The 55,988-nt window shown below is 54.8% G+C and carries 57 protein-coding genes and 3 pseudogenes; 12 read left to right on the top strand and 48 right to left on the bottom strand.

Going from position 1 to position 55,988, the window contains the following annotated elements; translation table 11 throughout:
- Window positions 1-523: 523 nt before the first annotated feature.
- From JFT44_RS23970 to JFT44_RS23910, 13 genes are all read right to left on the bottom strand, one after another.
- Window positions 524-1,807, bottom strand: coding sequence for a replication initiation protein (locus tag JFT44_RS23970; RefSeq protein WP_198831298.1), 1,284 nt, complete (start codon window positions 1,805-1,807; stop codon window positions 524-526).
- Window positions 1,808-1,994: 187 nt separating this feature from the next.
- A complete protein-coding gene (locus JFT44_RS23965; protein WP_233098416.1) occupies window positions 1,995-2,228 on the bottom strand; it encodes a plasmid replication protein RepB in 234 nt (77 codons plus the stop codon).
- A gap of 203 nt (window positions 2,229-2,431) precedes the next feature.
- Window positions 2,432-2,935, bottom strand: a complete 504-nt coding sequence (gene ssb, locus JFT44_RS23960) for a single-stranded DNA-binding protein (protein ID WP_198831297.1) — start codon at window positions 2,933-2,935, stop codon at window positions 2,432-2,434.
- 96 nt (window positions 2,936-3,031) lie between these two features.
- Complete coding sequence (gene trbC, locus JFT44_RS23955; protein ID WP_198831296.1) at window positions 3,032-5,290, bottom strand: F-type conjugative transfer protein TrbC; 2,259 nt, start codon at window positions 5,288-5,290, stop codon at window positions 3,032-3,034.
- The gene (locus tag JFT44_RS23950; RefSeq protein ID WP_198831295.1) at window positions 5,277-6,371 is read right to left on the bottom strand and encodes a DsbC family protein; all 1,095 of its coding nucleotides are present in this window, start codon (window positions 6,369-6,371) and stop codon (window positions 5,277-5,279) included. The genes trbC and JFT44_RS23950 overlap by 14 nt, the downstream gene beginning before the upstream one ends.
- A 78-nt stretch (window positions 6,372-6,449) precedes the next feature.
- Entirely contained in the window at window positions 6,450-7,649 is a 1,200-nt protein-coding gene (locus JFT44_RS23945) for a conjugal transfer protein (RefSeq protein ID WP_198831294.1), read from the bottom strand.
- A 134-nt stretch (window positions 7,650-7,783) separates the two neighbouring features.
- Window positions 7,784-8,425 (bottom strand): plasmid IncI1-type surface exclusion protein ExcA, encoded by a 642-nt coding sequence (gene excA / locus JFT44_RS23940; RefSeq protein WP_198831293.1) that lies wholly within the window; start codon window positions 8,423-8,425, stop codon window positions 7,784-7,786.
- Between the two features lie 28 nt (window positions 8,426-8,453).
- On the bottom strand, window positions 8,454-8,669 hold the full coding sequence (locus JFT44_RS23935) for a helix-turn-helix transcriptional regulator (protein ID WP_198831292.1): 216 nt from the start codon (window positions 8,667-8,669) through the stop codon (window positions 8,454-8,456).
- A 110-nt stretch (window positions 8,670-8,779) separates the two neighbouring features.
- Complete coding sequence (locus JFT44_RS23930) at window positions 8,780-10,927, bottom strand: DotA/TraY family protein (RefSeq protein WP_198831291.1); 2,148 nt, start codon at window positions 10,925-10,927, stop codon at window positions 8,780-8,782.
- 131 nt (window positions 10,928-11,058) lie between these two features.
- Window positions 11,059-11,637 (bottom strand): conjugal transfer protein TraX, encoded by a 579-nt coding sequence (gene traX / locus JFT44_RS23925; RefSeq protein ID WP_198831290.1) that lies wholly within the window; start codon window positions 11,635-11,637, stop codon window positions 11,059-11,061.
- Window positions 11,627-12,844, bottom strand: a complete 1,218-nt coding sequence (gene traW, locus JFT44_RS23920) for a conjugal transfer protein TraW (protein WP_233098415.1) — start codon at window positions 12,842-12,844, stop codon at window positions 11,627-11,629. The genes traX and traW overlap by 11 nt, the downstream gene beginning before the upstream one ends.
- 11 nt (window positions 12,845-12,855) lie before the next feature.
- On the bottom strand, window positions 12,856-15,909 hold the full coding sequence (locus JFT44_RS23915; protein ID WP_198831289.1) for an ATP-binding protein: 3,054 nt from the start codon (window positions 15,907-15,909) through the stop codon (window positions 12,856-12,858).
- A complete protein-coding gene (locus tag JFT44_RS23910; RefSeq protein WP_198831288.1) occupies window positions 15,884-16,510 on the bottom strand; it encodes a conjugal transfer protein TraT in 627 nt (208 codons plus the stop codon). The genes JFT44_RS23915 and JFT44_RS23910 overlap by 26 nt, the downstream gene beginning before the upstream one ends.
- 182 nt (window positions 16,511-16,692) lie before the next feature.
- On the opposite strand from JFT44_RS23910, the gene JFT44_RS23905 reads away from it, so the two are divergent.
- Window positions 16,693-16,884, top strand: a complete 192-nt coding sequence (locus JFT44_RS23905) for a stability determinant (protein WP_198831287.1) — start codon at window positions 16,693-16,695, stop codon at window positions 16,882-16,884.
- Complete coding sequence (locus tag JFT44_RS23900; RefSeq protein ID WP_198831286.1) at window positions 16,871-17,146, top strand: type II toxin-antitoxin system RelE/ParE family toxin; 276 nt, start codon at window positions 16,871-16,873, stop codon at window positions 17,144-17,146. Before JFT44_RS23905 ends, JFT44_RS23900 begins: the two co-directional genes overlap by 14 nt.
- 42 nt (window positions 17,147-17,188) lie before the next feature.
- Here the strand turns inward: JFT44_RS23900 and JFT44_RS23895 are convergent, their stop codons facing one another.
- The 17 genes from JFT44_RS23895 to JFT44_RS23810 form a co-directional block, all read right to left on the bottom strand.
- Entirely contained in the window at window positions 17,189-17,575 is a 387-nt protein-coding gene (locus tag JFT44_RS23895; protein WP_198831285.1) for a DUF6750 family protein, read from the bottom strand.
- A 76-nt stretch (window positions 17,576-17,651) separates the two neighbouring features.
- Window positions 17,652-18,194: a conjugal transfer protein TraQ gene (traQ, locus tag JFT44_RS23890; protein WP_198831284.1), complete on the bottom strand. Its 543-nt coding sequence runs from the start codon at window positions 18,192-18,194 to the stop codon at window positions 17,652-17,654.
- A gap of 8 nt (window positions 18,195-18,202) precedes the next feature.
- Window positions 18,203-18,919 carry a conjugal transfer protein TraP gene (traP, locus tag JFT44_RS23885; protein WP_198831283.1) on the bottom strand — a complete coding sequence of 239 codons (717 nt, stop codon included), beginning with the start codon at window positions 18,917-18,919 and terminating at the stop codon, window positions 18,203-18,205.
- Window positions 18,916-20,295: a conjugal transfer protein TraO gene (traO, locus tag JFT44_RS23880; RefSeq protein ID WP_198831282.1), complete on the bottom strand. Its 1,380-nt coding sequence runs from the start codon at window positions 20,293-20,295 to the stop codon at window positions 18,916-18,918. The genes traP and traO overlap by 4 nt, the downstream gene beginning before the upstream one ends.
- Window positions 20,296-20,304: 9 nt before the next feature.
- On the bottom strand, window positions 20,305-21,387 hold the full coding sequence (locus JFT44_RS23875) for a DotH/IcmK family type IV secretion protein (protein ID WP_198831281.1): 1,083 nt from the start codon (window positions 21,385-21,387) through the stop codon (window positions 20,305-20,307).
- Between the two features lie 95 nt (window positions 21,388-21,482).
- Window positions 21,483-22,190 carry a DotI/IcmL/TraM family protein gene (locus JFT44_RS23870; protein ID WP_198831280.1) on the bottom strand — a complete coding sequence of 236 codons (708 nt, stop codon included), beginning with the start codon at window positions 22,188-22,190 and terminating at the stop codon, window positions 21,483-21,485.
- The gene (locus JFT44_RS23865; RefSeq protein ID WP_198831279.1) at window positions 22,187-22,543 is read right to left on the bottom strand and encodes a conjugal transfer protein; all 357 of its coding nucleotides are present in this window, start codon (window positions 22,541-22,543) and stop codon (window positions 22,187-22,189) included. Before JFT44_RS23865 ends, JFT44_RS23870 begins: the two co-directional genes overlap by 4 nt.
- Before the next feature lie 34 nt (window positions 22,544-22,577).
- A complete protein-coding gene (locus JFT44_RS28785; RefSeq protein ID WP_374068275.1) occupies window positions 22,578-27,473 on the bottom strand; it encodes an LPD7 domain-containing protein in 4,896 nt (1,631 codons plus the stop codon).
- Window positions 27,474-27,521: 48 nt separating this feature from the next.
- Complete coding sequence (gene icmT, locus JFT44_RS23850) at window positions 27,522-27,809, bottom strand: IcmT/TraK family protein (protein WP_198831278.1); 288 nt, start codon at window positions 27,807-27,809, stop codon at window positions 27,522-27,524.
- A 38-nt stretch (window positions 27,810-27,847) separates the two neighbouring features.
- A complete protein-coding gene (locus JFT44_RS23845; RefSeq protein WP_198831277.1) occupies window positions 27,848-28,093 on the bottom strand; it encodes a hypothetical protein in 246 nt (81 codons plus the stop codon).
- A gap of 36 nt (window positions 28,094-28,129) precedes the next feature.
- A complete protein-coding gene (locus JFT44_RS23840) occupies window positions 28,130-28,681 on the bottom strand; it encodes a phospholipase D family protein (protein WP_198831276.1) in 552 nt (183 codons plus the stop codon).
- On the bottom strand, window positions 28,678-29,850 hold the full coding sequence (gene traJ, locus JFT44_RS23835) for a plasmid transfer ATPase TraJ (RefSeq protein ID WP_198831275.1): 1,173 nt from the start codon (window positions 29,848-29,850) through the stop codon (window positions 28,678-28,680). Before traJ ends, JFT44_RS23840 begins: the two co-directional genes overlap by 4 nt.
- Window positions 29,847-30,647 carry a type IV secretion system DotC family protein gene (locus JFT44_RS23830; protein ID WP_307830488.1) on the bottom strand — a complete coding sequence of 267 codons (801 nt, stop codon included), beginning with the start codon at window positions 30,645-30,647 and terminating at the stop codon, window positions 29,847-29,849. Before JFT44_RS23830 ends, traJ begins: the two co-directional genes overlap by 4 nt.
- Window positions 30,644-31,111 carry a DotD/TraH family lipoprotein gene (locus tag JFT44_RS23825; protein WP_198831273.1) on the bottom strand — a complete coding sequence of 156 codons (468 nt, stop codon included), beginning with the start codon at window positions 31,109-31,111 and terminating at the stop codon, window positions 30,644-30,646. The genes JFT44_RS23830 and JFT44_RS23825 overlap by 4 nt, the downstream gene beginning before the upstream one ends.
- A 36-nt stretch (window positions 31,112-31,147) precedes the next feature.
- Entirely contained in the window at window positions 31,148-31,639 is a 492-nt protein-coding gene (locus JFT44_RS23820) for a lytic transglycosylase domain-containing protein (protein ID WP_198831272.1), read from the bottom strand.
- A gap of 293 nt (window positions 31,640-31,932) precedes the next feature.
- Window positions 31,933-32,151 carry a hypothetical protein gene (locus JFT44_RS23815; RefSeq protein WP_198831271.1) on the bottom strand — a complete coding sequence of 73 codons (219 nt, stop codon included), beginning with the start codon at window positions 32,149-32,151 and terminating at the stop codon, window positions 31,933-31,935.
- A 364-nt stretch (window positions 32,152-32,515) separates the two neighbouring features.
- Window positions 32,516-33,028 (bottom strand): transcription termination/antitermination NusG family protein, encoded by a 513-nt coding sequence (locus tag JFT44_RS23810; RefSeq protein ID WP_198831270.1) that lies wholly within the window; start codon window positions 33,026-33,028, stop codon window positions 32,516-32,518.
- Window positions 33,029-33,243: 215 nt separating this feature from the next.
- On the opposite strand from JFT44_RS23810, the gene JFT44_RS23805 reads away from it, so the two are divergent.
- The gene (locus JFT44_RS23805) at window positions 33,244-33,627 is read left to right on the top strand and encodes a helix-turn-helix domain-containing protein (protein WP_198831269.1); all 384 of its coding nucleotides are present in this window, start codon (window positions 33,244-33,246) and stop codon (window positions 33,625-33,627) included.
- A gap of 19 nt (window positions 33,628-33,646) precedes the next feature.
- Here the strand turns inward: JFT44_RS23805 and JFT44_RS23800 are convergent, their stop codons facing one another.
- Window positions 33,647-33,829 carry a hypothetical protein gene (locus tag JFT44_RS23800; RefSeq protein WP_198831268.1) on the bottom strand — a complete coding sequence of 61 codons (183 nt, stop codon included), beginning with the start codon at window positions 33,827-33,829 and terminating at the stop codon, window positions 33,647-33,649.
- A gap of 163 nt (window positions 33,830-33,992) precedes the next feature.
- Between JFT44_RS23800 and JFT44_RS23795 the strand changes: the two genes are divergently transcribed.
- Window positions 33,993-35,417: a PLP-dependent aminotransferase family protein gene (locus tag JFT44_RS23795; protein WP_198831307.1), complete on the top strand. Its 1,425-nt coding sequence runs from the start codon at window positions 33,993-33,995 to the stop codon at window positions 35,415-35,417.
- A 70-nt stretch (window positions 35,418-35,487) separates the two neighbouring features.
- Here the strand turns inward: JFT44_RS23795 and traI are convergent, their stop codons facing one another.
- Complete coding sequence (traI, locus tag JFT44_RS23790; RefSeq protein WP_198831267.1) at window positions 35,488-37,446, bottom strand: TraI/MobA(P) family conjugative relaxase; 1,959 nt, start codon at window positions 37,444-37,446, stop codon at window positions 35,488-35,490.
- A 6-nt stretch (window positions 37,447-37,452) separates the two neighbouring features.
- The gene (mobA, locus tag JFT44_RS23785; RefSeq protein ID WP_198831266.1) at window positions 37,453-37,785 is read right to left on the bottom strand and encodes a plasmid mobilization protein MobA; all 333 of its coding nucleotides are present in this window, start codon (window positions 37,783-37,785) and stop codon (window positions 37,453-37,455) included.
- A gap of 252 nt (window positions 37,786-38,037) precedes the next feature.
- Between mobA and JFT44_RS23780 the strand changes: the two genes are divergently transcribed.
- The gene (locus tag JFT44_RS23780) at window positions 38,038-38,322 is read left to right on the top strand and encodes a mobilization protein (protein ID WP_198831265.1); all 285 of its coding nucleotides are present in this window, start codon (window positions 38,038-38,040) and stop codon (window positions 38,320-38,322) included.
- Between the two features lie 55 nt (window positions 38,323-38,377).
- On the opposite strand, the gene JFT44_RS23775 is transcribed toward JFT44_RS23780, so the two are convergent.
- The 4 genes from JFT44_RS23775 to JFT44_RS23760 form a co-directional block, all read right to left on the bottom strand.
- Window positions 38,378-38,596 (bottom strand): hypothetical protein, encoded by a 219-nt coding sequence (locus JFT44_RS23775; RefSeq protein WP_169907239.1) that lies wholly within the window; start codon window positions 38,594-38,596, stop codon window positions 38,378-38,380.
- Window positions 38,597-38,665: 69 nt separating this feature from the next.
- The gene (locus JFT44_RS23770; protein WP_198831264.1) at window positions 38,666-39,502 is read right to left on the bottom strand and encodes a DUF932 domain-containing protein; all 837 of its coding nucleotides are present in this window, start codon (window positions 39,500-39,502) and stop codon (window positions 38,666-38,668) included.
- 337 nt (window positions 39,503-39,839) lie between these two features.
- Window positions 39,840-41,813, bottom strand: a complete 1,974-nt coding sequence (locus tag JFT44_RS23765; RefSeq protein ID WP_198831263.1) for a ParB/Srx family N-terminal domain-containing protein — start codon at window positions 41,811-41,813, stop codon at window positions 39,840-39,842.
- A gap of 627 nt (window positions 41,814-42,440) precedes the next feature.
- A complete protein-coding gene (locus JFT44_RS23760; protein WP_198831262.1) occupies window positions 42,441-42,908 on the bottom strand; it encodes a TrfB-related DNA-binding protein in 468 nt (155 codons plus the stop codon).
- A 984-nt stretch (window positions 42,909-43,892) separates the two neighbouring features.
- Between JFT44_RS23760 and JFT44_RS23755 the strand changes: the two genes are divergently transcribed.
- Window positions 43,893-44,087, top strand: coding sequence for a hypothetical protein (locus JFT44_RS23755; protein WP_198831261.1), 195 nt, complete (start codon window positions 43,893-43,895; stop codon window positions 44,085-44,087).
- On the opposite strand, the gene JFT44_RS23750 is transcribed toward JFT44_RS23755, so the two are convergent.
- The 6 genes from JFT44_RS23750 to JFT44_RS23725 all read right to left on the bottom strand — a co-directional run bounded on the left by JFT44_RS23750 (window position 44,088) and on the right by JFT44_RS23725 (window position 45,798).
- Window positions 44,088-44,339: a hypothetical protein gene (locus tag JFT44_RS23750; RefSeq protein WP_198831260.1), complete on the bottom strand. Its 252-nt coding sequence runs from the start codon at window positions 44,337-44,339 to the stop codon at window positions 44,088-44,090. It abuts the gene before it with no gap.
- Complete coding sequence (locus JFT44_RS23745) at window positions 44,336-44,566, bottom strand: hypothetical protein (protein ID WP_198831259.1); 231 nt, start codon at window positions 44,564-44,566, stop codon at window positions 44,336-44,338. The genes JFT44_RS23750 and JFT44_RS23745 overlap by 4 nt, the downstream gene beginning before the upstream one ends.
- Window positions 44,563-44,808, bottom strand: a complete 246-nt coding sequence (locus tag JFT44_RS23740) for a hypothetical protein (protein WP_198831258.1) — start codon at window positions 44,806-44,808, stop codon at window positions 44,563-44,565. Before JFT44_RS23740 ends, JFT44_RS23745 begins: the two co-directional genes overlap by 4 nt.
- Window positions 44,805-45,107, bottom strand: a complete 303-nt coding sequence (locus JFT44_RS23735; protein WP_198831257.1) for a hypothetical protein — start codon at window positions 45,105-45,107, stop codon at window positions 44,805-44,807. The genes JFT44_RS23740 and JFT44_RS23735 overlap by 4 nt, the downstream gene beginning before the upstream one ends.
- A 173-nt stretch (window positions 45,108-45,280) precedes the next feature.
- Entirely contained in the window at window positions 45,281-45,523 is a 243-nt protein-coding gene (locus JFT44_RS23730; protein WP_198831256.1) for a hypothetical protein, read from the bottom strand.
- A 41-nt stretch (window positions 45,524-45,564) separates the two neighbouring features.
- Window positions 45,565-45,798, bottom strand: coding sequence for a hypothetical protein (locus JFT44_RS23725; protein WP_198831255.1), 234 nt, complete (start codon window positions 45,796-45,798; stop codon window positions 45,565-45,567).
- A 583-nt stretch (window positions 45,799-46,381) separates the two neighbouring features.
- Here JFT44_RS23725 and JFT44_RS23720 point away from each other — a divergent pair.
- The 5 genes from JFT44_RS23720 (at window position 46,382) to JFT44_RS23700 (ending at window position 50,058) form a co-directional block, all read left to right on the top strand.
- The gene (locus tag JFT44_RS23720; protein ID WP_198831254.1) at window positions 46,382-47,089 is read left to right on the top strand and encodes a ParA family protein; all 708 of its coding nucleotides are present in this window, start codon (window positions 46,382-46,384) and stop codon (window positions 47,087-47,089) included.
- Entirely contained in the window at window positions 47,086-47,415 is a 330-nt protein-coding gene (locus JFT44_RS23715) for a stability/partitioning determinant (RefSeq protein ID WP_198831253.1), read from the top strand. The genes JFT44_RS23720 and JFT44_RS23715 overlap by 4 nt, the downstream gene beginning before the upstream one ends.
- Window positions 47,416-47,448: 33 nt before the next feature.
- Window positions 47,449-48,273 carry a hypothetical protein gene (locus tag JFT44_RS23710; RefSeq protein WP_198831252.1) on the top strand — a complete coding sequence of 275 codons (825 nt, stop codon included), beginning with the start codon at window positions 47,449-47,451 and terminating at the stop codon, window positions 48,271-48,273.
- A gap of 259 nt (window positions 48,274-48,532) precedes the next feature.
- A complete protein-coding gene (locus tag JFT44_RS23705) occupies window positions 48,533-49,084 on the top strand; it encodes a GNAT family N-acetyltransferase (RefSeq protein ID WP_198831251.1) in 552 nt (183 codons plus the stop codon).
- Window positions 49,081-50,058, top strand: coding sequence for a tyrosine-type recombinase/integrase (locus JFT44_RS23700; RefSeq protein WP_198831250.1), 978 nt, complete (start codon window positions 49,081-49,083; stop codon window positions 50,056-50,058). Before JFT44_RS23705 ends, JFT44_RS23700 begins: the two co-directional genes overlap by 4 nt.
- A 69-nt stretch (window positions 50,059-50,127) precedes the next feature.
- Here the strand turns inward: JFT44_RS23700 and JFT44_RS23695 are convergent.
- The 4 genes and pseudogenes from JFT44_RS23695 to JFT44_RS29230 all read right to left on the bottom strand — a co-directional run.
- Window positions 50,128-50,442, bottom strand: a pseudogene (locus JFT44_RS23695) (Tn3 family transposase); the annotation flags it as partial.
- 33 nt (window positions 50,443-50,475) lie between these two features.
- Window positions 50,476-50,738, bottom strand: a pseudogene (locus JFT44_RS23690) (Tn3 family transposase); the annotation flags it as partial.
- A gap of 20 nt (window positions 50,739-50,758) precedes the next feature.
- A complete protein-coding gene (locus JFT44_RS29235) occupies window positions 50,759-51,217 on the bottom strand; it encodes a methyl-accepting chemotaxis protein (protein WP_275941885.1) in 459 nt (152 codons plus the stop codon).
- Window positions 51,218-51,304: 87 nt separating this feature from the next.
- Window positions 51,305-52,063, bottom strand: a pseudogene (locus tag JFT44_RS29230) (PAS domain-containing protein); the annotation flags it as partial.
- 143 nt (window positions 52,064-52,206) lie between these two features.
- Between JFT44_RS29230 and JFT44_RS23680 the strand changes: the two are divergent.
- Window positions 52,207-53,235, top strand: coding sequence for an IS30-like element ISPsp7 family transposase (locus JFT44_RS23680; RefSeq protein ID WP_003283602.1), 1,029 nt, complete (start codon window positions 52,207-52,209; stop codon window positions 53,233-53,235).
- A 40-nt stretch (window positions 53,236-53,275) separates the two neighbouring features.
- Here JFT44_RS23680 and JFT44_RS23675 read toward each other — a convergent pair whose 3' ends face one another.
- Window positions 53,276-55,819 carry an EAL domain-containing protein gene (locus JFT44_RS23675; protein WP_198831249.1) on the bottom strand — a complete coding sequence of 848 codons (2,544 nt, stop codon included), beginning with the start codon at window positions 55,817-55,819 and terminating at the stop codon, window positions 53,276-53,278.
- Between the last annotated feature and the right edge of the window lie 169 nt (window positions 55,820-55,988).

Raw genomic sequence — 55,988 nt, 5'->3', positions numbered from 1 at the left:
AGGGTGTACTCCACCTGGACGCTTGCGGCGGCTACGTTGGTTTTTGGTTCCGTTGCTCCCTAATCCCGGCTTTGGGGAACAAAGGAACAGGAAGTGCACTTAGCGCCGAAGGCTTAGCGTACGATTTTTTCCCAATTCTCCGGGCTCCCCAATACTCATAGCGAAACCCATTCTATGGAGGCTGGACGATCAAGTGCAAACGCCGCGAAAACTTGGATATCGCACCCATCGGCTTGCTGCCTCGCTCCCGGACTGGACGACAAGTCACCCAGTCCGCCATCAGCTCCTAGGACGACGAATCACACAATCCAAATAAAAGTACGCGCCTCAGATCGAAATCTGAAAAGACCGCAGCACCTACCGGGCGCACTTTTCACAAGGAAACGCGCCAATTCAACTGATAACCCCTCTCCAAATACCGGAAAGTATCAATCAATGAGCGAAAGCAACGACAACAACAACCATCCAACAATACCCGCGCACATAAAGGAGGACCTACTTACACCACTCCCCATCACACAGACTATGAGGAATCCTCAAGTTCACACCCCGAAACAACAGGTTCAAGGGCGGCCCGTGGCCGGGCTGTTACCTGATGTACACCATTCTTAACACTCAGGGATGTGTTGCTCGGGACCTGCGGCTGATTGCATTCGGCGCCTCGAGCGCCGGCGCCGACGACCGTGTTTGATTTGATCTTGGGATGGCTCGCGACTCCAAGGACAGCGATAGTCTGCGGCCGGGAGACTTCTTCCAGGACGTGGCCATAGTTGGCCACCGTCTGCCGTGAAACCCCTGCAAGGGAGGCTATCGTGGCTTGGGTCAGCTTTTCACCGCGCTCCTGGAGCCCGCGGCACGCAGCGCGGATCTTTGATTCGGTAGCTTTGTGACGCAGCTCATGGGTTCGCTTGGCCGCCAAACTCTGACGTTCCTGCAGCGGTAGGGACTTGTCGAGCCCCATGGCCCCACGGCAACACCTGGTGCTGCCAACGTAACGTGTCCAAGTCCAGCGGGCGACGGATCTAACTGTGGCCCTTATCGAAGACAGCATTAAATCCTGGCTAAAGCCGTTTCGAGCAAACTTGTTGTGGTTGTGCGCGAAGGCTTCTAGTAGCTGTGTGAAAGACGCCAACGTCCCGCGTTCGCGCTCTCGGTTGACGATGCTGTACGCGTAATAGCGCAGCTGCTCAAACAGGATGCAATGTCTTGAATGCGGAAGGTCTTCAAGCTTGGGGCCTGTCTTCCAGGGAGATACCTGCAGCTCAACATAATCGGCCAACTCACCCAGTTCGTAGACGTGGCTATGAAGTTCTGAGGTAGACCACCAAGGGTGACCAGGCGTCTTGGCAACCGGTCCGCTGTTGTAGTCCGTATCGGCGTTAATACGAAGCGCGAAGGCCGTATAGATGGCCTTCATGTACTGAATAGGCTTGTCGCGGGCGCTCTCGGTCGTACAGACCGGGGGTATGGCATAGAAAAGGTGGGAGTGTCCATTGTTCCTGTTGCGCACGATCAGATTAGGCGGTGGTAGCCCTTCATCGTCCCAGGAGAGCGAATTGGAGTGATCGAGGTCGAAGATCAACCACGACACCATACCGCGGCGGTTGATCTGCATGTACGGGTAACGGATTGCGTAATCACGTGGCCGGACAAGGGTTGCAGTCTTGTTATCGCTACAACGCGCAAGATACGGAGCCTCGCTGACAACGCGGCTTAGTGCCGTACCTTCTTCAAAGAATCGCCCTGATGGCGAGTATGTCCCTGCTGTGTGCTGGACGTGGCCAACACTTGTGGAAGCTAATTCCATGCTCGACGCCTATTGGCGGCGAGCTAATTATTGGGTTTTCTCGGCTTGCAAAAGCCCGAGGTGCCCGCCATAATTGGCTCACCGTTTGTTGTTGTTGAGCAGGTCGCCACTCTCTAAAGTTAGGACCTGTTCTGAATTTTCCTAAAAGCCCGGTTACCAGCCGGGCTTTTTGGTTTCTGCGATTCCGTTATGCCACTTGCATTGCCTCCACATGAGTCGTCACTTCCGCAAACCCTACACGTGCTGCATCTGCATGCACCGACTCAAGGCTCTTATAGATTTTTCGTCGATCTGATCGGGCGATGGTCATGTAATCCAGCTTCCCGTCCATGTGAACAACAATAAGCTCCCACCCGCTTTGCATAGCAGCAGGGGCAACAATGGCGGTTTTCAGGCCACCTTTATTGAACAACTTGCGCATCGCTGAAAGATCCACGGCCATCACGCCCCTCGAATCGTTGTGGTAATAACGAGACAAGACTAAGCGTCGCTGCATGAAAAAGCAAATTCATGCAGTTTCAGAGACACCAAAAGGCATTTTTGAGCGCAGTTTTGTGCAGGTTTCGGCTTTTTTGTGTTCAGAAGTTATGGTCTACGGCAGCCTCTAGAAGAACCCAATCGCCACTAAAACGGAATCGACTCATCGTAATCGTCCGGATCAAAATCCGGCTCCGCTTGGTCTGCGGGATGGGCTTCTGTCTTCGGTACCGACTGCTGCGGCCGGGGGGACTGATTTGGCGTGTTCCCCCCCAGGCCCTCTTGCGAAGCTTGCCGATCGCCCTGCGGACGTCCACCTAAAAGCTGCATCGTCCCGCGCATGTCCACATGTATCTCCGTGGCGTAGCGTTTGATCCCGTCCTTTTCCCACTCCCGGGTCTGCAACTTGCCCTCGATGTAAACCTGCGTGCCCTTGCGAACGTACTGCCCGGCGATTTCCGCCACCTTGTCAAACAACACCACGCGGTGCCATTCGGTCTTTTCAATCTTCTGCCCGGTCTGCTTGTCGGTCCATTGTTCGCTGGTGGCCAGGCTCATATTGATTACCGCCTTCCCGCTGGGGGTGTACCGCAACTCCGGGTCTTGCCCGCATGTGCCAACCAAAATCGCTTTATTTACGCCGCGTGCCATGGTGTTTCTCCTCGTTATTTGGGTTTGCCTTTATCAGCTGCCGGCGACACAACATGTAGTGTCGCCAACTGTTCAAAGCCCACTCGATGACGCCCATTAATTCATTTCGTCTTCATAGATCGGGGGTTGCAGGTCGTTTCTCTGTGGCCTCGGCGCTGCAGCTCTAGGCGCAGCAGCTTGGGCATTCGGGATATTTGGTGGTCGGATGTGCTGCGCTTGGTAGTCCTCCAGACGCTTGCTGCCCACAGTTAACGCCAGTGCGGTGCGCGACTGCGCCTGATAACCACGTCCACGCTTGGGGACATGCTTCAATGCGGTGTTCCATAGCAACGAGCTGCGCACCGCAGCCCCTGGACGCCGGCGCCAAATGGCCTGCCATTCCTCGTCCAGGTCATTCAACGCCACCAGCAACGGATCAGTCAGCACCAGGCTTTCCAGGTCGCTGCGACCAGGCTTCATCGCCACATGGTGCAAAATCCGTTGCACTCGATCCGCACGCGGATAGCTGCGCCGGACCCTGGCAGGCGCACCGGCCAACAAGGTCTCCAGCCCTGGCGGGGCGACCTCGATAAAGCGGTTGATATGGATGGCTTCCTTGGAGAGCTTGTCGACATCATCGACATACATGGAACTGCCGCGAATCACATTCCCTTTGTAGAGGGTGATGTTTTCCCCCTCCTGCAGCTGCTGGACTTCCTCGACACTGACCTTTTTGTCTTTGCTCATGGTCAAGGTGTCGGAGTCTTCCCAGTTGGAACTCAACATGCCCGGTTGACGCACCAAGCCGGACATTTGGGGTACATACTCGTCACCCGCCATCAACTGCAGGATCTCCAGCGTGTCCTTGGGGTCCATGATTTTCCCGGTGATCCGGGTGCCCATGTTGGCAATCAATGTCCAGACTTTATCGCCGGCAGCGGATTTGAGACGCTGCGCTTCCTGGCTCGCCAACAGCAAGCAAATACCAATGGACCGCACTTGCGTCGCTAACTCGCCTATTTTGTCGGTGTAGTAGGCCCCTACCTCATCCAAGATCCACAAGAACGGGAAGCGGTCCTTGTACTTGCGAATCACCAGAATATCTTCGGGCTTACCCTCCAGCTTCTCACCCAAATCCTGACTCAGGATCATGGCCGCCTGCGACACGTACAAACGGCCAAGGGTCGCCGCCTCGGTCGAGGAAATTTCCAGAGCTGGAATCAAAACCTGCAGGATGCGGTCGTTATGCACCACATCCTTGAGGTCGATATCGCCGGCATCAAGAGCAAACACGTGGCCGTAGGTGTCGTTAAACAAGGCCAGCATGCGAGTGAATTGCTGGATCAAATACCCGTGCTGATTCAGGGCCTCCGGCGCCCATTCAGAAGGGGTGTCCACCTTGGCCAAGTCAAATCCGGCCAGAGTGCCCAGGTAGTTTTCCAGCGGCAACCGGGCCTCTTCATGCCATTGTTGTTCCACTGCCTGGATGTAGAGCTTGGCGATCGCGCGCAGCGGTAAATGCGCCTGAATCGTGCGCTGAGACATGACCGTCCCTTCACGCCGGCACTTGTACACCAAACCAAATACCAGGGCCTGGATCATCGCCCGGGCTTTTTCTTGCCAGCCACCATCGTTGCCGGCAGGGGGCAACATTGAGTCCATCAGGTTGATGATGTAGGTTTCCTGGGCGATACCAAACGCATTGATGGTGTTGGTCTGCCCTCGGCTTTTATTGCCTTCAAGCAGATCCTGTGCCCGGGACTTACCACCCGTGATGAAATTCATTGTCCGAACGTCATCCTCCCGGCCGTAGCGCCGTGCCAGGGAGGTAAGGGCGGCGGATACATCGTTTTGGGCCTTGCCGTCAGAATAAATTAGCCCTTTCGCGTAGCTGAGCTGGCCAACGACATACCCCAAAAGTGCCTCAGTTTTACCAGCGCCGGTCGTGCCGAACATCAAAATATGGCGCGTCATGTCATCCATGGAGAGCCACAGCTCACGCCCGGCATCCCGGGCCCGCAAATACCCCATATACAAGATGCCAGCAGCTTTGCTCATGGTGGTGCGCATAACGGTCACCGGCAAAAAACCCAGTAACTTGCCCGGTACCTGGCGTTGCGTCGAAGGATCGAAGCGGTCCATGTCCGAAGGCATGCGCATAGGCATCTGCCAGGGTTCGAGCAACATGGAAGGCGCCCAAAAAATGAGGATGGGCAAACTCAACCACAAGCTGGCCGGATACACGATGCCACCCACTACAGACCCGATCAGTCCCAACGCAAGACTACCGGGCCCCATCATCCACTCGCCCAATGCCGAGTGGTAAATCCGGCGGTTTAGGCGCGTACGCTCAACGGCGTAGTCATTGGCTCGCATCCGATACCTCCTGGTCCTTCTGCGCCGGTTGTTCGTCCAGGAAGGCTTGCAGTTTCAGCGGGTCGCGCAAAAGCGCTTGCGACACGTAACGGCCATCGTCGCTAATCACCCAAGGCGTGCCAGGAATGAGATAGGCCTGATAGGCCACCTGATTTATTCCCAGAGCCTTTGAAGCCACATCGCACTCACCGGGTTGCGCCGCTTTTGAATCCGCTCCTTCCGACGCCTGCTTTTCCAATTGTTTGCCAAGGTTCAGCCCATTAGGTGCCGAATCAAACAACGCGTCCCAGGCCGCTTTGCGCTGTTCAGGAGGCAGACACAGCACCGGCGTAATGGCCGCAATCGACTTTTCCTTACCGATCACAGATACCGGAAACACCACCACGTTGAAGGCGTCAGAAATGGCATTCAATGCTGGTTCAAGACGCTTACAGTTGGGGCAACTGGGGTCAGCGAAAACGTACAACGTCCGTGCATGGTCGCTGGAGTAGTCCACGGTAAACAACTTGCGCTCTGCGGCGTTGTGCAGCTTGTTCGGAAGCGTGGCCCTGATTGCCTGTGGCAGGGCCCAGCCATCATCTGGCACCTCACTTGAGGCAGTCGGGCTTGGCGCTGGCTCTACCGGCCGTACCGCTGCTGCGCTTGGAGCGCTGAGGACCGGGACGGGAGTCATGGGTTTAGGTGCGCTGGGTACCGGACTGGTGACTGCCAGGCCAACCGGCGTTGAGATGGACTGTATGTCCTCTGCCTTAACCCAAAAATAGCCGAAGGTGAGTGCGGCTACAGCTAGCACCACGCCGGTCACTTGGCGTATGTCCTTTAGGGTGGAATGGTGTAACTGCACGGTGACCAGCTGGTTGAGCAGGTCCTGCGCCTCATCGTTATTAAGGGTTTCGAGTGAGAATTCAAACCCCTGAGCAGCACGGCAAACCACATTGCCATTGTTCAAATAAAAGGAGGGCTTTTGGCGTAGGTCCAAGGTACACAGCGTGCGGCTGACGCTATCTACTGTCTGAGTGATAACAAGGTGATTAGCTTTGATAAGCACCGAAAACGGCGCGTGCAGGGATGCCGAGGCCATGGGGTTTCCTCTAGTCGAAATAGGTAGGGATGGAGCGTCAGAACAGTGCGGGGAGGTACACAGATAATTCAGCAGCTATTAGCCTGGCTCGTTGGCCACCGTTTCCTGCACGGCATAAATCGCCGTCATAACGGGAACATCAGAAACCTCTCGACGTTTGGCCGTGATGACTTCGCGCGGGTAAACCAGGCCGATGCTTTCCAGCTCAATCTGCAAGCCTTCGATGGCTTGCGTGACCATCAATCCGGGACGTGGCAAACCCTTCTTTTGGGCATGAACCTCTGCCCGGGCTTGAGCCTGCACACCGGCGCCCTCAACAAACACCTTCGCGGTGTCCGCGCTATGCAGGGCATACCACAACGTGCGGTCGACGCCTTTGAGCCAGCGGAACCGCGCAGGCGGTAAGCGAAGATCGCGCCCGTACAATCCGACTAATGCAGTTCGCACCGAGATATGGCTTTCCAACCACTCACTGACGCCTGGAGCCTGTTTTAGGCGCTCAAAGCCCTTATCAGCCAATCGGTAGAGCGGCGTCACCGAGTAGCGTTTGCGGCGCAACAAACCACTGACCATACAAGAGCGGTTCAGGTCATCAAGCAATCGAGTTGCAGCTTTGCGATCATCGAGAAACACCTGCTGACCAAACACGGCCAACAAGGCCCGCTCATAAGGTGTCCAGTCCGAAAGACCGTTATGAACACCGCCGATCTGAGCTTCAAACGCCGAACGCGTTGCCTCCAGATCCAGCACTTTGCGCTGCACCAGGTTGTACCGATCGGCAAACTCTTCGGGCTTGAGCGCCCAGGCATTTGCGGCCGAGGTGTCATTCATCAAACCATCAGGCCCTGATGCGGCCAAGACTGGTATCACTGCGGGGGCAAACGCACTCACCAGTCCAGGCAGAGTGTGGATGTTCACTATCCGTTTACTGCGAAACGGCAGCGCCGGGTGTTGCGCCAATCCCATCGCACTCATCACCACCAGCGGTACGAGGAACAGCATGAAGATCCCGCTGGTTTGGTTCATCACGTCGATCCATTCGTTCAACGTAACGTCCTTGGCGTTATTGGCCACCTCAGCCAGAAGGTTGATCTTGCCCCCGGCCCAGGTATGAAATGGCCCAAAGTCCACTATTTTCCATAACCAATAAAGCGTCCAGGTAGTCCAGTACACGAACGAATCGAAAAATAGCCAGCACAGCAGTACAGCGGCACAAAACGCTAGAAACACATACGCTTGTTCGCCCTCCCACGCGCTTTGTTGAGGTCGATTTTGCATTGGGATTTCCTACGAAGATTAAAACCAACTAATTGGAATGGCCATTAATGGCCCACAAACAATCACACCGCCCGTATGGGCAGTGTGGGAGGGTAAAGCGCGTCAGGGTAAAACGAGAAAGGGGATCTATTGCTTCACGCCAGGCGTGGGATTTGAATCTTGAAATCGCTTTCCAATTTTTCGATCCGGTCACGCACGTGCTGCGCAAACGGCTTAGCCATGTTTGTGTTTTGGTATTCCATAGCCCCCAAGGTATCGAACCAGCGCTGTGCCCAAGGGGTAGCGATTTCAATACGCGGCAGGTCGGGGAACTTGGTATTTAGACGAAACATGTTCCCTTCAACTTCGCGGTTGGTCCAGTCATCCATGGTCAAGCCCACTACGTCCACCTGTCCTTTACGGATTCTATGAACGTACAAAATCGTACCATTTTTCTTGTCGATCCCCAGGTACTTGCCTTCACCTTGGCGATAAATTTCGTAGCCAATTTCAGGGGCGTAGTACGCAGAATCACGAAGAGACGCCGTGATTTTTTTGAGCAAGCGATTCCGGCTCCATACTCCATATGCAAATGTTCCAATTGATACAATTATTACGGCCCAGATAATAACAGTACCCAATGCGTCATCTGCGACTCGTCCCATGGACTTGCCTGATGTCACCATGAAAAACATTACTACACCTATGAACAGTAAAAACGGGAATGCAAAAAACATATAGAGACTTTTTACGATCCCAATCCATCCCTCTTTGGCGGTTTTCAAACGTTGCACCATGACCTTACCCTCATGATTGAGAAGAATTTCATTCTGTCGAATCGGCTAAACACTCAAGCGCAAACTGAACCCGATAATCGGCCACCCTATACAGCGGCTCTGACTCATCACGCAGGTAATTTCGAAAACCCGTCCATGACATACCAAGCAGCTGGGCCGCCTTGCGTTGACTAACTCCGGCCTTATCGATCAGCTCGCGTAGATAACGCGGATCTGGATTGTGATTGGAAGCATCTGGCTTCATCAAACAAGATTCCTGCTGTCGTAGCTCCTAAACCATGAATACAGCGTAGCGGATAACATTGTTACCCAGACCACCGTTTATCGGACAGCAGAGAAACTTGTAATGGCTGCTCATTGAATACCGTCCCCTCCACCTCCACCGCCAGGATTACGCCTAGGTTGGCTTCGCATACCTGGCATGCGCTGCGCCCCACCGCCTGCAGCACCGAACATGCCTTTCATGTTATCGACCATACCGCCCATCACGTTGGCCCCTTCACGACCGCCCAGGAACGAAATCACATAGTCTGCAAGAGACGCTTGCAGACCAAAGATCCGGGTGACGCCAAAGGTCGCGATGCGGGCGTAAATCATCAGCCAGCCTATCATCTTGAACAGCCCAACAATGGAGTCCGCATTGGCATTAGCCAGTGCAGAAGCGAACAGCAGATTAAGAATTGTGCCCCCAGCCATAACGGCCACGGCCGCAAAGAAGAAACCCAGAACCATCAGTGCAGGTCGCAACATCATGTCGATCAAGAAGATATAGCCGTAGGCACTACGACTACCTTTGTCTTCCTCAGCTCCCAAGTGCGTTGCAGCCCACATCGGCCCTGCGGCACAACCCACCAAAACACTGACAATCCAGTTAAATACCCCCGTCATCCAGAACAAAAAAGGCACTGCTGGCAAAAACACTGCTAAGGAAAAGCCGATGGCCATCAATGCAAACATAACGAAAAAGAAGATCGGGGCCAGAGCGCCCAGCACATCTTTTGCTACTTCACCGCCGTTGATTCCAAAGACTTGCCCGAGTGTCCCCAGTACCGAGTTACTGGCCGCTGAAGCAGCACCCACAGCAAGCGCATAAACCGCCATCGATGTTTCTGTTGCGACCAGAGTGTAATCGCCAATCGCCTGCATTTTGATCAGCGGGTTTACTTGGTTAGAAAAATTAGCGTCCGTGCCAACTTTCAACGTTGCTATTCCGCTTGTAATCATTTGCATAGGATTTTTGAAAAAGCTCACAAACACCGAGTTGGGATCTTCCGCTGTAACTGCCGCTCCATCATCCTTGGCGGTCTGCGTCCCCAATGGCGCGGTGTACGTGCTGTTTTGCACCTGCGCCCGATAGGCCGCAAACACCTGGTTGTAAAGGTCGCTGGTACCATGCTCACCCACATGACTCATTCCAGTGACAACCGGCGTCGAGCTGGCCACGTCATTGGTCTTGCTGTTGGCCGTGGCGAAGGTGTGATACCAACTACCCAGGGCGACCCAACCACTGCTTTTGATCTGACTTGATAGCTGGCTTTGCAGCGTATCCTTGAAGTCGATTTTAGTCAGCGCCTGGTTGACCGTATTTTCATAATCAGCGGCCGCGTTCTGGATCTGCGTCTCGGCATCCTGAAAACTCCCCACGTCCTGGTCACGCTTGCTCAGGTAGGTGTCCACAAATGACCGCGCCGCCTGATCCATAGAGCTTTGCATCGTGTCCAACGCTTGACGCTGCGCCGTGATAACGCCATTCGTATCCACATCACTGTCAAACAGCAGATTCCAGGTACCGGTTCGGCCTGTGTCAGGCGTTTTGGCAGAGCCACACACGGCACTGCCATTGCCGGTGTCGTATTGACCATTACCGCCCTTGGTGGTCATCAGCGGTGTATTGGCTTCTCCATCCGCATACAACGACTGCAACTCACGGTTAATCGCGTACTTGCACAGGTTCATCTCAAAGATACCCCGGGCAGCTGATCGAGTGACTGGTGCCGTGGGCTGCGTCACCATCGAATATCCGCTACTCATCATATCGACGGCTTTATCGGTCAACAGATTCGCCCCACCGACCCCCATCACAGAGGTGGCCCAAAGCATGACCAGTTGAGCCAGCGACCAGCCCGAGGCAGTGGGTAGCAAGGTGATGAACCCGGCGAACGTCATAATCGGATACACCGCTGAGCGCCCTCCGTTAAAGACTTGCCCCTGGTGCCCTGACTTCACAATGGTTCTCATCGTGATTGCCAGAAACCAGAACAAGGCCAACACGCTCAAAAACCCGTTGATGAGGGCGAATAACGATCCGATCAACGTGGGGGTTGAAGGGGCAAACGGATTAAGCACCACGTCGCCAAAAATCATCACCAGTGCCTGCCGTGACAGGTCGTTGGTCTTTTGGGCCGCAGCCGCGATAGTCTGATAATCCACAGTGTCGGCCAGGGCCGGCAGGGAAAAGACCAGCAACAGTCCGACCCACCAAAATTTATTGGTAAGTTTCATAGAGTTTTCCGTGTGATATGCCGGACCACGAATGGGACCGTAGAGGTGAAACAGAAGAAAAGCCGTAAGCCAAAAAGCACGCAGACCCGGAGCAGGAAAGCAGCGTTCCCCCCCTTATCTATCGCGGGGACTCACCTCGCAGCTCTCAACGTCAGTACTTGCCAACCCCAGTGGTTTTCGGCCAGGAAGTCCTTGAAAGTGCCCCCTTCGCTCTCACTGACGCGCCTTTCCTGCAGTTGCCACAAGCGGTAAGTAGTAATCAGGGTTTTCACAAAACCCAGTCCGCCCGCCCCCGTCAGCACCAGAATCGTTATCACCGCACGTAGTAGCGTGCCGGAGGGCAGGTCGTGCGCGAGCAGTGCCAGACACGACAACACCAATGCCAATCCCCCGCCAATCACCATCAAGCACCACCAGGCGAGCCGAATACGAGTGAAGGCGGTGTTTAGCTGCTCGATGCTCTTGCCGGTACGTGCCACCGCCTGCGCCCAATCCAGCGATTCAGAAGGCGTTGATTGGTGGTTAAGCAGCGCCCAGGCCTGATGCAGCCTGCCCATTGTCGGCTGCACACCCTGGCGATAAATCACTCCCAGATCTGAGAACGGGTTGAGGATCGATAGCCCCGCGTGCCCGACGCGTTGTAACGGCGTGTTGGGCTTTTTGTCGGATTCCTGCCGTTCTTCATCGGTGTCCCGAGGTTCAGTTTTCATGTGCAGTCACTCCCGAACTCATTTTTGAACCCAACTCTTGAAGCTGCGGTACGTACTTAGCGTCGGCCGCAAGGGCTAATTGCTGGCCAGCAATGATATTGGCCTGACGCTGATCATTTTTAATGCCCAATTGCAGCCAATTACCCAAGCTCTGCACTCGTACCAACTCCCGCGTAAGGTTTTCACCGCTCATGGCCTGCAAATCAGTCTCATAAGCGGTGTTGGCATAACGTCTACCCACCTCAAAGGCCTCAAACTCGCGCTCACTCATCACGCCAGTCCGTTGTGCTTCCTGACTCCCAGTTGAGGAGAAAAATTCCGCCGCGGATGGGCTTTGCAAGGCCTCTTGCAGCGCATCCTTCGTGGCCGGATTGGCCTGACTGGCGGCGATCATGTCCAGTTGCGGTTGAGTGGCGGCGCTTTGAATCGCCTTGTACTGGGTCATCAACCCCTGATATTCACGCCCTGTGGCTGACTGGATTTCGCCCTTACCCGGTACCCGACCACCGTCATGACGCGCAGAGTTTTTCATGTAGGCCATTCCCGCATCTATCTGGTCCTGGTTGAAGGTCAGGTCAGGGGCCTTACCCACCGCTCCCGCGCCGTCGAGCAACGAACGCATTTCAATGTCGCCCCCTGGTAGGCTGGACACACCCGGGCACAAGTCCGTGCCGCCATACTGCGCGGCCTCGCTCTCGGTGCAATATGCAGCGTGCATGGCTGCACTGCGATAGCCGCCCTGGCGTGGTGCGACGGGCAATGAAGCGATGGTTTTGCGCACCACCGCACTACTAACACCCGACCCCGTAGCAAGGGTTGAGGAATTGGAGCGACTCACCTTACCTACCGTTGCAGCCATACCAGAAGCGGACTCGCTGCAAATACTGTCCGCAACTGTGTACTGCTCTCGGGCACGTTCCAGGCGCTCAGTCTGACGTCCGAAAATGTCCGCTTCGCGTTGAGCGCGGGCTGATTCAGTGATGACGGCGACCTGCTTGTCACTGGCCTGCACAATGGCCGTGCCGATCTGCATATCCGTGGTTAGAATTTCCGCCAACGTGGCTTGAAGGCCCACCATAGCAGGCATAACTTGCGTGGTGATCGGCACGCTGGACACTTCCGCCGTCGGCTGCACATAGGCATAAGCCTGCGGCCCCCCCAGCACACTCATGGCCAACGCGGTTAACGCATAACGTCTTTTCATCATGATTTACTCCCTCAAAGGTTGTAACCGCGCCGGGTAATCAGTTCATTGGCAAGGGTGCGGATCACATTGTTTTCGTCCGCCTCACCAGCCTGTTTCTGACGCAGCGCTATGAGCTTTTCCGCGGTACCTTGGGGGAAGGCTTCGGCCAACATGGCGCGGGCCGTGGCGCCTCCCACTTCCTCGTACAGCAGACGGCGCAAGGCGCTATCGGTGGGTGATGAGTTCAAAGCCCAGAGTTCCAGAGGCCCCAAAGCATTTTTCAGAATCCGCGCCAGGGTGCCGCCACCCTTGATACGAAATACACCCAAAAACGGTACACCACTCCCATCCGAGGCAGGACCTGAACCGGTGCGTTGAAACGTGCGAATCGTCACCTTCGGCACTTTGAAGCGGTCGATCAGTAGGTGTTCGTCATCGGGGTCCACCTCCATCATGAACAACGAGTTGGCCGAACGCAGAATGGCGTCGGGAAAGTCACGCACGTATTGCGAAGACAACACGGTACGAACCCCGAACTTGCGTTGCTCGCGGTCCTGGGTTTCCAGCATCGGGAAGATGAAGGGCACCTTGGCGGCGTTGTGTAGCTCGTCGTAGACCTTCGTTTTGACTTCCTGGTCAAGCTGCTCCAGTCGGTCCTTATGCAAGGGGTGATAAAGCTTGGGCACCGCCTCCAACAAGGCCTCTTTGTATTGAGGCAACACAAAATCACCGCCAGCCACCTGGCCCGCGAACAAGAACATGATCCCGGTTTTCAAGTGCCCGGACTTGCTGTCATCGCCCATCACGTTGTTCAGGTCGATAGCAATCACTCGCGTTCGCGGACTGATTACAAACTGCGTGCGCCCGGCCAGCATCTTGAATTCGTTGGTGGCGTCGGTCATGCAACGGTGCAGGTACTCCAAAAGGACTTCCTGGCTATCATCGCGTTGCACCCGACCAAATGCCCCCTGTACGTCTTCATGGTTCAAGAAGCTGGTCATATCTGCCAGTTCCGGCACCGCCTGAAACTGGGCGCGCTGCGCTTCCTGTACAAACCCTGCTTCAAACAACAAGTCGCGGACCTCATACCAGGTGGTGCTTTCCCACCACTGGGCTGGGTAACGCTCGATCAGGCCACTTTTGTCCAGGGCCGCGTCGACCACAGGTACAACCCCTCGCGTCCAGGCCCTGGGACTGGTTTCAGCATTGGCGGTGTAGGCCATGCTAATGATGCGCTCCAAGATCTGTCGGGTATCACGCTCGTTCGGCGGGTTGCCCGTCGATGGATCAATGCACATGGCCGTGAGCATGCTAATGATCCAGTTACGCTCATGGGGAATTGGGAAGCGAGCACCCAACTGGATATCAAACAGGTTGCGGCAGTGTTTGGTGCTGTTTTGCAGCACGATCCCGACGACTTCATCCTTGCGCTCTGGCGGCAGGCTGTCACGCAGTAAGTCCACCTGACCCTGCATCGAAAAGCCCTTGTCCACACCACCAATGAATGGCAACTGCCGCTGAGCGCTGGACACCATCACGTTACCCAATTTGTTGAGCAACACCGACTTACCCAACCCTGAAGAACCTGTAATCACATTGGTGTGTTTGTTCTGCTTGTTGGTGGCCAGCCCTACTGGGTACAGCTTGCCGTCCAGTGTGGGGAACAAAGCATTACCGTCATCTTCCCAAGCCGAGGCTGGGCGGGTGATCGGCAACAAGTTCAGCGCCTCGGACAGCGGCGGATACAACAGGTGTGGGCCACTGCCTTTGTTGGAAGCAACTAAGGTCGACGCCCACGCCCGTACGGGGTTACCGAAGGTTTGCGTCACCTCACAGACACCCCAGGACTGAAAGGCTTGGGTAAGCAGCGTCAGATTACGTGTCACCGTGGCCTTACTGTCACCCCAGGTAGACGCCATGATGGTCATCACGCACACCGGCTCTTCCTGCTCGATCCGCGTCAGAGTTTCTATGGAGTTCCACACCGGCCGCAGCGCCGGCACAAACGCCATAAAGTCGAGGGTAGATTTCTTGGCCCCCAACGACTTCATGCCTCCCGGCATCATGTCCATGCGTACACGCCACGGCACACCACGCGGCACCAATGCTTTGAGGCGGGCAAAGGTCTGCGGCGCCTGCGGTCCTAGGGTTACTGACAAGGTTCCATGCCAGGTTCCATTGATGCACAGCTTGTTTCCATGGGTTTCCATGTCCTGATTCATCAACTGAAAGTTCAGATGCGGTGCCAGGAAAGGTGTGTGGTCATCACCATTGCGCACGCCATGCGGGGTAATGGGATCATCAGGTAACAATGATTGCCAGGCGTCACTGGTGCCCTCGCGGTCCACCTGCGAGCGCAAAGCCTGGCTCACGGCGTGTGCATCGAGCAATTCCAGCAACACACCCTGGCCGTTATCACCAAATGCGCTTTCCACAGCGCTCAGAAAGCCATCGTGTCGGATCTTCAAGCCGGCCATTTCGGCCAACACTGGGTTTTGCCCAAATTTCGCATTTGGGCTTTGGCCGATCAGCTCTTTGAGGCGTTTGTTTTCATCGACCAGCTCATGCGCGGAGAGAGCTTTGCGCCCGGTGTAACACACCATGTAGCAACGCTCCCGCGATACCCACGGGGCCAGCTTCTCGACGTGTTCATCCAAAATAGGCGTCATGTCGATGCCGGTACGCTTCACGGAAACGTATTGGGGGGCCAACAACCGCTGGACTTCCTTCCGGCCCTGCTCCGGATCGTCTTCAAATACCAGACTGACCTTGTGCCCATGCCGGCGATAGTGAGCCGTCAGCGCCTGAGTCATACGCTCAAGCCGACCACTCCAGGAATAGGGCTCGTTAACTGCTGCAGCTTCGTCGGTATCGCAAAAGCTTCCGGCCACTGCATACACCGTGCAGTAATCACCTTCATCGTTGACCAAGATGTATGGGGCTTTGAGGCCCGGGTGACGGGTCCGGTCATCCTCGGTCAGACGCACGATCGTTTGCAGGTCGCAGTAGTCCGGCAGATCCCGGGACACAGCAAACCGCGAGGTTTCAGTAATCAGGTTTTCAACCCAACGTATCAGGCTCGACATACAAATCACTCCGGGTATAGGTGTCCCAGCTTCGGGAGGTGAGTACGGCAGCAGCGGTTTTCCCACTGGGCAGTAACAACGTCAGGTCATCAAACCTGTCTGGTGGCAAAATCAGGGCACAGCCCGTCAGTCGGGTTTGTAGGGTTAAACGCTTATGAGGGGGCAGACGTTGCAGGGCCATGGCGTACTCTCCCGCTCGCGCCGTGCCCCATGCCTGCTCAACTTCACGTCCATGGCGGGCAAGCCACAGCCATATTCTTTGGCCCTCACGGCGCTGGATTTTGTTTCCGGCCCGGATGGCTATCAGGGCGCGGCGCTGCAGGTGATGCACGTCGCTCATCGCCATCCCAGGCAAAAAGGCCAGAAGCCCATGGGCCGCCGTTGGGCTGTCCAAGTGCCCGGCCAGGTAACAGAGGGTGCAAACGGTATGGGACTCGGTGAATCCGGCCCTTGCTCCCTGCCATAGTTTTTCAGTCCAGAGTCCACAACAGGCGCATCGATCGCCGGCGATGGCCACCGGGACCGGCAACTCAGGGTCGCCGCTGATATCTAGCATCAAGGGCGCCAAGGGGGGTTGTTCATGTTGGATATCGATATCCATAAGCGCTCCTTCTGGATCACTTCAGAATTCGGAAAAGTCGTAGCTTTTGGCTTGCACGGCTAACCGCCGTAGGTTTGCGTCAGAAATACAACGGCTGGACCGTTGTAGTGCACTTGGTCCGGGCTAAACGACAGAAAGCCCAGGAAGGTTTAAGCTGATGGGTATCTATATAGGAGGTCTCTATGAGCGCCCAACTTTCACCCATCGTTTCAGAGTTCGAAACGCAGGAACAAGCAGATAGTTACGACCTTTGGTTTCGCGCCAAAGTACAAGAAGCGCTTGATGATCCTCGGCCTAGCATTCCTCATGATGAAGCGATGGCTCTCCTCGAGCAGCGCTTAGCCGCCAAGAGAAAAGCCCGTGCTGGCAGTTAACTGGAAAGTCGTCGCCCTTGACGACCTCGACGAAATCATTGATTACATCGACCAGAGAAACCCAGTAGCAGCCACAGATCTGCACAACATCATTAAGAAGGCCACGGAAGGTCTTTCAGAAACGGCTTATCACTTCAGATACGGGCGTATTCAAGGAACGCGTGAATGCGTCGTACATCCCAACTACGTTGTGGTCTACCAGGTCAAATCAGGCAGCGTTGATGTTTTACGCGTCTTGCACGCCCGCCAGAAATACCCGTAACCCGTAACCCTGCGATGACCGAAGTCATCGCAGAGTGGTTCCTTAACCCACGTCCACAGGCGACAAGCCAACCTGAGTTTGCGAACGCTTGATGATCTCCGGGATCACGACCAGGCACACCCCAAACAGGATGGACCCGATAATGTGACCGGTTTTGATCTGAGGGTTATCTTTCTTGGTCTTGGCAGCAATCAGCCCACCAATTACAAAGATCACGCCAACGAATTGAGCGACCGTCAGCGCGGATTTTTGCAAAGACTTGGCCCCCTCTGCCGCAGCATCCCCCATACCCGCAATATCATCACCAGCAAAGGCCAATACCGGGCTCGCGGCCATGGCCGCCGTTAAGCCTTTCACCATCCGCTGTCGCATCCCATCTTTAAAAACAGTGACGCGCACAGCAGCCCACAGCAACATGTCTTTGGACATGGCCAACTCCTTATTGATTGATCAGTTTGATGTAACGATTAAAGGTGCGCTTAGGCGCGTTAGATCTCCGGGCGCCTTACTTCATGCCAAGAGACTTTTGCAGGGCGCTCAGCAGATACGGACTGCATACGCAAAAAACGCCCAGGACAAACTTGGTAGTGCCGCTGGATACATCTTGACTGGCTGTAAGCCCTGAATGACCATCCTTGAGAGACCGCTTCCAGGCGAGCATGCCTTGCAAGGCATAAAATACGCCCAGCATCCGCACCAGACTCAACACCGCATTAGCTGCGTCTGCTGCAACACCAAAGGTGCCCACGTCCACGTAGCTAATGGCGTCGAAAGTCGCCCCCTGCCAGCCAAACTGGCGGGCAGCGGCGCCTATCATCTGATCCAAGCCTGCCAGCCCACCACACAGCAACAACACAGCAATCACCTTGCCGCCGCTCTGCGACTGGCCCGGCGCTTTACGGGAGGCACTGGCGTTGGAAGCGAGGTAGGTCACTGCGCCAATGACGGCAAAAAATCCGCCTAGCGTAAAAGCCAGACTGACGAAAGACCCCAGTAGGTTATGGGACAGGTTGACCAACATTTGAATCGCATCATTTCCACCACCCATGGCTCACCTCATTTAAGTGTGCCGGCGCTGGTATGCACTTCACGGGATTGAGCATCGATACGGGTCACGGTCACTTGCCCTACCTGATCCCCTGCTTTCACCGCCCAGGTTCTGTCCTGCCAATACACCCAGGCCATGCCGTTTTGCACCGCTTCCAAACGCATGCCGGTGAGCGGTGAGCGGACACGGGCCGCAGGTTTTGCCACACGCGGCGTGGACACCTGTGCTACAGGGCGCGCCTCCAGTGAAGACAAACGAGCCGACAACACACTGAGCTGCGCTTGAGCTTCGGCCAGTTGCTGTTGTTGGTGTGTCAACCCCGCGCCCTGAGACTTAACCGTTTCCGACAAGCGTCCAATGGCAGTGCGGTTGGTTTCCGCGTAACTGCGAACACCGCCGATCATTGCCGCTACCTCATCTTTAAACTGGCTCCCTCCTGCGTCATAGGTGGCCTGTAATGGGGGTGTAGTCCCAGTCCCTGCGGTGGTAATGCCTTGCTCGTCATGATCTTCCCGAAAAGCCAACTGATTTACCGTGGGGGTACTGTCGGGACCAAATAAGTACCACCCGGCTCCCACTAGGACCACCACAACCCCGATTATCCAAGGTAATGACAGCCCCCCCATCATCGGGCGTTGCCACACGCCCTGATCAGCTGATTGGGAAGAAGATGCCGAGACAACCGGCGACACCTTGTCTTCTGCTGTAGCACTAAACTCGCTCATTGTTGATTCTCCTGTAGCCTGCGTTGCGCCTCGATCCGCGCCTGCGTCTGCGCACGCCATTGATCCGCCGACTGAGGTTGGGTTGGGGCCTGGGGTTGAGGTTGTGGCGTCATCACTGCCTGAGCCGGAACAGCGGACTGCACCGCTTCCCCGCTTCGCCCTGGAGCAATTGCATCGCCGGCATACACACCGCGCATGAACTGAATGGCTACCACCTGGCCCTTGAACACGTTCACTTGGGTGGCGGGGGTGCGAGAGGCATCCTCAGTTAGCACTTTGGCAGCCTGGCTAGCAGCGCCACCAAGAATGGCTCCGGCCACTGCTGTTCCATCTGGTGTCCCTGGTCGAGCAACCTGAGTGCTAAAACCGTTACTTACTACCTGGGTATTCGCTTGGGTGTACATGTCACTAATGTTGCCGATGCCGCCCAGTATTGCCGGCAAGACAATGCGCGACATGTAGCGGTGGTTCACCTCAGAGGCCACGTTGGCCAACAGAGTGTCATCTTGAAGTGCATAGGCATCCACTTTGTAGTTGATGCCCTTGAAGGCCATTTCGGTGAAGTGGATGACCACGCCGTCGCCCTGCAACCTGGCCCCATCAGGGGCTTTTAACACTGCACCGGCATAAGGTCCGGACAACTTGCCGAGAACCGGCGTGGTGCTGTTGTCCGAATCAACCCCGATATCAATAACCCCTGCTCCCCGCCAATACGGCGGCACCACTTCCACTGCGGAATAAGGTGCATCGCCGCCGCTCTTCATGGAGGCCGTTTGTAACCTGGCGCCACCTGGAAGGCTTTCACTCCAGCGATCATAGTTGCTTGCAGTACCAACCATTGTGCCGCCAGAACCACCCACGCCACTGCCCCCCCCAATCACCTCGGCAACCTGTAAACCGCTGAGCTTTTGTTCTTCAGTCTTAATTACGGGGTTGATTCGAGCCAGCAGCTTGGTCAATGCCTTCTGACGCGGATCGTCCTTCTGGTCTCCACTTTTTTGGGTCTGCTGCTGACTGCTGCTACTGCGCCGGGACGTGGTTTCCCGTTGGGGAGCGTTTTTTGCGACCGCTACAGGTGTTGCCACCGTCTGTTGCTCCATTGGAATACTGGCAATAAAGCTGTTGTTTTGGGTTTTAGCCGCAGCAGCCCCGTTCTCGTTGTATTGGTTTAACAAAGCGCGGTAAGCCGCGCTTTCCGTGCTGGTTGTACGTGAGGCCACCGTCACACGGGTAAGGTCAAGCCGTGATTGTTCCGGGGGAGGACTGGTGAGCCAGGTCCACAGGAAATAGCTGCCCCCCACCACCGCCAGCACGGCCGCGCAGATCAGCCCCAGCGTGAGCTTTTTGTCATGTTTTGCATCGTTTTCGTTTGCCATGATGATTAATTACTCCAAGGCTACGTTGAGTGCCGCTGTTTGGCCCATTACTGAGAACGATACGTAGGGCGTCACCGGCAATTTCCAAAGGTGCGTGCCGTCTGCCGACGACAGCGTTGCCTCGAATTCGTCGCGGATATCGGCCCGCGTGCGGATGTACAGGTCATCGCCCAGTTGCCAGACAGAGGTATCGGGTACTGCACCGGTCGTTTTCAGGCGCCGGGCTTCCTTGGGCGGAATGCCATCAAGGAAGGCCTGCAGCGTGCGGTCATGCAGCCCGATACGGGTTTCAGGCGCAGCGCCTGGTAGAGCGGCTGGCCCCCGGCTGGGAATGCGCATGTCCAAGCGGCTATCCACCGTCCAAATGCCCGCTTTTGTATCGGGCTCCCCGCTGGTGACGTTAAGCACAATCGGCACCGCCAACCCTTCCAGGTAGACGGTGACGTTGCCGCTGCTAAAAGGCTTATTGGCCTGTACCACCATCACCGGGCTGTTCGGTATCCAAAACACCTTGAAGTCAGGGTTGCCACTGATCGGCGCTGCGCCTAGTTTCCAAGGTGCTCCAGTACTGTCCATCCAGCTCAACGAGCTGGGGTAATTCACGGCAGTACGTATAAGCGGCAAACTGGCTCCAGGTGACAAATTCACGGTCAATGCGCTGATCCTTGGCACTACCGTGACCTGTGGTGCAGCGATAGCCTGGTTAATATCCTCAACCTGCCCTCGCAACTGACGAATCTCTTGCGGGGTCAGTGGTGAAACCGTCTCTTGTGCCTGCTGAAACAGCGGAGACGGTGGCGGCGGCAATGGATCGTTGCCCGAAGGCAACGGGGCCGCCGCAGCTTTCCCTGTATCGGGAACTGGCCCAGCCTGGCTGGGAATGCTGGCTCCCGGCGCTGTTGAGGTAAGTGAAGCCCCCGATACCCAGCCCGAAGGCGTCCCCGTACTGGAGGGAGGAGCTGCAGCGGGTGCCGTTGCTGTGGTTGTAGGTTCGGCGGATGCCGTCGGTGTCGCCTGCCGGCTGACGGTTTCATTCGCCCAGGCGTAGCCGCCTGCTGCCAGCCATAAGGCGAGCGCAAAGGTGGTTTTCATAGGGTTCCCTCGTGACATCGAAGACCTAGGGGTCAACGTGCGTAAAGCCTGTCGGTTATTGAGCTGGTGTGAAGGGGCGGCGCACCGTCCTCGCCTCAGTTGGTATTGCTGGTGATGACTTGCGTCACTTCCAGGCCGGCGTTTTTCACACGCACGTCGGTGCGCTGGATACGTTGGGTAAAGATGAAGTGCAACGGCGGGCTACCGGACTGTTGCCCATGCAATTTCAGAGTGACCGGGTACTGAAACTCCCACACATACCGGCCACCTAATTCGCCTTTACTACGTATTATCCCCGGGCCCACATCGACCGAAAGGTTCATGCGCTGTTCCTTGACCGCCTCTAGCACGTTCGAAGTCGTCAGGGCCTTGTAGTAGTCCTGGAAACCTACTTCGGAATAACGCTCACCGAGGCGGGTCATCTGGTCGCGGTAATGCACAAAGTCCAGGGTGAAACTCTCGCGGATCGTGTCAGCGCCAAAAGCTGCCACGTCGCTCATGCCAAAACCGGGCTTATCCAGCGGTATGACCTTGGTCACTCGCCCGTTTTCAGTGGTGAAGTACTTCACGTCGGGATTAGCGACTTTCCAGACAAGAAACCCATTTATGCTCACCGACAATACTAGGGCGGGGCCAAGCCACAGCACGGCCGTCAGACAGCGGTGGGCAAACGCGGCGCCAATTTCTCGTTTGTTCTGCGCATTTACCGCATGCTTAAACGTCTCTTCATCCGCCGCCGAGGCTGTATTTGGCTCGACAGGCGGCTGATCGGACTGAACCGAATTATCAGGGAATGAGTTCACAACAAACCTCCATGGGACCGCCAGGGATCAATGGTGCTAGGGATATGGCTATTGATTTTGTCCACCGCTGCTTGGCATATCTGATCGGCTAGCTGGTTCAGCAAATCCGACAGACTCGGGAATGACGGCAAGCTGATGCTGGTGGTGCGAATACGTGCCAAGCAGTCCTGGAGTTCATCGGAGACGGTGCGCTCACGCTCTGCCCATACATCCGATGCCCGTTTGGCTTGCTCGTAACCGGCTTGACTGCCTGCGCTGGCCGCTTGGCCTGAGCGGCAAATCGCTGCATTTCCCACAACTGGCAAGCAGCACAAAGCCGTCAGCAGTGCTGCGCACATGCTTTTCTTGAACATAGTGAGTACCTTTGCTGTTAGCGTTTCTTCTTGCTCAGGCCGGGCGTGGATCGTTCGGCTGTGCTGCCGGTGCCGCTGTGGGTGCTGACTTTGGGAGGGAGTTGTCCTCCTTCCAGCGCTCATCAAAGCCCAACCGGGCATGCAAGGCGGGGGGGATATCGGCAGGCGCATCAAGCTTGGCGATGCGCGTTGCGTTGTCGCCTTCAAGCTTGAAGGCGATGTTTTCCCGAGAAACTGGCACACCGCCTGAGCGGTTAATGGCATTGCCCGTGCCAATCGGCACAAGCCCCTCTGGTGTAATGGCGTTAAACACCATCGGCGGCGCGTCCTGAGTACCAGGCAAGCTAACCAACACATGCTGGAACTCATTACCTTGACGCACCACACCTTGCAGGTAAGGGCCATCACCGCGCACCAGAAGCATGTCCAGGTGCCCGTCTTGCGACCAACTGCTGATCACCGGTTGCCCTGCTGACTTTCTCGGGTCAATAGCCGGACGTTGCGCCGACAGCTCATCCCCAGCCTTTGCACTGCCCTGGCCGTTTGGGGTCATCCAGTACAGGCCCTGAGCGGGTGGTGTGGGTACTGGCAGGTCCAGTCCCAGACGGTTAATCACGGTTTGCTGTACTACGGCAAATCGGGCTGCGTCATAAGGAGCCAGTTTTACCCCCTCATCCTGACCGGTACGAACCGTTGCAGCTCCCTTCACGGTGAGTGCCCATTGGTTGCGATGGGCATTCTTGTCCTCAAAGTGAGTCGTGACACCGTGCTCATTTTTGTGTGGAACCTTAACTACGACCGCCTCTTTACCCAACCATTGCAATGTCACCATTTTCCCTGGCTGAACACGGGTTTCACGCATCAACCCTGCCAGCTCCTTGCCCCAAAAGGTCTGCGTACCAGTTTTGGTGCGCAGCTTGATATAGGCAGTTGGGTCGTTACTTTTATCAAAGTGGTACGGTGCCATTCCGCAATCCATCACTTTCCCTACAACGCCATCCTTGGCCTTTTCAGCGGGTTGGTGAATTTCCGCGGCAACCCCTTTAGGTTGTGCAACGACATTTTCAGGTGCTGGCTCAGCCGCCCGGTGTGGCGCGGCGGGCTGTGACACGGTGCCCATTTTTTCATCCACTAACACTGGCGCAGCTTGAGGCGGTGGCGGCACCGCCTCTGGCATCACGAGACTAGGCTGAGCAGGAGCTGGACCGAATGCAGGCGGAGCCTCGCCGGCAATGGCATCGCGTACCACAGGTTCTGTCGTTAGCGCTTTACGGGCGTCGTCCAGCAATGCCCGTTGAACGGGATTTTTCATCTCGACGTTGATCTGATGCTGCGCAATCAAACCGATCGCCTTGGCCTTGAACTCATCACTGCCGGTCAGTTCGATTCGGCCGCGATAAAATTGCGCAGCTGTTAGCAGTGCCGCGATGACTTTTTCATCACTTTGCCCGGCCCCTGTGGCCATCTCCAAGCGCGCGCCATGGTCAACAAACGCGGGCTCACCATCGAGCGTGTAGAGAACCGTATCACCCTGCATCTGCCTATCAATGCGTGCCAGCAGTGCATCCAGATCCATATGGCTGATCTGTGGCTCGGCCTCCGTTCCCCTTGGCCGTGGGGCACCGACAAGGATTGCATCTACTTCGGTCACGACGGCAGGAGACGGATCATTACCTGTCCCGCCTGCCGGCCGGGACATGATGGCTGGATCGTCCGAAGGTAAAAGTGCTTCATGCTCCAGATTTTTTGCTGACGGTGCAGGAGCCAATGGCGTGGTGTCATGAGCAATCGACTCTACTTCTGACTCCAACTCCCGACGCTCAGTGGTCTGCACCGCGGGTCCAGCACCAGTCTCTGCGCTGCCCGGTGGTGCAAGGGGAATATTCAATTGTTCCTCAGCGCGTGGCTGCGAACGAGTCGTTTCATCGACTCCAATCACCCGCTCCAGTGTTGCTTCGATTGCTGCCGGATTACTCAGCGGCGCGGAGGGTACCAGTGGCTCCGATACAATCGGCGCTGCTTGTGGCTCGACAAACCGCCCGGCTGACGGCTCTGGTGCAAGACCGGCCATTTTGCCAATAGTGTTTAGTCGCTGGGCTATCGCCTTGGCTGTTACGCCGTCTGCGTTGAAGTCGTGGGCAAACCACTGCCATTCACCGCTAGCATCCTTAACCTCGATCCGCCAGTGACTCGGTTGTTCACCTGGCGCTGTTGGCCTGTCTTGCTCGTCACCGGCCTCGTAACTACCTTCGGTAACAACAGGGAGAGTTCGTGCTTCTCCGCTCCACTGCGCCGGTAAGGTCGACGCACGGATACCCGGTACAGCTTCCCCGAACGCCTCACTCGTCGCGGTAACAACTCGGCGGGTCAACAACTGGTGGGCGAAACTGGCATGATCGGGGTGATTGACTGCAAGCATAAGGCTTTCGGCCAGTTGTCGGTCACCTGCAGACACGCCCGTCCGCGTCTGTGGCAAGGAGATGCCTTTTTCTTCCATGCTGGCCATCGCTTCGAGCTTGGCCGAAGGTGTCCATTCGGGTGCAGCTCCATCCCTGACCCACGACGTGCGGCCCTCCACTTCGCCTGTGCGGTTGTCTATAACAGTGGTATCTGCTTTGCTGAGGAACACAGCCAACGCTTCGGCGGCGCTATCAGTTTCACCAATCACTACCGTTTCAATGGGCTGCGTGAATGTGTCACGACGCTCAATAATCCAGCGCGGGCCGTTCACTGATTTTTCATCCTGCGCTACGGGACTTGCCAGCGTAGCTGGCTGTGGCTGAAAGCGCTCCAGGTCAATCGTCGCCGGTTGGCCGTTATGGGTGAAGGTCAACGGCGCTGGAGCAGCTGGAGTGTCCTGCTCAATCGCTGCCGCGGGTTGCTCGATCTGCGGTTGTAACTGAAAGCGCTCCAGGTCAATCGTCACCGGTTGGCCGTTATGGGTGAAGGTCAACGGCGCTGGAGCAGTTGGAGTGTCCTGCTCAATCGCTGCCGTGGGTTGCTCGATCTGCGGTTGTGACTGAAAACGCTCCAGGTCGATCGTGACGGGTTCGCCGTTGTGGGTGAAGGTCAACGGCTCTGGAGCGGCGGGTGGTAATACGGAGTCTACAAGGGCTGAGGTATCAGCCGAATCTAGAACATCTTTCTCTTCCTGCATGGTGGGCACCTCATTGTCATGGGCCAATACCGGGCCAATCTGGTTGCGCAGGGCATCCAGTCCCCGGGACAGGTGAAGGTCGTTAAAGTCGGTCAGGCCACGGGCCTTTTCTTCATCAGTGAATGCTGGGTACAGAACCTGACCGCCGACCTGCTCAGCCGCCGCGGTGGCCATCAACAACCCCTTGTTCTCCTTTTTGGCGTGATCGAGGTCCGCCAAGAACACATGCCGGCTATCGGGCATTTGCTCATGCAAAACCTTGGCGACGGCCACCATGTTTCCGGCATCAATGGTCATCACCACCGGCAGGCCCGTGGCGAGGTTCGCGCTACGCGCCGTGGCGTAGCCCTCGGCATAAAGCACCGGTTGGCCAGGGGTCAGCGAGCCACCCACAACCAGAAAGTGCCCTTGCTTAGGCGCATCTTTAAAGAGGTACTTCTCCCCGTCCGGGGGGATGTACTGCAGTGTTTTGAACGTTCCCGAGGCATTAAAAAACGGCACCACCAGGGCGCCGTTTCTTGTTTGGCGTAGGTCGGGCGTAGGGGGGATTCCCTTACGCACCAAGTACGGGTGCGCGGGGTCTGCTCCAGGCAATCGGTCATAGAGCCTTTTGGCAGCCAGGGTTTGCTGGGCATACAGTTGCTCGCGCACACGCACTGCATCTTCCTGCGACTGGCGGGCGGCGGCGCGGATATGTAGACGTGCCACGGGGTCGGATTCCCCTCCCCTGGCACTCCATTTGGTCACTGATTTTTCCGTTTCGGCCCGGTGATAGTTGATAAACCACCCTCCAGGGCGACGATCCAAAAACCCTCGGTACACACCGCTTTTATTGCCCTTTTTATCTTCTACGGTGGCCACTCGATGCCGCTGGCCATCCATCACCGGCATCCCTTGAATCACTAGCCCTTCACGGGTCAAGGCGTCCAAAAACTCGGCCTCAGGATCACCGCCACCCGACCGAATGCTGGTATCGGGCAACCACTGCGCAAGACGGTCAAGGTCTGCGCCCGGGCGGGCAAACCACAAGCTCGACTCTTTGTCCCATCCGATTGCCGACTGACCGTTTTCAAGCTTTCCAGCCGCTGCGCGAACAACCTCACGCGCGTCATGTGGCACGGCCAGCCAAACCGGGTACTCGGAGGTGTTGGGGGTGGTTTCTAATTTGAACTGGGCATCGTCCGACGCCGGAAAGATCTGCTGTGACCGGCTGCGGTCATGCAGGCCCTCGGCAACCATTGTGGTGACGTTGATGAGGTCGTGGATCTGCATTGGTCGGGAGCGCTCGATGCAGGTTTCACGAAAAGATTGCGCGCCCCCAATGGCATTGCCGTACGCAAGTGATTCGATATCCTCACAGGCAAAGGAAAATACTTCCTCAGCTTTGCGCGAGTCGCTAATCCCGGGGTAAAGCTGATCAACCTTAGCCCAGATACCGGCCATACTGGGCTCGTTGCGAGCCCCAACAATCCCGTCTAGGACTGCTCGTTTTTCGGCGGGGTTGAAGGTGTTGATTCCAAAGTGTCCAAGGACTTCGTGCCTAAGAGATCTTTTAAACTCTTCGTCCGAACCAAAGTTGGAAGTGGCGAAAAGGACTCGTCCTCCTCCTGGATGAAACGAACCGAGGATTGTTCCTGCGGCTTCTCGGGTGGCGTGCGGTCCATATAGTTCCTCCTGGGTTTCTCTGAGTTTGTAGCCAAGGCTGGACGCTACTGGGTAAGTAGCACAGAAATCTATTACGAGTGCCTTGGCATCATCAATGGATAATGTCATTCATCATGCCTCCGTTATTTACTCCCAGCGCAATATCTGCGCTCCTGCTCAATCCCCTTCGGTAAAACGCCGGTACCACCAGGGCCGACCGGATAGCCGTTTACCGCGCATCAAGTGGGTCAATCGGGTGACCAGCACCTTGAGCGTCCAGCCAAATAGCGACAGCAGCCGAAAGCCGCCAATAATGGCGCTGATAACAAAAATCGTATTCAGCGATGGGAAGCGAAACCACACCAGGTACAGCAAGAACAACGGTGCTGGAATGCCATAAACATTAAGAGGGCGTGAGGCGTTGCGCCAATACCCCGGTTGAAGGAAGTTTTGTTGATCAGCCATAGATGGCTCCTTCGTGGTAAAGGCTTGCGCGATCCGCGTTAGCCTGATTCGTGATCCCCCTTCCCTGCCGGTGCAAATTCAGGGAATTCAACCAGCAGTGCCGTGTTGCCCCTGGCGATCTGCTCCATCACCGCCAGGGTGATGTGTTCACGCACCACTCCGGTCGAGACGAAATACATGGCCCAAGCTTGCTCTGGCGTGCAGTGGATGATCTGTTCTTCAACGGCCTTGTATTCTTTGTTTTCATCCGACTCCAAGTAACATTGGCAATCGTCTTCACACATGATTGTTCTCCTCCCTAGAACCTCTGTGACAACCCTTTAGTAGGTCAGCTGATAAGGCTGACCCTGCTCCCAGCGTGATTGCCAATGTTCCAAATACACACTGGCCACCGCCGGAAAGCCCCACAGCACCAACGCGTTTTCGCTGTTGGCCTTGGCTGCCGAGGTCGAGTAGTTAAACGAGCCGGTTTCCACGTTCTGCCCGTCGCTGATGATCACTTTGTCGTGCTGGATCTTGTACGCGGCATTCGTCCGCAGACCGATTCCAGCCTTGGCCAACAGGTTCATGGCGGCGCGGCTGGCCCTGCTTTCGTTGCCATGTGCGTCAAGCACCACCTGGACATCAACGCCACGCTTTTGCGCGGCGACCAGGGCTTTAACGACCTTGGGCGACGTGAAGCTGTAACCCATCAAGCGGATCTGATGCTGGGCATCCTGGATCACATTGAGTACCAGTTGCTCAGCACTTCCTTCCGGAGAGAAACCGACTTGTATCTCTGCCGCCTGAGCCGTTAACACCAGGTTAAACAGCAACGTCGAGAGCATCAGGCCACGGCTGATCGGGCGCGTTAGTGCCGAAAATCTGCTCATGATCTGTCTCGCTTTTCCAGTTCGCGCAACTGAGAAGCCGACATGGCCACCGCCAATTCTCGCCGGTCAATCCGGTTGCCCTGGTAAAGCCGCCAAGCATGATCGGCAAAGCGACGTTGCTCAGTACGAATAATCCCGTCGATATGCTGGCCCCACTGGGTGTATGGCATCCCGGCCAGTTGGGCACGCAGCGGATCGTCGAAAAGGATGTATTCGCGCACCGCCTGACGCTTGCCATCCGTGGTACGCAGTAGCTTTTGCACGACGATGTACTGCAGTACCCCCAGTAGATCGCGGGCCGTCGCTTCACGCATTTCAGACGGCACCATCGTCAGGCACCGGGGAATGGCTTCGCCGGGGGAGTGAATGTGCAAGGTGCTGAGATTGAAGTGACCCAACTGGCCCGCGAGAACGCCCGCCTGAAAGGTCTCCAAGTCCCGCATTTCCCCTACGCCGATAATCGACGGCGCGCGGCGCAGGTGCGCCCGTATGCCTTCGGCATAGCTCGGCACATCACGGCCGATCTGCAACTGAGTCGGGAGCAAGACATCACCCGCACGCCCAAGCACGAACTCAATGGGGTCCTCCGTCGTGGTCACTTTACGGTCAGGGTCCGTGTCCAGGCAGAAGCGATAGATCGAGGCTGCCAGGGTGCTTTTCCCTGACCCGGTAATCCCACCGATCAGCCCTAATCCACTGGCCGGCAACAACGCCTCGAACAGGTCATCCTCAAGGCCCAGCTGTGGCAGCGGTGTGATATCTGAGGGAATAACCCGCATCGTCAGAGCAATGGTGGTATCAAGCCGTCCAGCGGTGGCCTGTACAAAGTTGCAACGGAAGCGCAATCGCTCCCCGCGCTCCAGTCCATAACGCTGATACATATCACCATCCAGTTGCAATGCCCGGTCTACAGGCCGGCCTCCTCGCACCGTCGCCCGGATTTCCGGGTTGAACACCTCATCGAGCAGCTTGGAAAAGGTGTCATCAGCCAGCACGAACGAACTGGCCTGGCGCAAGCGGCCGTGATGCCCAACCACCAGATGGTTGCCGCCCTGGATATGGATATCACTGACGTTTTTTCGCGCACACCAGACGAAAAACTCGCGTAGTGAGGTGCCGGTCAATCCCCCGTCAAACGAATAAGGCTCAAAACTCGTAGCCTGGGTCATGGCTGCACCTTCCGTATCACCGGCCGCCACTTGGTTTTATCAGGGATAAACCCGGCATTTTCCTTGAGTTTGCGCACCCGGTCGCCCGTGGTGAGCTTCTGCCGATCGCCAGTGACAGTCTGCTGTTGGTCCGTGACCACTGGCGCCGTGATGAAGCCTTGGCGCAGAAGCTGCGAGTACAACAACATCCCCCGGTAATCACGGGTCAGGCGATTGAAGTTGGCTTCCAGTGTCTGGTCGGCACTCAACCGCCCTTCACCCCAACCCTGGCGAATTGCCGCTTGCCAAAGCCCCTTCTGCACACTGTTTTCAGGCGTTACCGATAACGCCGCATCGGTGGTGGACGATGCCAGCCCAGCCATCAACCAAGTGCGCCAGGACGGAGGGTTACTGACAAACCGCTCTGGAAGGATAATTTCGTAAACATGGCTCGCTGTGCGGATCTGCCGTGGCGTGATGTGCGCCACGTCCACCGCCTCATCGATCACGGGTGGGAGCCAGCCCTGGCGACTGATAAGGGTGCGAAAGTCGTAAAGACTATCGAGACGCCCTATCTGGCCGTCCAGCGCCTGACGTAACTCCCAGGCACGCTCAGCCTTACCACCACGAAAACCTATGGTGCGCCCTGATTCCTCCAGCAACTGGCGGCGAGACTCAGACACATCCTCTGACGCCGGGCGGGCAGGAACCAAGTAGCTCTCAACAGGCGGCGGCGCATCAGGTGTCGTGGCGGGTGGTGTGTGGGCACACCCCTGCAAGCCCTGCAATAGGGCCAGCGTCAGAATGGTTTTTTTCACTGACGCCCCCCTGCCTTCTTCTGAGGCTCGGCCTGTGCAAAGGCTAGGTTCAATTGCCCTGGAAGCTGGGTCAGCGTGGCACGCCATGCCGTCTGCATTTCTACCAGGCGCAATAGATTCTGGTAGGTAATGCCGTTGACTTTGATGTTAACGGGCAAAGGCAGGCGAACACCGGTCCAGGTAAATTTCTGGCCACGCTGGAGAGCCAGGTGGGAAAGCAGCTCGACCGCATCCGCGCTCCAGTCAACCGCTACCAGGTCGCCCTGGGTACGAATCGCGTCAGCCGGTAAGGCAGAGCGAGTATTAATAACGCCCTCCATCCACAGCGTTTGTTGCTGGGCTGGGACCTTAGCAAGCACCACGGGCGGTGCAGGGGGAGGCGCTACAGGTTTCTTTTCGCAAAAAGACTGACAGCCGGCCAGCAGCAAAGCCACCGCAGGCGCAGCAACAAAAGAGAGCTTCATCAAGGGTCTCCTGACACCCTGGACAGGGTGCAGTAATTAACGGATTGCGAGGTTGCCCGGCGTGGCGCCAAGCGCTTTGAGGCGGTTGTAAATCGCCCTAATGCCCTGCGCGTAGCGCAGGCGTTTGTTTTCTTGTCGAGCCGAGGGATGAAAGCCGGCGTTGTACGACCCGAGGCAACGCCAGGTGTTGCCACACACCCGAAGGTGGCGGGCTAGTACCCAAGCTCCTACCTGCACGTTGAAGCAGGCATCAGCCAGCAGGTCTTCCGGGCGCTTGATCAGCCCCAGGCGGACCAGCCGATTAGCGTTATCGGTATTGATCTGCATGACGCCGTAATCGGAACTGATGATTTTTCCGGTGTCGTCCCGATTATGGTTCACAGCCCCCTGCCGCAGGTTGCTCTCCCATACACCAATAGCCTCCAGTAACAGGGGATCTTGCTGATAACGCTGGCCTGCCTCTTGAAAACAAAACGCCGCTGCCGGCAACGGTATCGATAACGCCAAGATGAGCCATAGCGAACGCATGGCTAACCTCCAGAGCTAGGCGCTGGCCTTATGGGAGGGTTGACGGCGGGCACCTGGACTTTTGCAGGCAACGGTGCCGGTGCCGTGAGAGGAGCAGTGTTTCGCACAGAGCTGGTCTGGTGTAACCGGGCCTGCGCCTGACTCAGTGAGGTAGCGTTTTGCACAATCTGCTCATCCACCCACTGTCCTGCTGGCACCTGGGCGACCTTTGGTGCGGTGGTGTTGCATCCCGATAGGGATATGAGCAGAACGGTTAGAAGTAGTCGCTTTTGCATAATAGCCTCCTGAAATGACTATTTTTTTGAGTCATCAATCAGCTTTTGAACAGCCACTTCCAAGTAGTTATCGATCAGGTATCGAGCTAGCCCGGACGGGGACATTTGCTTAGGGCTGTTGGTTTCGTAGCTGACCTTAGTAGCGGCCTTATTCAGTGCCTCCACTCTGATTGCACGGACGTAGACGCTGGTTGTTGTTGTAGTTGCGGACATCGCTTCATCTTCTGGTAGCTCCATGGGAACTCCTATGGGTTGGGAAAGCGCAAAAACACCGCCAGGCAAGGGCCTGGCGGTGAATACAAATTAGATGGGGTGAGAATGGTGACCCCCGCCTCGCTACTGGCGGCAGGCGGGGGTTGTTGCGTCAGCGGTGCTGGTCAGTTACCCGCTGCTGATTGCAGGGCTGGCCGTTCGTCTTCGGTGCGGGCTTCGAGCTTCCTTCTCACAGCGTCAAACAGCATCTGTTCGCCATGGATCACAGGTCCTTACAACATGCACGCTACAGCTCTGAATGCCCTAAGTGATTGGGGCAGGGTGCATGAGGTCCGGCGCTCCTTTAGCCGAGGCTCAGAGCACTAATTCGAATTTAGGTAATCAACTACTACAAAGGGTGAACCGCTGAATACACGCGGCCACCTGGGCGACTGGTTAGACGTTGCAATGAATTGCCCTGTGCAAGGAGCGCAAAAAAAGCGGCTTTACGGGCGACCTCGGAGTGCATGTCAATGATGAGGTGTAGGGACTTGGCCAGCTCAGATGGCAGATTGCGATATTCAATGCAATTGAAGGTGCGATCAGTGCGTAACAGGATCAAATCCCTTAATGCGTCGACCACACTGTCCTGGACAACACAAGCGTCCCCGCCGAATCGAACAAACCCATGGGCACCATTCAAAGCTGTGATTTCTGTGGTGTGAGTCACATACGGGTCAAAATTCAGCAGCAAATAGCCGGGGAACAACGGAAGCTCACGGCGCACGGATGAAGGCCGATCCGTGCGCTTACGAAGTGTGACCCTGCAAGGCGAATACACCTCAACGTCCAGCCTCTTGATCAACTCTGTAAGCGACTGATGATTCGAGGAATTATGAATTAGAACGTACCAGTTTCGCATATGCAGAACCATCCTAGCGGGCGCCCTTCCGAAATCCCGAACCGTTTGGTGCAGGGGCTGTTGTGATCGGCTTGGGAAAGCATTTTCAACCGCCGCCGAGCCAAGAGGGCCGGTGGGCAGCGGATTGCCAGGTGACAAATTAAATCGTTTTAGAAAAAAAGTAAATATTATTCTACAAGTTTTGTATTTTTCTACCTTTTTATAAGACTAACCTTATGAAATTATTAAATTTTCTTGGTAGCCCTGTGGACAATCTACGTCGCGTGATCGGAGTCAAAATCAAAGCTCTCCGAAAAGCCAGCGGTATGAGCCAGGCTGACCTGGCTGAGCTTGTGGCTTGCGATGCCCCGGTGATCAGCCGCTACGAGCTGGGAAAAACCCTTCCGAATATTGAACACTTAATTAGAATATCCACGGCTCTAAATGTATCCCCAGCAGAGCTGCTTCCTAGCGGTCAGGACTCTTTAAGAGCACAGCTGATCGCGCTCCGCCAAGATCTTTATGAAAAGTCTCTTCAGGTTGAGTCAGTTGAATACTTAGAGAAATTAATAAAGTTTGCAGACGATTACATTGAGTCCAATACTTCCAAAAAAGTATAAGTCTTGTATCTGGATATCGTTACGCAATTCCGTACTTTCCCGATAATTCGGTGATACGAGTCAAGCGCTGCTGATGATGTTGGTTTGACAATGGATCAAGTGGTAAAGCGCCGCTGGCAATCACAACGGTGAACTTTTCGTCCAATCTTACCAACTCTACGAGCTCTTTAAGCTCTTTCTGCATGTCTACACTATTGTTCATAGTCTGTCCTTTAACGTTATTCTGCTCACTGATTCGTCTTTAGTCTTTTTCCCCTCGGCAACCAGCTACTCAGCAAAAATCCCTGTCAAGATCCATGATTGACATCTATATTCACACGCTGATCAATCCAATTGACCTAAAAATAACATTAGCGGGGGAATTGATGGCCGTCAAAACAAATATTGACATGGTGTCATTGTTGCGCGAGAGCTTGGCCAAAGGGAAAGGCGTGAAGTACAAGCGACTCTCAGATGCAATAGGCGACGGTATTCTTAGCGGTCAATTCGAACCAGGCCTAAAACTTCCACCGCATCGCACGCTATCCGACAAGCTCAAGGTCACGATTGGCACCATCAGTCGGGCTTATGGTGAGCTAGAACGGTTGGGGCTAGTAGTGGCTCGCGTTGGTGATGGCACGTTCGTCCGCAAACGTGGACTTGATCGTAAGCTTGATGAGGGCTTTCGCAATTTCAGTGAAGACACCCCAACGTTTTTTGATATGAGCCGGAACATGTACATCCCAAGTTCCGAGACCGATTTTCTAACGCAGAGCTTACAAGTCCTCGCGGGCAACCCCAGTGCTATTAGGGATATAAGCCAGTACACCCCAGACGTGGGCCTACCACGGTATCGAGCTGTTGGAGCGGAGTGGCTTAAGCAACCTGATTTCACTCCGACCCCTGAGCAAGTGATCTGTGTTAACGGTGGTCAACATGGGTTGGTCTGTTCCCTGATGGCATTGCTGCAGGCGGGTGACACGGTGGCCACCGAACAGCTGACATATCCTGGGTTGATCACTGCTGCTCGGATGCTTGGGATTAAATTGGTGGGAGTTGAAACAGATGAGGAAGGGTTGTTGCCATCCTCGCTGGAGGCGGTTTGTCGCAACCATCGTGTTTCAGCACTTTTTTGTACACCTACAATCCAGACTCCAACCGCGGCGGTGATGTCGGTAACCCGGCGCGAGGAAGTCGCGAAAGTATGTCGCGATCATAATTTGCTTATTCTTGAAGACGACGCCTACGCAGTCTTGATGGATGATCGCCCGCCGCCCCTCTGTTGCTTCGCACCAGAAAGAACGACTCTGATCACCAGCTTGAGTAAAACCGTCCCATCTGGGTTTCGTGTAGGTTACCTGCATGCTCCACAAACTTTGATCAGTCGACTATCCGCTTCTTTACGTTCGACGTGTTGGATGGCTACTCCAATGTCGTTTGAGTTAGTTACTGACTGGATAGAAAATGGTACAGCCGATCAATTACGACGACAACAAGTCAAAGAGATTCGTCGGCGCAAAATGCTGGTTGAACACTTACTTTACGGACTTGAATACAAAACTCATGCAAGCAGTTCGCACTTTTGGATACCCGTTCCTGAGCCACGCCGGGCATCTGAGATTGAGTCAGAACTGAAACAACAAAACTACTTGGTTGCGACAGCTGAAAACTTTGCGGTAGGACATGCCATCGTACCTCAATTCGTTCGAGCAAGTGTCAGCAACACGTCTGGGAGTGACCAACTACTGATTGAGGCGTTTACAACTTTAACCAAATCACTAAGCCACACCCGAGAACGGTTTAGCTTGTAAAAGCTGAGTACCCAACCTGAGTTACTGACCGACGTCCATTGCTGCTTCGGTCAGTCCAGTTCACAAAACCTCATGGCCTCGGCTGTTGATCTGGTCTGACCTCAGCCTCATCCATCTGGTCATTGTAATCGGAGTAACGAGGCTGTTCCTGGAACGACTCATCATTGACTTGGAAGTGCATGTAATCTCTTTTAATGGCGTCATAGCGTTCCAACTGATCACGATCTGTCACTTGGAACACATACCCGTTGTCCCGATGATTGAAGTCGCAAGCGGCTTCAAGCACCCGGTCAACGAATTGATCGTCACCTACAATCTCGACCCTCTCCCCACTTTTGGTACTGACCAGACTGGCGGCCAGTCGGTAGTTGGCCGAGTCGTCATAGTCCTCAAAACCTGGCTTGATTTCAACCCGGCCTCCATGGTCAACCACGCCGGCGATACCGTCTCGCAGGTACTCGATGGTGCCATCACGATAGAGCCTGGAGGAATGTGTGTGCGGACTATAAAACTGCGAGTCATCTGCCCTGGCGGCAAAAATGGTTCTGTCACGTTGATCCCCACGAACCATTTGCTTACGTGTTTCTCTATAGGCGAAACCACGCAGTTGACTGACGGCAGCAAGATCACCTTTCAAGGCTTCCTGTTCCACCCAGGGACGATACGCGAGCGGTCTAAGTAGGCCTTTATCTGACAGCGCCTGACGCTCCTGGCGAAGCTCGATACGCAGCTCGGCCATAGCTTTCATCCGTTCAAATTCAGCAACCCGGTACATCAGCTTGCGCAGTAAAGGATCATCATACGAACGCTTCACGTCAGCTTTCATAGCCTGATAACGTGCGGCCACATGCTGGTAACGCCCCTTCACATCCAGATCTGGTTTCTCCCAGGTACTGCGGTATTTCTGGTAACGCGCCTTCAAACCTGCTCGGGCTTCCGCTCGCTCTTCTCGGCGCTCTTGTCGCACGCCTTTATCTCTAGCCTGAAAGGACGGTTGATAAGAACTGAGGATTGCATATGAACCCTCATAAGGATCTTCAGATTCAAACGGCGGTGGGCCTTCATACGAACCATAAGCCGCCTCAATCCGAACCTTCGTAAGCGAAGGATGAACCGATGAGGCTTTAAGCACAGGATCACCTGGGCGCAAGTAATCGTAGATCACCAGGCCTCCACTCTGTTCACGCAGCCCAAGGCCATTCGCGTGCAACAACAGATGCAAGGATTTCCAATCGGCTTCTTTTTTCTGGATCGCTTCGTTGACCTTCACCCGCACCTTGTCAACCGCATAGTGATAAAGGCTTTCAGTGTTGGAAAATATCTCGCGCTTAGCCGCGCCCTGGGGGGCGCTATGGTAATGAATACCGGGCCGAACCAAGTGGTCATCCGCGTTCATCTGCCACGGACCGTTGTCTTGCTTAAAGCCGTAACGACGCTCAAGTACGCGCATGCTTTTCTGCAAGGTATCGACATCGTTCCACATGTTGGCTGCTTTGTAGGTCACAGGATTTACCCGGTTAACCGCGACATGAGCATGCACATTGTCGGTGTCACGATGGATAGCGGTGACGTATTGATGAGCTTCTAAGCCAATGGATTTCAGGGCGTATTGAGCAGACTCGAATACCTGGGCGTCAGTGGGTTGATCAGTTTCCGGCCAAGATATGATGAAGTGATAAACAGGGTCTTTAACACGCCGATTCTGAGCCGCCACCATGTTCATTTCCGCAGCTGCTGTTTCCCAAAAAAAACAGTTAGTTTCACACGCTACGTCACCAGCCTGAACGCGTTGCCTTCCGTCGCTGAACTGCTCAAGGACACGTACAGGTGCATCCTCTGCGTCGCTTCGGTCGATGTAATCCACCAGCCGATCAAACACCGCTTTGCTTGATTCTGAACGCGCCGATTTCGGCTCATCAGATAGAACGTCCTTTCCCGAGGGTTTGTCTTCGCGCTGGCTGACATAGCTCACCAGCTTCATAAAGCTGGTGCCACCGTCTCGACGTTTGGGGGGAATAATGACGTTCATTGGATCTTATTTCCTTACGGGGACTACGTTCAGGTCCAAGGCAATGATTGCCTTCTTGACCTCGACCAGGACTTCCGAAAATTGCTTGCTGAGTTCGGTTGTCATGTTGTCCTGCATCTGATTGAACAGGTGCTTTTGCAAGCCTCCGAGGCGTAGCAGCTCATTCATTAAACGCTGATCCGTGCGCGTCACGATCTTGCGGTTGAGTGCTGAGCGTCGAAGCAAATCTGAGGTGCTAATGCCTGCGGCTTTAGCCTTCTCTTTCAGGATAGTAGCTTCCTCTTCGGTACACCGAAGATTAATAACCTTGCCCTTCTGACGCGATTCGCTCTTTGACATAACGGCACCTGTGACGCACAACGGGGTATCGGGGCGCAGCCCTGATCAGGGTTTTGGATGGGCCGACTGCGTGCAGGCGGTACATACAAAACATTTCCTGTCCGATAGTTTACTCGGATTACCTCACTTTGTCATCGCGTGAGCTGGGCGTGTATTAGAGGCATGCGTCGGATGGTGCGGGTCTGGGCATCGCGTCTGGTCTGGGGTAGAGTCAGGGTTTCACGGTTTTCAATGATCAGAGGGTTACCCAGTATGGCCAGAACTACTACCTTCACCCAAGCCAAGCTTGAGGAGACAAAAAAGGCTCTCGATCAGCTTCCTGATCTGAGCCGCGATAAGATCGGAAAGACTGAGTTTCTAGAATCTCTGAAAGATCAGATTGTCACGTTAGCAAATGCCAAGGGCTACACCACTGCTGAGATAAAATCAGCGCTGGGGACTGTGGGAGTTGAGGTTTCTATTAAGGCAATATCGGAGCTTTTGAGTACACCACCAAAGCGACGTACCCAAAGACCTAAGACGACCAACATTGAGTAATTTGCTGAAAAATAAAAGCCCCGCATTGGCGGGGCTTGTGCAACACACGTTATTGTTATTCCGTGTCGTCGCCGTCTAGGTCAGAAAGACTACTAGCAAGGTCGACAGTGGCCGGTACTTGATCAGGACCTGTTACGGTAAATACACAAGCGCTGTCAAAATTTCCGGCGGCAATCTCCGCTTGAAAACATTGATTTGCGGCGATCTGTGCCGCTGCTAAATGATCACCATCGGTTTCTATATCGATGCTCCAAGAAACGCTGTATGTCTTCATGTCTTATTGCCCCGTGCATTGAGTTCAACAAGTGTTGAAGCCGGGTGCATTGCGCACCCGGCCCGCTTGTTATGCCTTGGTCAAATGGCCGCGCATCTCTTGCGCCAGTACCCACAAGGCGCGATTCAGTTTCACATCCTGATCAATGCCACCGACTGCACGGGTTGTCGCTCGACGGCCTACCTTGTTACGACCACGTAAGCCACCTTTAAGCGAATTTTCTTGAATGCGATTGAAGGTAGTCCACAGATCATTATCGAAGTCTTCGACACGGCGTGCGCTGAGCAACTGGCGAGCTGTTACCGGCGCAGGCCCATCTTTCGGTTCGTAGCGGTATGACAATGCAGCTGTCGCGAAAGCCTCTTGTTGCTCCGGGCGTAACTTGATCTGCTTCATGCTCTCGCGGTGATCGTTAACAGAGTCAAACTGATTGAGTACTTCATAGGCACCTTCGATCACGTCGTTGATGACATCACCTTTGCCGCTGTGCCGTACTTTCTGATCAATTGAACAATCACCGATGACCAAACCATTGGCGCAGACGAACCGAAACATCCCGGCCATCATCTGATAACTGCTGGTCCCATCATGGCTGTTCAACAGGATGATTTCGTTCGCTTCCTTGTCCATGATGGTGTTGGCATGGCGAAGGCGTAGCATGTGCTTAGTGTGTTCGCGTTTTTCTTCGCTCCGCACGCGAGTCTGGCATGCCATGAATGGCTCAAAGCCTTCGGCACGCAACGCATCCAGTACGTCGATAGTTGGGATATACAGGTAACGTTCTGACCGGCTGTCATGCGCTTCTTCTGCGAAGATCGAGGGCGCCACGCGGGCAATATCGTCGTTCGACAGCGGACGGTCTGAACGCAGCATGGTTGGATTACGGAAGCTGCTGGAAAGGTGCATATTATTTCCCCTACAAGGTTTACCTGGAGCGGTAGCCGCCGCTCGTTTCAGGTATCAGCGCCGGAGTGCGCCGATGTGTTTATTGTATCAAACACATACCATAGTGTCACTACTTGTCATCACAATAACTGCATATTTTTCGGCTTTTTTTTCAAACCGCCTCGCGTCATTCCTACTCAAGAACAACCCGTTTTCCTGTCGAAACGCTCTCGATATGTCCACCACTCCCGGCGCCAGATTTTTAAAATGGGGCCTTCACCAGGTGCGCCGTGATGAGTGATTTTGGCTCTCCATTTTAGGATAGGGATCAGTTCCATCTGACCCCTGCCCTATCTAGTTATGACTTACTGGTGGCTGCCTTAGAATTGCTCTTTGGCTTGGTTGTTTTTTTCTTCTTCGCCGGTATCGCCTCTTGTGTGCGAATCAGCGAAGGCACCCAACCTGTCCCACTAAGACGGGTTTCAGCTTCTGTAGCAAGGGCGCCTTTCTTCATATCCAGCAAAGCAATCCGATCAGCATCACCCTTTATTTTTCCCGCCTCGGTCAACGCCTCTATGATCAACTCTTTGGATACCCTGCCCAAATAGTTACCAACGGTAGGAATAAAATGATCTTCCATTTTCAAATTGAGCGCTTGAGCATACTTCTCTGTAAGTTCTTTTGGCTCAACAGACAGACTTACAGACCGAGCGACAGCAAATGCCAACAGGGTATCTAGCTCCGCATCGCTTAATTCTGTAAGAGCATCCCACAAGTCCCCATGAGCCGTTGGTAACACCTCGATTAATTGATCACCGAGTGCAACAAACTCATTTTGTTTAATTTGCCCTGCTTCATCGGTAATCGGGCAACCTGTGCGGGCACCGTATCCGCTACTGATACCCATGTCCGTTGGTGAACCACTCCAGTCACTGCGCGTATCAGTAACGAACTTGCAGACAATTAGAATTTTTGCGGCCTTGGGATTAGTTGCCGTTACAAACTGTGCGGCTAAATTGCGGTGCCCAAGTAAAGAGCGACGCAGTGCGTCACTGATTGTGTTGCCCTTACGCCCTGCGGGCTCTGTTTCCCGGCCACCTGAAAGGCGCTCCCCTTCTCCCAGGGCGGAAGTGACATTGGCACGATCTGCGGTACGGACCAGCCCCCGGTCAATGCGCAACGAACCATAGTGCATGCTGATGATCGCGCCGGCATGCTCCATGACTTCCGGGGCAAACCCTTCTGTGGATGCCTGGATTTTCAGTATTTCAGCTTCCAGCTCGTCAACGCGCTTATCCAGTGCTTGTGCCTGCTCGTCGTCCCCAGCATCCAAGTGGTCCTCGATTGCGGTCTGTGCGTCCTCCAGCTCCTTTTCCAGCGCTTCAAGCTGGGCGGCAGCCTCTGCTGACAAATCGGCCAGTTTCTTTGGTGCCCGTCCTAGGCGGTCGAACTGGGTGTAATCAAACTTCGGCCAAACCTCGATCCAACCCCAACCTTCTGCACGCACTTGCTCCCCCAGATCCTGTAGCTTCGCCTCGACCAGTACATCGAGTAAGGCGCCGTCAGATAGCAAGGTGCCCTGCCCGTCTTCTGCAAACAGGTCACGGCGCACACCACCACCGGCCTGCTCGTAGACCTCCACACCGCCTATGAACGCAACACGGGGGTCTTTGCTGGCATCTACCTCCGTTTCGATAACGGCGCGTCGTAGCGCGCCTGGGTCGTTGTTCCAGTGCTGGTCACGAACACGGTTCCACACCATTGTTTGGCGGTCATGATCATCCGTTGCGCACAGGGAAATCAGCTGTTCGGTTGTCAGCCCACCATTACGATAATCCTCGATCAAGGCCGGAGCTGCTGCACGTAGCTTGAGGCGGCGCTCAACAACCAGCGTCGTGACTCCGAAGCTGTCCGCGATGCTGTCAATGGTCCAGCCCTGTTCTGTCAGTTCTTTGAACGCGTCGAACTCATCGGCCGGGTGCATGGCTTCACGGCTGAAGTTTTCAGTCAGACTGGCGGCCGTGACTGCATCCGAGCCGATAACCAAGCTGGCCGTGGGGTAGTCGTCTGGAAACTTGCCCTGTTCGACCAGTAGAGTGATCGCGTCAAACCGGCGACCGCCTGCCGCTACATCGAAGAATTCGCCGTTGACATGTACGACCAAGTTTTGCAAAAGCCCTTGGCCGGTCTGTTCGTGAGTGCTAAGGATGGAAGCTGCAAGGGACACAATTCCTGCTCGGTAACTGGCGGAATTGCGGCCAGTACGGCGGGCGTTTCTCTCGCTGCGGCGCAGACGGTTAAAGGGAATGACCGTGTTGTATGCGTTTGACATGAAATAACCCCTACAAGTGATGCCCGGAGCGGTAGCCGCCGCTCGTTTCAGGCTTCGGCGCCGGTGTGGCGCCGATGGGTTTATTATACATTTATCGTAAATTTATGTCACTACTTGTAACTACAATAAACATAAATAAATCAGCTCCCCTCCCTGCCCCCATCACGCATAATTCCCCTAAAATCAACGTCCCTGCCCCGCGCATTGAAGCGGTGCAATCTACGCATTCACTAGTGCAGGACGGCACAAATCGCACTCCGACCACCTCCGACGCGCTTTCCTGCTTTGGGCTTTGCGGTTGCCTTTCTGTGTGCCCGAGGTGGAGATATGGCTTCGCTGAGCCCAGTACCGTGGCCTTTATGGCGACCTGGTGGGTAGGTGCAGGCACGAGTGTGATGCATGGCCACAGTGAAGGCGTGCAGTGCGGGCTATGCCCGCGCGTGGAGCGTTCCGGCCGGAGGCCGAAGCGTTATGTGATTGAAGCCCGAAGGGTCGAGACGGGCCGGCTTCATGGCCTGGCTCGATGCGCAGCACGAAAGCACGGCCCCGAGCGCAGCGCAGGGGAACGCCCGGTACCAGGATCTGCAGAACGCCGGCACAGCTGGAAGCCTGGAATCAAGGCGTTAGCTAAGGCAGTGTGATGGTAAAAGTAAGTCCATTGAGCGGCTTACCTGCAGCATGAAGTTCTTTAAGCGACTCCGAGATTTCCCCTAGCTGGGTAGCCACCTCGCCAGGGAACCACTCACCGACCTTTACCCAACCTTTAGGTAAAGACTCCATGTGGCCACGTATGCGCTTCATCAGCACACTAACATTTTGTCGATTCAACCCGACCTCAGCTGCCGCCTCTGAAATTGTGGCCCCCATCACCAATACGAGTCGAGCGGCAGTAATCGATTTCGCGGAGTAAGGCCGTCGCTTATTGTGCGCAACCAGGACCTTCATCACGCGCTCAAACTCTTCTGCGCTCATTTCTCCAGTACTGGGCGTGGGGCTGATCAAGCGCACCAGTTGAGCAATTTCACCTGGTGAATGGGCCACTTTGATTTGGGCGGCCATGATCTGCAGCTCAACTTCGTTGTGGTTTGCAGGCATGGTGGTGTTTCCTGTTCATTGCCCAGGGAGAATCAACCCCATGGCGGGTGGTATGGTTGGTGTGTGATCCACGGCCGTACAGCCAAGAACAAGTTAAACTTACAAAAAAACGTCACTACTTGTCACTACAAACAATTAAATTTAACCACACCTCAGAGTCCTGTGTATTATGACCAGGCGACTTTCGTTATCCCCTACAAGGGCGAAAGAAGCACCCAACCGATGGCCTAGCCGGGCCTACGGTTGAATGAGAGGCCCCCTACTTCGCGTCGGGGGCTTTTTTTTGAGCAAAAAAAACCGCTCTGACTGAAGCCAGAGCGGCCCACCTCTCAGCCTTTACAGGCCATCAAAGTAGTCTCGCAGCAGTTCGTAAACGTGATGAACACGTACACAAACCACAACGAAGTCCCACGCACGTCTAAAATACTTAAACATGGCAGCGGCCCTCCCGTGGTTGGGCCATACCTCCAGTACGCTTATCGGGATACGCGTACCTTTGGGAAACACACCAAGCGTTCCCTGTGAGGCGGCTGGGCTAATGGCCTCCTGCATAAAACCCGACACGGATTACTAGCCCGTGGCAGTCGGTCCAAAATTCGCGCGCATACCCGGCCAACCTCAGAGGTGACGAACGCGGAACAAGGCCTATGATATGGCAAAAAACGGCTTTGTGTTGTGGCTGCATGACCGAGAACAACTACTGTCGACCTACTTTCAGCCGAAAGCCCCGTAAACGTGGGCTTGCGGGGGTTGGAATTGTTGATGAATGGTAGGTTCATAATCGACCGTAGATCGTAAATAACGATTATTTCCTTGTGTTGTCTTGTGTTTACTTGAATGCCGGCGCTACCATTCATCCACACCAAGCGTTCCCTGTGAGCGAGCAAGCCCGGCCACTAACCGGGCTTGCAAAAAGAACCGCCCGACTAAGGCGGTTTTTTTTCGTCTGGACTTTTCCGTTACGCCTAACGCCGAGGTAGCCCGATGCCGATCACCCTGGAGCTGTCCCCGTTTGAGCTGCAAACCCTGCAAGACTTTCGCAAGTATTACGCGCAATCCCAGCGCACCCCTTCCAGCGCGCCGGAACTGGAACTGACCCAGCTCTACAGCGCGCTCAGCACCTCGGCGCAGATCCTGGCCGAAGCCCTGGACAAAGCCGCGCGCGCCCAGGGCGTGTAGTCACAGCTCCACGCTGAAGCTGGTGATGCCCACCTTGTCGGCGAACTTGACCACGGCTTTTAGACTGGTCCAGATCCGCAGGGGCTCGCGCCGGCTGCGCACGGGCACCAGGCGCGCCGTGGGACCGCCCAGGCGTACCGAAAGCGTCCACTGCGCGTTATCCCCTTTGACCCGGCCGACCACCACGTCACGGATGGCGTGTTGGGCCACCAGGTGCGCCAGGGAATCCAGCTGTATCGCCTCCCCGATCATGCCGTCAGTTCCTGGCGGCGCTCGGTCGCGAGATTGTCGAACGCGATAAACAGCGCCTCGATGGTGGCGGCAGTCAGCGCACCCGCCGCCTCTATGCCTTCCACAAAACCTTGCGCGCGTTCCAGGGCCAGCTCCAGGGCGTGCAGATCCACGGCCTGCTCGATGCGGGCCAGGTGCTGGGCCACCTTGAGGCGGATCGCGTATGGCAGGTGCAGTACCAGGCTCATGCCGGCACCGCCGGCAGGTCGACCAGCAGGTCGCGTAATTCAATCCAGGGGTGTTGGGCAAACTCCGTGGCCAAGGGGCAAGCGTCGACGTGGATGAACGGCGCGCGCGCGTCCTGGGCGAGTTGTTCGGCCAGGCAGCCCGGGCAAGTGACTTGCAGGCCGTCCAGCACCCAACGCTCCCCCCAAAAATTCAGCGCTTCATTCAACCGGTACCGGGCGGCGTTACTGTCACGCGCGCTCACGGGTTGAGCCCCAAGTCGGTTTCCTCGACCCCAAACGTCAGCCACCCGCTGCCATCGGGGTTATTGCCGCCCTGGATGATCGACCCGCCGACTTGCAAGCCGCTGGGCAGCGAGACGGTCACGTAATTGGCATCGGTCGGGCCACGCAGCGCATGCGCGAATTCCAGGCGTGCGACATTGGGCTGGCCGGCACTGCCCAGGGTCACAGCGGCGCCAAGGTTGTCCACGTCGACCGGATCGCGGCCGAAGTGACGCTGTGAAATAACCACGTTGGCCGGGCCTTGGTGGGCATAGGACATGGGATCGCTTCCTTTTCGAGTGAGGGGGTATGAGTGCGTAAAACCACTGTAGGGGGTTCTGGCCTACCAGGCTAGGGGGTTCTGGTTTCCGCCGACACAAAAAAAGGGGGCCACACCCTGGCTCGGTGTACCCCCTTTTTTACATAACAGGCGTTATTGGTAACGCGGCGGGCTCAGCTTTTCGCCCAATCCACCACCGGCCGCTCATACACCAGGAATTCGCCGCGCTCGGCCAGGATCTCTTCACCCGCTTTTCGGCACTGCGCTTTCAGTTCGTCGACGCTGATGCCGTGCAGCTCGGCCACGCCGTGCGCCACCTTCGGCCCGCCACCGTCGCGGATCTTCAGAAACAGCAGGTGATGCAACGGCAAGCCTTCAAACGGGTTCGTAGGTTCGGTCATATTGTTCTCGCTCATGAGGGGTTCCTTTCTGTTCGTGAAAATCCCGGTACGGGAGCTTACCCTTTGGCCTGGGCTGCCGCGATGAGGGCTAAATCCAGATCTGGTTGAGCGATGCGGCTTATCTCATCCGACAGGCGTAGCGCTGCTGTCACGCGTTCTTCTCGCAGGCTGTCGGTCTGTTCGGCGGGGGCATACAGCCAAGCCCGATAGGCTTCCTGGCTACGCATCAGCGCGGCCTGGGCCTTGGCATCCAAGGTAAGGGTCAACAACGGGGTTTCAGTCGTACTCATCTTTGGGGTCCTTTCGGCTATTTTGCCCTGAATTTAGGTCTTCGCGTAAAACCGACCGCCTACAATTGCGCTAGAGGCATTTCCCGAGCCTTGGCATGCTAAGACCAGCCAACAAAACCTACGTTGCTCCAGGAAGCGCATGCGCGGCAAGAAATGCTGCGTCAGCGCGACACGATCAAATCGTGTCAGCTATTACGTTGTCCAGGATGCCTAAGGATGGCCCCTTCCCTGCTTCATAGAGTCATCAGCACCGGTAGCTACTGGCAATGTGTACGCCTGTACAACCAAAATGAATTCCAATTGGAATTCTATCTGGAATTCCTAAAGGAACCATAGCTGGAACCACAAAAGAATTTAAACAGAATTCTATATGAATTCAAGATAGTATTCCTCTAAGATTCTTTAAAGAATTCAAAAATAGTATCCCTAAGGAATTCTACAAGAATCCAATATAGAATTCCTTTGTGAATTCTATAGAATTCTTCAAGGTTTTCATATATGGTTTCTTCATGGAATTCAAAGGGAATTCCAAAAAGAATCCATTTATGGTTTCAATGGTTGCTAACCTACTGAGGGCCTGTGTATGCCAGTCATTGTTTTCGTCTCTCCTAAGGGTGGGGCAGGTAAGACCACTTCCGCGTTGGCACTCGCTGAGCAAATCGCACGGCGCGTACCGGTCACCATTATTGATGCCGACCCGAATCACCCTATAAAGTCGTGGTCAGAGGGCGGTGAAGCCCCAAAAAACATGACAATTATCTCGGACGTAACTGACAAAACGATCGGTGAAACGATCGCAGATGCAGCTACAAAGACGCCTTTCGTAATCGTTGACCTTGAGGGTACAGCGGCCACAATCGTTGCCTATGCGATCGCAGAATCAGACTTTGTGGTTGTACCTACCCAAGGCTCACAACTGGACGCTGAGCAGGCAAGCAGGGCGTTCGGGCTGATCCGTGCTCACGAACGAGGCATCCAGAAACATAAACCTGATTATAAATTGCCTTACGCCGTTTTGTTCACACGCACATCCGCTGCGATTCAGAGCCGAGACACAAGGCATATCCGCAAGAGCTTTGAAGCTGGGGGAATTCCGTTCTTTGAGACTGAACTGAATGAGCGGGCTGCATTCAAGGCAATGTTTTCCTACCGTCAGCCGCTTGAGTTGCTGCCAACTGATGAAGTCTCCAATGTCGGCAAGGCTATTGAGAACGCCGAAGCGTTCGCTCGGGAACTGATATCCAGAATCACCTCAGAGGCCCAACCACAGCAAGAGAAGGTCACATCATGAGTCGCGTAGATCCACTGGATAGCCTGAAAAGTTTTGAGCCTAAAACAACCACTGAGCAGAAAACAAAGCAAAGCAACGCAGAAGTAGAGGAAATGGCGAACCAACACGGGTTTGTCGGCCGACAGGCAACCCCTCTAATCGTCCCGGTTGACCGGTCAAAGCGACGCCACAAAACCGGACGTAATGTCCAGATCAACATCAAAGGCGAGCAGGAAACCAAGGATGAGTTGTACCGCGTTGCTGACGATATCGATCAACCGTTGGGGGAAACACTCAAGCGGGCCTTGGCAGCCTTACGACGTGAGCTGGAGACAGAACCACGTTAAGCGTCGGCATAAGGGAGGGGGAGGGCAGTGAGATTGAACGTAGAGAAACTCAACGCTGCAGTGATCAGCCTTTTGAGTAAGCGCAAAGGAAAAACTGGAGCCCGCTGGTCTCGTCCAACTCTTCACCAGGTTCTTCACCAGGGCATGGTTGGCGGGGTCAGAGTCGCGCCTTGGATGCCGTTTGGATTGCTACTGGTTGGTGCCTTAGGTGACTACGAAAACATGCGGCAGTATTTGCTAACAGCCACCACCGAACAAATGACCCGCACGGTCTTGCTCAGCATCGCTGGTGGCTTCGTTTTCGGGGCGATAGCGCAAGTGCTGGTCGATATCGCCACACCTAAGTTGCCAGGCTACAGGGATGGAATGCTTCAACGCGATCGTTTACCAGCCGCCATCTGGTACTGGGATTTGCCACACGATGGGCGGGACTTGGCAATCCGAGAGGTGACAACTGCACGTTGCACACCGAATGCGAATACGCGCTGGGCACTGGATGATCTGCTTAAGGAGTTGACTCGTGGCGAGAACATGGGTGGTTCAGATCTGTTAGACCACAAGATCGGACGGCTGCTGAGACTTCAGTCTCAACAGCTCAAACCTACGCAAAAGCTGGACGATGCAACCCAGTTATTGTCGTTACGCTACCGGGGTTTGCAATCAAATTACGAATGGTCTGTGAAGACTGAAAAGTCCTCACCTGGATTTAAAGCCTTTGTGACCGTGCGGCCAATACCGAAAAACGGGGATATTGAGGCTACACCATGGAACCGTTGCTTGATCGCAGAGGGTCCGTCAGAGGCTTTGGCCGTCACCATAGCAGCCATCACCCGTGAAACTTGGGCGTTCACAACCTGATGTCCAATGGAGCGAAAACGTACGCTAAGGTGGCATCGCTCCAGAAAACGGATAATAAAGCACGTTAAGCGGAAGGCCGTGATCATGACGGCCCACACCGGCGCCAAATTGATCACTGGTACAGATTCATACTCCGTGATCGCGTCGTGAACAAATTCATCGAATCCGGTCACTACACGACAAAACCCGCCGTATTGCCCGCCTGCCACATAAGTGGTGATAAAATACGTTATCACCCTATTTTAGCAGGACAGGGCACATGCCATTTTTTGACCCGATGCGTGACTATTTTCATAGACGCCAGGCGCAAATGCTGAACGTCCTCGCAGAACGCGTGCACCTGGTGAACCAGCGCACGGAATCACTGCGCGACAATTTTGTATTTCCCGGTACCGACTACTTCGACAACATTGAGGTCGATGGCCAGCACGTCGGTTATGTCGATTACGGCATCAACCCGCTGGGCGATCGGCTGTACATCAATGAGCTTCAGATCCTGCCCGAGCATCAGCGCCGGGGTGTCGGCCGGGGAGTGCTCTGGCGACTCTGGCTCACGCACCAGGTGCCCATTGTGCCGCTTCATCAGTACGGCACCTCCAATGGATTTTGGAGCCTGGCCCGCCGTGAGTTTGCGGCAGCAGGGGCTTTGATCCAAGACCAGTTGCACAGCCAGGAAGCACTGGATCAGGCCAAGCAGCGCTGGATACATCTGGTACCGGAATCTGCAAAAGACCGGTCCATTCGTGAATACTGGAAGTGGGTTGAATCTGAAAAAGCGGCAGGTCGACGTGCAGGGCCGGGCATACGATGAAAGACCTCAATCAACCCCAGTCCACCGCCGCGCTGTTGCCGTCCGGCGAACGCCGCTTGAGCGCCCAGGAGTTCCAGCAGTTGGCCAGCGTGCCGGCCGCCGTGGAATGGTTCGCCAATATCGACAACCCACGCACCCGACGCGCCTATCAAAACGACCTGGAAGACTTCTGCAGCTTTGTAGGTCTCACCGGCGCCGAGGAATTCCGCGCGGTCACCCGCGCGCACGTGCTGGCCTGGCGTGCCCAGCTGGAAGCCCGGGGCATGGCCGGGGCCACCATCCGGCGCAAACTGGCGGCGCTGGCCAGCCTGTTCGATCACCTGCTGGAGAACAACGCCGTCGCCGGCGGCAACCCCGTGCACGGTGTCAAACGGCCCAGGATCGAAACCAACGAAGGCAAGACGCCGGCACTCGGTGATGACCAGGCTAAATTGCTGCTGACGGCGCCGGATGGCTCGACTTTGAAGGGGATGCGCGACCGGGCCATTTTAGCGGTGCTGCTGTACCACGGCCTGCGCCGTGAGGAAGCCGCGCAGCTGATGACCGGCGACCTGCAGGACCGACGCGGCATCAAGCACCTGCAGGTGAGAGGGAAGGGCGGCAAGACCCGCTATTTGCCGCTGCACCCGGTCGCGGCCGAGCGCATCCATGAGTACCTGGAGCGCGACACTCAGCGCGAACCGGGCAATGGCCCGCTGTTCCGCTCGATCCGCGGTCGTACCGCCGGTGGGGCCGTTACGGGTAACGGCATCTATAAGGTGGTGGCCCAATGGGCCCACACGGCGGGCATCCAGGTTGAAGGGCTGGGCGTGCACGGACTGCGTGCCACGGCCGCGACCAATGCCCTGGAGCATGACGCCGATATCGCCAAGGTCCAGGTCTGGCTGGGCCACGCCAATATCAGCACCACCCGCTTGTACGATCGACGTGGCCAGCGACCGGAGGAGTCGCCAACGTTTAAGGTGAAGTACTGACGGAGGGCCGGCAGATTAGGCAACGATCTTCCTCCCTGGGGTTGTACGCCGGAATCCCAGAAATTTCCGTCAGCCCAGCTCCAGTCCCGCCACGAGCGCATCCAGGTCGATGAACTTGCCGTCAGTCTGGAAGGTGTAATGCCCGTTCAGCAGGATGTGCCGCCAGGCCGCTGGCGACATCTGCGTGATCAACGCCAGCGCCTTGGCATTGCCAGCTGCCTCGTACTTCGTCAGCAGCAGGGACAGGATCGCCGAGTTGTAGAAGATGATCGCGTTGCCGATCAGCCTGGCGCACTGGTTGCTGATCTCGATTTCGATGTCGGTGCGGCCGGTCAATTCCTTCTTCCCACCGACTTGGGCGATGGTCGAGCGTAGCTGGTGATAGGGGAGCCCGCAGAATTCGGAAAAAATCGTACGCTAAGGTTTTCCGGGCAATCGTAGCGGCCTGAACTTCCCGATCTCCAGCCTGCGGCTCTGCCGCCAGACGTAATCGCCAGTCAGGTTGATGTGCTCCCAGCCCAGCGGCAATAGGTATTGCAGCAGCTCGCCGCCCACCGACTTGCCAGCCTCGACCAGCCCCAAGTGATGCACTCCAGATACATCGTGTTCCATAGCACGATGGCCGTCACCAAGTTTGGGCTTCTGGCTCTGTAGCGCTGCGGCTCGAAGTTCCGATCCTGATTTTGCCTAAAACTGGACACTAGCTATTGTCTTTGAACAACGTCGATACGGTACGGGCAACATGGTCTGCACCGTCACTGATTTCACGCATAATAGTTGTTACAGTTGCGATCTGATCGTTGTTTTCTTCGGCGCTTCTAGCGATGCTGTTCATATCTATATTCAGTTGCTGAGTAAGCTTTCCGTTAGCAGTTACCACATTCTGGATTTCCACGGTGGCACTGCTAGTTCGAGCTGCCAACTGACGAACCTCGTCGGCTACTACAGCAAAGCCTCGGCCCATTTCACCCGCTCGGGCAGCTTCAATTGCGGCGTTAAGTGCTAGTAAGTTAGTTTGTTCTGCCACGCCTTGGATGATGGTAACAATTTTCTCGATATCTTTAGCCTGAGCATTTAGCTGTGTAATCGAAATAACCGCACCGTTTATTAAATTAAATGTACCCTGAGATAGTTCAATTGAACTAGCAAGGGACTCCATGCCCCGCACGGAAATTTGAGATGTCTCCTCGGCGGTGGTGAAGGAAAGCTCTGCGGCCTGACGGATTTCATCAGCCTTATGCTTCTGCGAGCTGACGTCGGTGGCAAATTTTAACACTTTCACAACCTGGCCGGCTTCATCAATGACGGGGTTGTAGGTGGCCTCAAGATAGATGGTCTCTCCCGATGCGGTCTTGCGCTCAAATTGCCCGCTTAAAAAAGTTCCTCCCTTTAAACTCTGCCAAAAATTTGGATTTTCTTGATAAAAATTATCGAAACAGAACATTCGGTGGTGTCGACCCTTGATATCGCTGAGGCGATAACCCATAGCACGGAGGAAATTCTCATTTGCATGCAGGATGTCACCGTTAGGTGTGAACTCGATCTCCGCCATCGAGCGGGAGATGGCTGCATGGACGGCTCTTAGTGAGAGTAACTCGTTTTCTCTCTGAGTGACATCTGAGCCAATCTTAATGATTTCAATAACTTTTCCATCTTGATTTTGAACTGGAATATAAGTAGCCTCAATCAATACTAAGTTACCGTCTTTGCGCAGCCGCCTAAATAAACCTGATTGAAGATGGCCGTCAGCCAATTTCTGCCAGAAGCGCGAATAATCAGCTGTGTTAGCATAATTCTTTTCGCAGAAAATTCTGTGGTGCTGCCCTGCTATTTCTTCGAGTTTGTAACCAAGCATCTCTAGAAAGATATTGCTCGCATAGATTACGCTCCCGTCTGGCCTGAATCTGATTTCCGCGACATTTCGACTTATTGAATCAAGCTGCCGCTGTAGTTCTGAGAGCTTATTTTCTGTGTCCAGCAGTTGTTTGTTTTTATTGAAAAACATAATCATTACCTTTGTGCAAATAAAATAATACTTGGGGCCCAATTTATACTGTATCGGTTAGCGCAACCGCTTCTTGAGAGCATAGCTCGGCGGCGGCAAAAACTGAGTGCAACACCTGACCTTTCCGGTACGGTGCTGCCCCTATGTCTTATACCGAACTCAGCGTTGAAGAGCGCGCCACCATTCAAATCGGTCGTACCCAAGGCTTCAGCCTGCGCAGGATTGCCTGCTTGATCAACCGATCCCCTTCGACCATCAGCCGTGAGCTGCGCCGTAACCGAGGTGCTTGCGGTGGCTACTCGGCCCGCCTAGCCCAGCAGCAAATGCAGGCCCGCCGCCAGGTTTGTCGACCGATGCGAAAACTGTTGCCGGGTAGCGAGCGCTTCGAACTGGTGACCCATATGCTGCGTGAGCGTTTGTCTCCCGAGCAGATTGCCGGCAAGCTGCGCAGCATGAACATACCCAACCTGCGAGATGCCTACGTCTGTCGCGAGACGATCTACAACGCGATCTATGCCCTGCCAGTGGGTGAGCTGCGTAAGGAGCTGATCATCTGTCTGCGCCAAGGCAAGACGACGCGCCGGCCGCGCTCTGGTGGCGTGGATCGGCGCGGCCAGATCCCCGAGATGGTCAGTATTCATGTGCGCCCGCCGGAGATTGAAGACAGGCTGATGCCGGGGCATTGGGAAGGCGACCTCATCAAGGGTAAGGCCAACGCCTCGTCCGTCGGTACGCTGGTGGAACGCACCAGTGGCTACCTGATGTTGGTGAAGATGAACGACGCGACGGCGACTTCGGCACTGGAAGGCTTCAGCGCCGCGCTCAATAGCATGCCGCTGGAGATGCGCAAGAGCATGACTTACGACCAGGGCCGGGAGATGGCGCGACACGCCGAGATCACCCAAAGAACCGGCGTGGCGATCTACTTCTGCGACCCGCACAGCCCCTGGCAGCGCGGCAGCAACGAAAACATCAACGGCCTGATTCGCCAGTACTTGCCCAAGGGCACAGACCTGTCGGTACATAGCCAGGAGAAGCTGGACGCCATTGCGCTGCAACTGAACATGCGACCGCGCAAGCGCTTCGACTTCAAATGCCCCATCGAGGTGATGGGAGAGGTCATGCAAAACTCCATGGCAATGCGGCATGATGCTCCGGCTTCAATTCAATAACCGTGTTGCACTCAGCTCCTGCAACCGCCACTATTGGGACCTAGCAGCCCCGATACTTATCCATCCAAACTTCAAGATCTTGGGGGTTGAGTGGCTTAGACAGAAGATATCCTTGAGCAACATGATACCCTTGCTCTTTTAGGATTTTATATTGACCTTGCTCCTCCACACCCTCGGCGACAACCTTCAACCGTAAGCTATCGCCAATACGTAAAACGGCATCACTGAGAGCACGACTTGTTTCATCAGCTTCAAGATCCATAACAAAACTACGATCCAGTTTCAGCTCTTGAATTGGTAGTTTACGCAAATAGCTCAGGCTTGAATAGCCCGTACCGAAGTCATCCATTGCCAACTTAACGCCCTGAGAATGTACCTCATGAAGAACCTTCATCGTGCTTGGATTCGTATCAAGCAAGACACTTTCCGTCAATTCAAGCGTAAGATCAGCGGCGATTAGATTATGCTGATCAAGTGTCCTCATAATCATTCCAGTCAGGTCAAGATTATGAAAATTGCTAGGTGACAAATTTACCGAAACAGACGGAATTTTCAGCCCCTTCCTTCGCCACACAGCTAGTTGTCGGCATGCTTCCTGAACAGCCCAATTACCAAGCTCGCCAATCAGCCCGCACTCTTCTGCCAGCGGAATGAATCTTGCAGGAGAAACCTCACCAAATTTCGAGTGAGTCCAACGAGCTAACGCCTCGACACCATATAGTTTTCCGTCATCCATATTAACTTGTGGCTGATAACTAAGTCTCAACTCGCCATTGTCAATTGCATGCCGTAAAGCACTCTCTAACGCCTGACGTTCCTGTGCAAGCTGATTCAACTCGTAGCTAAAGAAGCTGAATCTACCACGCCCCACACCCTTGGCTTGGTACATTGCCATATCTGCACGATGTATGAGAGTTCCCATATCATGACCATCTTGCGGATATATACTAATACCTATACTTGCCGATGGCGAAATAGAAGAGCCTGCTATCTGACATGGCTTTGAAATAGAAAGCTTAATTTCTTCTACTATCTCAGTTACACAGTCACTACTGCAATTCGGCAGCACTACTACAAATTCATCACCAGAAAGCCTACCTACAATGTCTTTTGACCTACGATTGGAGTGAAGACGTTCAGCAATGACTTTCAGCAGCTCGTCTCCAGCAGGATGACCTAGCGAGTCATTTACTTGTTTAAAACGATCTAAATCAATAAACAAAACTGCCATTGAGGTTTTTGTACGTCTTGCTTCGATCAGGGCATGATCCGCCTTGGCATGCAGCAAGCTACGATTGGGAAGCTCAGTCAAACTATCGTAAAATGCAAGTTGCCGTATGTTTTCTTGATTAACCTCCCTTTCCATAGCAAGAGCACATAGAGGGGTAATCACATCAACCATCTGCTGATGTAGCGGCGAGGGAATACGTTTCTCGTCATAGTAAAATGCGAGAACACCTATAGATACTCCCTTAGCTCCTTTTATTGGAGTTGACCAACAGCTCTTAATACCTAATGGCAGAAAATCATCACGTATCACAGCCCAAGTTGAATCAGTCTCGATATCACTAGTGACCACCGACTCTCCAAGGAAGGCAGCAGTACTGGACGAACCAATACAATCGCGTATTGACATCCCCTCAATTATTTTCGCATAAGTCGCAGGCAAACTTGGTGCAGAAAGTAGATGCATGCAACCATCTTCATCTACTTGAATTACTGATGCTTTGACCTCGGGAGATATACGCTCAACCTCGTTACATACCAAGTCCATTACCGCTTGCAGTGGCATTTCGCGGACCATTGCATCTAGAATGCAAAACTGTAAAACCTCATGAACTTTCGAACTCGTTACATCCGCGAGCACAGTCACAGTATTAGTTAGATCTCCAGCACCACTAAGTATTGGACTAATCGCTATATTAGACCAGATTCGCTCACCGTTTTTTACCCGCGTCAGCTCTTCGGTTCTCAACGAAAGCCCACGAGATAGCCTCTCATGTATAGCACTAACATTGGACTCAGAAAGCTGTGGTGTGAGTAATGCGGCAGGTCGCACCCCTTCAACTTCGCTGAAAGGGTAGCCAAAAATCCGTTCAAACCCTCTATTTACGTATACAATCTTCCAGCTACTATCCGTTATAACTATTGCATTTTCAGTCTGATCCGCCACCAAGGACAAAAGCTTAATTCGCTTCTGTTCCTTACGATGGTCAGTTACATCCTTTACAAAAGCTGTAAATAAAACCTGCCCTTCACTTTCAACCCGAGAAATGGACATCGCCCCCCAACGTTGACTCCCATCCTTCCTGTGGATAGGGACATCCCGAGTAGTGCCAACAATTTTATTTACGCCAGTACGCCGATTCGAATCGACATATTCATCGTGCTTATCCCGAATAGTTTCTGGCACCAGCATCTTTACATTTTGACCAATTACCTCCTCCCTATCAAACCCCCATAACTTTTCCGCCGCACGATTAAAAAGCACCACACAATTTTTAGTATCAATTACAACAACACCATCAACAGCCTGTTCAAGGGTTTGTATAAATATATCAGAAAGATTCTGGGTAATTGGCATCAGCTCAAATCCGAAAGAGCAATTTTATAATTCACAAAACCAGCTTCATGAACTGTGTACATTCCATTCAACACACGACCGCCTACGCCGTCAAAAACGATGCCCTCCCCCGGCGGGAGGGCATCGTTTTTGACGGCGTAGGCGGTCGTGTGTTGAATGGAATGTACAC

The organism is Pseudomonas sp. MF5691, from assembly GCF_016405645.1.
Classification (GTDB): domain Bacteria; phylum Pseudomonadota; class Gammaproteobacteria; order Pseudomonadales; family Pseudomonadaceae; genus Aquipseudomonas; species Aquipseudomonas shahriarae.
The sequence above is the reverse complement of the archived record's forward strand: the minus strand, read 5'-3'. Positions and strand labels throughout refer to the sequence as shown.

Coding starts and splice junctions, on each gene's coding strand:
- JFT44_RS23970 (WP_198831298.1), bottom strand. CDS start 1,807: ATGGAATTAGCTTCCACAAGTGTTGGCCACGTCCAGCACACAGCAGGG.
- JFT44_RS23965 (WP_233098416.1), bottom strand. CDS start 2,228: ATGCGCAAGTTGTTCAATAAAGGTGGCCTGAAAACCGCCATTGTTGCC.
- ssb (WP_198831297.1), bottom strand. CDS start 2,935: ATGGCACGCGGCGTAAATAAAGCGATTTTGGTTGGCACATGCGGGCAA.
- trbC (WP_198831296.1), bottom strand. CDS start 5,290: ATGCGAGCCAATGACTACGCCGTTGAGCGTACGCGCCTAAACCGCCGG.
- JFT44_RS23950 (WP_198831295.1), bottom strand. CDS start 6,371: ATGGCCTCGGCATCCCTGCACGCGCCGTTTTCGGTGCTTATCAAAGCT.
- JFT44_RS23945 (WP_198831294.1), bottom strand. CDS start 7,649: ATGCAAAATCGACCTCAACAAAGCGCGTGGGAGGGCGAACAAGCGTAT.
- excA (WP_198831293.1), bottom strand. CDS start 8,425: ATGGTGCAACGTTTGAAAACCGCCAAAGAGGGATGGATTGGGATCGTA.
- JFT44_RS23935 (WP_198831292.1), bottom strand. CDS start 8,669: ATGAAGCCAGATGCTTCCAATCACAATCCAGATCCGCGTTATCTACGC.
- JFT44_RS23930 (WP_198831291.1), bottom strand. CDS start 10,927: ATGAAACTTACCAATAAATTTTGGTGGGTCGGACTGTTGCTGGTCTTT.
- traX (WP_198831290.1), bottom strand. CDS start 11,637: ATGAAAACTGAACCTCGGGACACCGATGAAGAACGGCAGGAATCCGAC.
- traW (WP_233098415.1), bottom strand. CDS start 12,844: ATGATGAAAAGACGTTATGCGTTAACCGCGTTGGCCATGAGTGTGCTG.
- JFT44_RS23915 (WP_198831289.1), bottom strand. CDS start 15,909: ATGTCGAGCCTGATACGTTGGGTTGAAAACCTGATTACTGAAACCTCG.
- JFT44_RS23910 (WP_198831288.1), bottom strand. CDS start 16,510: ATGGATATCGATATCCAACATGAACAACCCCCCTTGGCGCCCTTGATG.
- JFT44_RS23905 (WP_198831287.1), top strand. CDS start 16,693: ATGAGCGCCCAACTTTCACCCATCGTTTCAGAGTTCGAAACGCAGGAA.
- JFT44_RS23895 (WP_198831285.1), bottom strand. CDS start 17,575: ATGTCCAAAGACATGTTGCTGTGGGCTGCTGTGCGCGTCACTGTTTTT.
- traQ (WP_198831284.1), bottom strand. CDS start 18,194: ATGGGTGGTGGAAATGATGCGATTCAAATGTTGGTCAACCTGTCCCAT.
- traP (WP_198831283.1), bottom strand. CDS start 18,919: ATGAGCGAGTTTAGTGCTACAGCAGAAGACAAGGTGTCGCCGGTTGTC.
- traO (WP_198831282.1), bottom strand. CDS start 20,295: ATGGCAAACGAAAACGATGCAAAACATGACAAAAAGCTCACGCTGGGG.
- JFT44_RS23875 (WP_198831281.1), bottom strand. CDS start 21,387: ATGAAAACCACCTTTGCGCTCGCCTTATGGCTGGCAGCAGGCGGCTAC.
- JFT44_RS23865 (WP_198831279.1), bottom strand. CDS start 22,543: ATGTTCAAGAAAAGCATGTGCGCAGCACTGCTGACGGCTTTGTGCTGC.
- JFT44_RS28785 (WP_374068275.1), bottom strand. CDS start 27,473: ATGACATTATCCATTGATGATGCCAAGGCACTCGTAATAGATTTCTGT.
- icmT (WP_198831278.1), bottom strand. CDS start 27,809: ATGGCTGATCAACAAAACTTCCTTCAACCGGGGTATTGGCGCAACGCC.
- JFT44_RS23845 (WP_198831277.1), bottom strand. CDS start 28,093: ATGTGTGAAGACGATTGCCAATGTTACTTGGAGTCGGATGAAAACAAA.
- JFT44_RS23840 (WP_198831276.1), bottom strand. CDS start 28,681: ATGAGCAGATTTTCGGCACTAACGCGCCCGATCAGCCGTGGCCTGATG.
- traJ (WP_198831275.1), bottom strand. CDS start 29,850: ATGACCCAGGCTACGAGTTTTGAGCCTTATTCGTTTGACGGGGGATTG.
- JFT44_RS23825 (WP_198831273.1), bottom strand. CDS start 31,111: ATGAAGCTCTCTTTTGTTGCTGCGCCTGCGGTGGCTTTGCTGCTGGCC.
- JFT44_RS23820 (WP_198831272.1), bottom strand. CDS start 31,639: ATGCGTTCGCTATGGCTCATCTTGGCGTTATCGATACCGTTGCCGGCA.
- JFT44_RS23815 (WP_198831271.1), bottom strand. CDS start 32,151: ATGGAGCTACCAGAAGATGAAGCGATGTCCGCAACTACAACAACAACC.
- JFT44_RS23810 (WP_198831270.1), bottom strand. CDS start 33,028: ATGCGAAACTGGTACGTTCTAATTCATAATTCCTCGAATCATCAGTCG.
- JFT44_RS23805 (WP_198831269.1), top strand. CDS start 33,244: ATGAAATTATTAAATTTTCTTGGTAGCCCTGTGGACAATCTACGTCGC.
- JFT44_RS23800 (WP_198831268.1), bottom strand. CDS start 33,829: ATGAACAATAGTGTAGACATGCAGAAAGAGCTTAAAGAGCTCGTAGAG.
- JFT44_RS23795 (WP_198831307.1), top strand. CDS start 33,993: ATGGCCGTCAAAACAAATATTGACATGGTGTCATTGTTGCGCGAGAGC.
- traI (WP_198831267.1), bottom strand. CDS start 37,446: ATGAACGTCATTATTCCCCCCAAACGTCGAGACGGTGGCACCAGCTTT.
- mobA (WP_198831266.1), bottom strand. CDS start 37,785: ATGTCAAAGAGCGAATCGCGTCAGAAGGGCAAGGTTATTAATCTTCGG.
- JFT44_RS23780 (WP_198831265.1), top strand. CDS start 38,038: ATGGCCAGAACTACTACCTTCACCCAAGCCAAGCTTGAGGAGACAAAA.
- JFT44_RS23775 (WP_169907239.1), bottom strand. CDS start 38,596: ATGAAGACATACAGCGTTTCTTGGAGCATCGATATAGAAACCGATGGT.
- JFT44_RS23770 (WP_198831264.1), bottom strand. CDS start 39,502: ATGCACCTTTCCAGCAGCTTCCGTAATCCAACCATGCTGCGTTCAGAC.
- JFT44_RS23765 (WP_198831263.1), bottom strand. CDS start 41,813: ATGTCAAACGCATACAACACGGTCATTCCCTTTAACCGTCTGCGCCGC.
- JFT44_RS23760 (WP_198831262.1), bottom strand. CDS start 42,908: ATGCCTGCAAACCACAACGAAGTTGAGCTGCAGATCATGGCCGCCCAA.
- JFT44_RS23755 (WP_198831261.1), top strand. CDS start 43,893: ATGCCGATCACCCTGGAGCTGTCCCCGTTTGAGCTGCAAACCCTGCAA.
- JFT44_RS23750 (WP_198831260.1), bottom strand. CDS start 44,339: ATGATCGGGGAGGCGATACAGCTGGATTCCCTGGCGCACCTGGTGGCC.
- JFT44_RS23745 (WP_198831259.1), bottom strand. CDS start 44,566: ATGAGCCTGGTACTGCACCTGCCATACGCGATCCGCCTCAAGGTGGCC.
- JFT44_RS23735 (WP_198831257.1), bottom strand. CDS start 45,107: ATGTCCTATGCCCACCAAGGCCCGGCCAACGTGGTTATTTCACAGCGT.
- JFT44_RS23730 (WP_198831256.1), bottom strand. CDS start 45,523: ATGAGCGAGAACAATATGACCGAACCTACGAACCCGTTTGAAGGCTTG.
- JFT44_RS23725 (WP_198831255.1), bottom strand. CDS start 45,798: ATGAGTACGACTGAAACCCCGTTGTTGACCCTTACCTTGGATGCCAAG.
- JFT44_RS23720 (WP_198831254.1), top strand. CDS start 46,382: ATGCCAGTCATTGTTTTCGTCTCTCCTAAGGGTGGGGCAGGTAAGACC.
- JFT44_RS23715 (WP_198831253.1), top strand. CDS start 47,086: ATGAGTCGCGTAGATCCACTGGATAGCCTGAAAAGTTTTGAGCCTAAA.
- JFT44_RS23705 (WP_198831251.1), top strand. CDS start 48,533: ATGCCATTTTTTGACCCGATGCGTGACTATTTTCATAGACGCCAGGCG.
- JFT44_RS23700 (WP_198831250.1), top strand. CDS start 49,081: ATGAAAGACCTCAATCAACCCCAGTCCACCGCCGCGCTGTTGCCGTCC.
- JFT44_RS29235 (WP_275941885.1), bottom strand. CDS start 51,217: ATGGAGTCCCTTGCTAGTTCAATTGAACTATCTCAGGGTACATTTAAT.
- JFT44_RS23680 (WP_003283602.1), top strand. CDS start 52,207: ATGTCTTATACCGAACTCAGCGTTGAAGAGCGCGCCACCATTCAAATC.
- JFT44_RS23675 (WP_198831249.1), bottom strand. CDS start 55,819: ATGCCAATTACCCAGAATCTTTCTGATATATTTATACAAACCCTTGAA.